Source organism: Duganella sp. Dugasp56, from assembly GCF_047304105.1.
Classification (GTDB): Bacteria; Pseudomonadota; Gammaproteobacteria; order Burkholderiales; family Burkholderiaceae_D; genus Rugamonas; species Rugamonas hordei.
Window position 1 is genome coordinate 1 of record NZ_JBGLYQ010000048.1, and the last position, 53,055, is coordinate 53,055.

The following is a 53,055-nucleotide window of genomic DNA, read 5'->3' on the forward strand; positions in this document are numbered from 1 at the left end:
TTTTTTGCGTTGTGGGCCAGGGCGCTGCCGGGGCGCGCCGCGGCCGGGTCCCGGGCGGCGCGCCGGCGCCCGCCGTCGAACAGCGGCAGGGTGATGGCGGGGGCGAAGGTCCAGGCGCCGCTGCCGCCGGCGAACAGATGTTCCAGCTCGGCGCTGGCGCTGCCGAACGAGCCGGTCAGGCTCACCTGCGGAAAGAAGGCGGCGCGCGCCGCGCCGATATTGGCGTTGGCGGCCTTGAGCTGATGCTCGGCGGCGATGATGTCGGCGCGGCGTTCGAGCAGCGCCGACGGCAGGCCGGGCGCCAGCACCGGCAGGCTGTCGCCAGCGTCGTCCGGCGCCGGCGGCGCAGGGATCACCGGCGTGCCGACCAGCAGCTGCAGCGCGTGGCGCTTGAGGTCGCGCTCCTGCTGCAGCTGGGCGGACAGCGCCTGCGCCTGCAGCAGCAGGGTTTCCACCTGGGTCAGGTTCAGGCGCGAGGTGGCGCCGACGGCGGCGCGGCGGCCGAAAATGCGGTAGCTCTCCTGGCGCGTGGCCAGCGTGCGCTGGGCCAGCGCGATGCGCTGGTCCATCTCGCGGACTTCAAAATAGGCTTCGGCGACCTGGGCGATCAGCGCCACGGCGACGGCCCGGCGCGCGGCGTCGCTGGCCAGGTAGTCTTCCAGCGCGGCCTCGCGCAGGTTGGCCAGGCGCCCCCAGAAGTCGATCTCCCAGTCGCTGACGCCGACGCCGGCCTGGTACTGGCCGGCGACCATGGGCCGGCCGGTCAGGCTCAGGTCGGCGGGCAGGCGCTGGCGTTGTCCGGCCGCCTGCGCGGCCAGCAAGGGCAGCGCGGCGCCCCGCTCGATGCCGTAGGCGGCGCGCGCCTGCTCGACCCGCAGCGCGGCGATGCGCAGGTCGCGGTTATGTTCCAGCGCCTGCGCGATCAACGCCTGCAGCGCGGGGTCGGCGAAATAGGCGCGCCACTCGGGCGGCGCGGCGGCGCCGGCGGACGACGCCGGCATCGGGTAGTGCGCGGCCACCGGCAGCGGCGGCCGGAAGTAGGGCGGCGCCAGCGATCCGCAGCCCGCCAGCAGCGCGCAGCCCAGTATCAGGCTGCGCCCTCCATTCAGGGAAAACGGCGTGGACGGCGACATGATGCGGCTCCTGGTAATGGGCGAATAGGCGCCGTGTCGAGCATCGGCGAACGCAGTGTAAGGGGGGCGCCGCCGCCATGTATTTGATGTAGGTCAAATATCCGCCGATGGGGCGGCGGCGTCGGCGCCGGCCGGAGAATGACTGAGCCATTTGATCTGCATCAATTTTCGGGGCTGACTTCAGCGGACGCAGCGGTTAGTGTGAAGCAAGCACTGCTTTGGTGCCGCAAGGAGAATCGAATGAATGCAAGCCCACAGATCGACCCGCCGGGCGCCGCGCTGCGCAGCATCGCCACGCTGGGCGAACTGTTTGCCTGGCGCGCCGGCCGCACGCCCCACGCCGTGGCCTACCGCCAGTACGACGCCGCCGCCGGCCAGTGGCGCAGCCATACCTGGAGCGAGGTGCAGCTGCGGGTCCAGCGCTGGCAACGGGCCATCGGCGCGCTGATGCTGGGCGCCGGCGCGCGCGTGGGGATCCTGCTGCCCAACGGCGTGGACGCGGTGTGCGCCGACCAGGCGGTGCTGTCGCTCGGCCTGGTGCCGGTGCCGATGCACGCGCTGGACAACCCCGCCAGCATCCGCTACATCCTCGACGATTGCCAGGTGGCGCTGCTGCTGACGGCGAACCAGCAGCAATGGCGCGCCATCGCCGCAGGCGGCGACGCGCCGGCGCACCTGCGGCTGGTGGTCACGCTGCAGGAGTGCGACGTGGCGCCGTTGGAAGAGCAGCCGCCGATGGTGTCGCTCAACGCCTGGCTCGACAGCCGGGGCGACCTGTGGAGCACGCCGCGCCGGGTGGCGGGCAGCGACCTGGCCGCCATCGTCTACACCTCCGGCACCACGGGCAAGCCCAAGGGCGTGATGCTCACCCATGCCAACGTGCTGGCCAACCTGCGGGCGGTGCTGGCGCGCGTGCCGGTGCGCCCCGACGACGTGTTCCTGTCGCTGCTGCCGCTGTCGCATACCTTCGAGCGCACCATCGGCTACTACCTGCCGCTGGCGGCAGGCGCCAGCGTGGCGTATGCGCGCTCGGCGGCGCAGCTGGCCGAGGACCTGCTCGCGGTGCGCCCGACCGTGCTGGTCGCGGTGCCGCGCGTCTACGAAAAATTCCATGCGGCCGTCGAAGACCACCTGGCCGCCGCCGGGCGCGGCGCGCGCCTGCTCCATGGGCTGGCGCTGCGCGTGGGCTGGCGCCGCTTTTGCCGGCGCCAGGGGCTGCCCGGCGGCGCAGGGTCGGCGCTGGCCGATGCGCTGCTGTGGCCCGTGCTGGAGCGGCTGGTGGCGCGGACCGTCCGCGCCCGCTTCGGCGGCCGCCTGCGCGCGGCCATCAGCGGTGGCGCGCCGTTGCCGCCGGCCGTGGCGCAGGGGCTGCTGGCCATGCAACTGCCGCTGCTGCAAGGCTACGGCATGACCGAATGCGCGCCGGTGGTGGCCGCCAACGGCATCGACGACAACTGGCCGGCCAGCGTCGGCCGCCCGCTTGAGGGCACCGAAGTGCGCCTTGGCGAGCGTGACGAGCTGCAGGTGCGTTCGGCCAGCGTCATGCGCGGCTACTGGGGCCGACCGGAAGACACCCGGCGCGCCATCAGCGCCGACGGCTGGCTCAACACCGGCGACCAGGCCGCCATCGAGCAGGGGCGCATCCGCATCGTCGGCCGCCTCAAGGACATCCTCGTCACCTCGAACGGCGAGAAGATCGCGGCGGCCGACGTCGAGCAGGCCATGCTGGCCGATACCCTGTTTGCCCAGGTCATGGCGGTGGGCGACAACCGCCCGTACCTGAGCGCGGTCGTGGTGCTCAACCCGCGCCAGTGGCAAGCGCTGGCGCCGCAACTGGCGCTCGATCCCGGCCAGCCGGCCAGCCTGACCGCGCCTGCCGCGCAGGCCCTGCTGCTCAAGCGGGTGCGCGAAGCCTGCGCCGCGCTGCCGCGCCATGCGGTCCCCCGCGCGATCCACGCCGTGACCGAACCGTGGACGGTGGAGAACAGCCTGCTGACGCCGACGCTCAAGCTCAAACGCAACAACCTGATGGCGCGCTACGCGCCGCAGATCGACGCCCTGTACGCGGCCCGCGACAGCCGCCAGCCACAGGAGCTGGTGCCGTGACGGCACGGCGCCATCCATCCTATCCACACCAGGCAGCGACCATGAAAATACAATTCCTTGGAGCGACCGGCACCGTGACCGGCTCCCGTTATCTGCTCACCTCGGGCACCGCGCGCATGCTGCTCGACTGCGGCCTGTTCCAGGGCTACAAGCAGCTCAGGCTGCGCAACTGGGAAGACTTGCCGGTGGCCGCCGCCGAGATCGACGCGGTGGTGCTCACCCACGCCCACCTGGACCACAGCGGCTACCTGCCGTTGCTGGTCCGGAACGGCTTTCGCGGCAAGATCTACTGCAGCGAGGCGACCTACGACCTGTGCCGCATACTGCTGCCCGACAGCGGCCGCCTGCTCGAGGAGGAGGCCGGCCACGCCAACCGCCACAACTATTCCAAGCACGCGCCGGCCCTGCCGCTCTACACGGAAAAGGATGCGCTGCGGGCGCTGGAGTACTTCTCGCCGGTCGGCTTCGGCGAGCCGTTCCCCATCTGCGGCAAGCTGCAGGGCCGGCTGGCCCTGGGCGGCCACATCCTGGGCGCGGCCATCGTCACCATCAGCGACGGCCGGCGCAGCGTGACCTTTTCCGGCGACCTGGGCCGGCTGCGCGATGCCATCATGGTCGAGCCCAGCCATATCACCCGCAGCGACTACCTGGTGCTGGAGTCGACCTACGGCGACCGCCGCCACGACCCGGCCGATCCCGCCATCCTGCTGGGCCAGACCATCCGCGAGACGGCGGCGCGCGGCGGCGTCACCATCATTCCCGCGTTCGCCGTCGGCCGCGCGCAGTCCATCCTGTACGCCATCCACCAGCTCAAACGGCAGGGCCAGCTGCCGTCGGCGCTGCCGGTCTACCTGAACAGCCCGATGGCCACCGACGCCACCGCGCTGTACCAGAAATACCTGCCGCTGCACCGGCTGGACCGCCGGGAGTGCGAAGCCATGTGCCATGCGGCGCACATCGTCAACAGCGTCGAGGAATCGATCGCGCTCAACGAGCGCCGGCTGCCGATGGTCATCGTCGCCGCCAGCGGCATGGCCACCGGCGGCCGCGTGCTGCACCACCTGAAGGCCTTCGCCGGCGACGCCCGCAACACCGTGCTGTTCGCCGGCTTCCAGGCCGGCGGCACGCGCGGCGCGGCGATGCTGGGCGGCGCCACCGAGATCAAGATCCATGGCGAGTATGTGCAGCTACGCGCCGCCGTGCGCCAGATCGACAACCTGTCGGCACACGCCGACGCCGGCGAGATCATGAGCTGGCTGGGCCACTTCCTGGAGCCGCCCAAGCGCACCTTCATCACCCACGGCGAGCCGGCCGCGGCCGACGCGCTGCGCCACCGCATCGAGGAGCAGCTGCACTGGGATTGTCGCGTGCCCGAGTACCTGGAACAGCAGGAGTTGCCGTGAACGGGCCGATGGCGGACGGCGTGCTGCTGCCTGGCCAGGACACGCCGCTGGCCAGCCTGTCGCTGCGCCGGCTCGGTATCGACACCTACCAGGAGCCGGTGGCCTACCTGCGCAGCGATTGCCCGGTGTGCAAGTCGGAAGGGTTCGAGGCCCGCTCGCGCATCGAGATCTGGCGCGGCAACCAGCACATCGTCGCCACCCTCAATGTGGTGCACGACGACCTGGTCGACATGTGCCAGCTGGGTTTGTCGGAAGCGGCCTGGCGCGCGCTGGGCGGCATCGACGGCGAACCGCTGCGGGTGGCGCATGCGCGGCCGGTGCAATCGCTGTCGGCCGTGCGCGCCAAGATCTACGGCCGCCCGCTGGGCGCCGAGGCGGCGTCCGCCATCGTGCGCGACGTGGTCGACGGCCGCTATTCCGAAATCGAGCTGGCGGCCCTGATCACCGCCTGTTCCGGCGACCGCATGGACACGGCCGAGACCATCGCGCTGACGCGCGCCATGGTGGCGGTGGGCCAGCGCCTGCACTGGCCGGTCGAGACCGTGGTCGACAAGCACTGCGTGGGCGGCTTGCCGGGCAACCGCACCACCTTGCTGGTGGTGCCCATCGTCGCGGCCTGCGGCCTGACCATCCCCAAGACCTCGTCGCGCGCGATCACCTCGCCGGCCGGCACGGCCGACACCATGGAAACGCTGGCGCCGGTGGCGCTGGACCTGCCCGCGATGCGCCGCGTGGTCGAGCGGGAGGGTGGCTGCATCGCCTGGGGCGGCGCGGTCTCGCTCAGCCCGGCGGACGACTTGCTGATACGGGTCGAGCGGCCGCTGGGCCTGGACAGCGACGGCCTGATGGTGGCCTCGGTGCTGTCGAAGAAGATCGCCGCCGGCTCCACCCACGTGGTGATCGACATGCCGGTCGGCCGCACCGCCAAGGTCCGCTCGGCGCAGGCGGCGCGCACCCTGGCGCAGCGCTTCGACAGCGTCGGCCGCGCGCTCGGCATCAACGTCAGCGTGATGATCAGCGACGGCAGCCAGCCGGTCGGGCGCGGCATCGGTCCGGCGCTGGAGGCCTGGGACGTGCTGGCGGTGCTGCAGAACCAGGCCGGCGCGCCGGACGACCTGCGCCAGCGCGCGCTGCAGCTGGCGGCGCGGGTGCTGGAACTGGGCGGCAAGGCGGCGTCCGGCCACGGCCTGGCGCTGGCCAGCGGCGCGCTCGAGAGCGGCGCCGCCTGGGCCAAGCTGCAGGCGATCTGCGCCGCGCAGGGCGGCATGCGCACGCCGCCGCGCGCGGCCTACACCCACGTGCTGCCCGCGCTGCACGACGGCCGCGTGGTCGCCATCGACAACCGCCGGCTGGCGCGGCTGGCCAAGCTGGCCGGCGCGCCCAAGGCGCCCGCCGCCGGCCTGGCGCTGCACGCGCGGCTGGGCAGCGTGCTCAGCGCCGGCCAGCCGCTGTTGACGCTGCACGCGGAATCACCCGGCGAGCTGGCCTACGCGCTGGCCTACGCCGAGGCGCAGGACACGATCTTTTCCATCCAGGAGATGTGATGAACGCGATCATGATGGCGCTGCCCGGCGCCGAAACGCTGGCCGCCGGCCTGCGCGGGCACCTTGGGTGCGAGGCGGGCGAGCTGCTGCTGCACCGCTTTCCCGACGGCGAAACCTGCCCGCGGCTGGCGCGCGCGGTGGCCGGCCGCGACGTGGTGCTGGTGGCAGCGCTGGATCAGCCGGACAGCAAGATCATGGCGCTGTACCTGAGCGCCTGCGTGGCGCGCGAGCTGGGCGCGCGCAGCGTCGGGCTGGTCGTGCCGTATCTGCCCTATATGCGCCAGGACGCCGTGTTCGCGCCGGGGCAGGGCGTGACGTCGCGCCATGTCGCGCGCCTGCTGTCGGGCTGCTGCGACTGGCTGGTGACGGTGGACCCGCATTTGCACCGCTATCACAACCTGTCCGAGCTGTACGAGATCGCCACCGAGGTGGTGCCGGCGGCGCCGCTGATCGCGCGCTGGATAGGCGCCAACGTGGCGCGGCCGGTGTTGGTCCGCCCCGACCAGGAGAGCGAACAGTGGGTGGCCCAGGTGGCGGCCGGCGCCGGCTGCCCGTACACCGTGCTGAGCAAGGTGCGCAGCGGCGACCGCGAGGTGGCCGTGTCGCTGCCCGACGCGGCCCAACTGGCCGGCCGCACGCCGGTGCTGGTGGACGACATCGTGTCGACCGCGCGCACCATGATCGCCGCCGTGGAGCGGCTCAAGGCGGGCGGCTTCGCCGCGCCCGTCTGCATCGGCGTGCATGCGCTGTTTGCCGGCGCCGCCTACGCCGAACTGCAGGCGGCCTGCGCCGGCCGCATCGTCAGCTGCGACACGGTGGCCCATGCCAGCAACCAGATCGGCGTCGGCGCGCCGTTGGCGACGGCGGTGCGTCACATGCTCGGGCTATCCCGGGCGCTGCGCTCGGCGTGAACGGACAATTTGCCGGATTTTTGATTTGCATCAGGAATCGCTAGTGCGCCGATCGGCCGGCCGGATTACTGTGACTCTGCGATCATTTGAAAGGACATGACATGAAGACGATATCCACCTTGGCGTTGACGATGGCCCTGGCGCTGGGCGCGCACTGGAGCGCGGCGGCGGACCTGCGGCCGACATCGCAGAACGGCGTGACCTACCTGTCCGGCGGCGTCGGCGAGGAAGAGCGGCAAGCGATGCTCGACGCGCGCGGCGACTACAAGCTGCTGCTGACCTTTTCCACCAAGGGCAGCGGTGAAATGCTGGCCGACGTGGCGGTGACCATACGCGACCACGCCGGCAAGGAGGTGGCGAGCCTGGTCTCGCCCGGTCCGATGTGCTACCTCGATCTGGCGCCCGGCAGCTATCGCATCCTGGCCTCCGCGCACGGCAAGGAGATCTCGCGCACGGCCGTGGTCAAGCCGCGAGGCAGGCGCGAGCTGTATTTCTACTGGGACCCCGTATGAACTGACAGGCAGCGCGAATGCCGGCGCGCTGCCGATCGACGATCCGGCAACACTTCAACAAAAAGGAGTAGCACATGGCTAACAATTTAATGCAGTTCGATCCCTTTGGCAGCCTGGCGCGGTTCGAGCCGTTGCGCGGCGTCGAGGATTTCTTCCGCGACTTCGGCCTGCGGCATGCGTTGCGCGACATGGAGGCCAAGCCCTTGATCAAGCTCGACGTCCACGAAACGGAACAGGCCTACAGCGTCAAGGCCGAGCTGCCCGGCATGAAGAAGGAAGACATCAAGGTCGACATCGACGGCAACCGCGTGTCGATCTCGGCCGAGACGCGGCGCGAGAGCGAGCAGAAGGACGGCGAGACGGTGGTGCGCAGCGAGCGCTATGTCGGCCAGCAGTACCGCAGCTTCACGCTGGAGCAGGAGGTCGACGACAGCCAGGCCGTGGCCAAGTACCAGGACGGCGTGCTGGAGCTGACGCTGCCAAAGAAACCCAGTAGCAACGGCGCCAAGAAATTGGTGATCAATTAAGTCAGACGGTCCGGGGTGCGGCCGAGGGCCGCGCTCCGCCGCATCCGCACAGGAACCCATCATGTTCAAGCATATCTTAGTGCCGACCGACGGCTCGGCAATTTCCAGCGCCGCCATCCGCAACAGCGTCACGTTCGCCAAGGAGTGCGGCGCGACGGTCACCGGCCTGCATGTGACGCCGGAATTTCATGTCCTGACCCATCACAGCGAAATGCTGGAAGCGACACGCGCGGAGTACAAGCAGGACAGCGAAGCGCAGGCCCGCAAATATCTGGAGGAAATCGAGCAGGCCGCCCGCGAGCTGGGCGTTCAGTGCAAGACCATCACGGTCACGGACGACCAGCCGTACGAGGTCATCATCCGCACCGCCGAACAGCAGGGGTGCGATCTGATCTGCATGGCCTCGCACGGCCGGCGCGGCATCAAGGGCATGCTGCTGGGCAGCGAAACACAAAAGGTGCTGACCCACAGCCAGGTGCCGGTGCTGGTGTTCCGCTGACGACGGCGCCTCAGCGCCAGCTGTAGGCCAGCAGCGAGGGCAGGCTGGCCGCCAGCAGTATCAACACCAGCCCGCCGCCCACGCGCCGCAGGAAGGGCCGCCCGCCGGCCGCCGCGGCCACCAGCTTGCTGGAAGTGTTGGCCGCCAGCGCAAACAGCAGGATATGCCGGGTCGCGCCCGGCGTCAGCACGCCGCTGTCGGCCAGCGACAGGATGGAACTGGCCGCCGCGTGCACATCGACCAGGCCGACCAGCAGGGCGCCCAGCATGGCGGCCGGCGCGCCCAGATAGGTATTGGCATAGGCCAGCAGGGCCGTGGCGCCGCTCAAGATCAGCGCGAACAGCAGCGCCTGGCGGATGCTGAACACGCGGCCGCCGCGCGCCGGGCGTTGCACGGTGTCCGGCACCGCCCGCAAGGTCGCGGCCGACACCAGCAGGGTGGCCGTCATGGCGCAGCCCAGCGTGGGCGCCAGCGTCAGCAGCTGGGCCGGCGCGATGGTCAGCGCGACCACCAGCAGCAGGATGTAGGTGGCCACGTTCGACAGCAGCGCCGCCGCCGCGCAGGCCGCCAGCAGGGCCGGATCGCGGCGGCAGCGCTGGCCCATGTCGGCGGTGGCGGCCACGCTGGAGACGAAGCCCGACGCCAGCCCCGTCAACGCCAGGCCCATGCGCGGACCGGCCATGCGCAGCGCGATATGCGCGCCGGCCTGCAAGCTCATCATCAATACCACCAGGCCCCACATGCGGCGCGGATTGGCGCCCAGCAGCCAGCTGTTGGCGGCGTCCGGCAGCAGCGGCCACACCACCAGCGCGGCGCCGGCCAGCATCAGGCCGTCGCGCAGCTCGCCGCTCTTGAGCGTGACCCGGACGAAATGGTGCAGCGGTGCGCGCAAATCCAGCATCGACGCCACCAGCACCGCGAGGCCGGCCGACACGGCCGGATGGGCGATCGCGTTCACGCCCAGCAGAAAACTGAGGAACAGCGCCAGCTCGGTGACCATGCCCGCTTCCTGCACGTTGCCGCGGGGATAGCTGATCAGGGCCAGCGCCACCACCAGCAGCGCTGTCGCCAGCACCAGCGCGCTGGAGATGGTCTGCGCCAGCGCGCCCGCCAGCGCCACCAGCGCAAAGCTGCGCACCCCGGCCAGCGCGTGGGTGGGCGTGGCGCCCTTGCGCCGCTCGCGTTCGATGCCGATCAGCATGCCGCTGCCGAGCGCCGCGCCCAGCCCGATCAAATCCGCGCCGATGTCCATGTGCGCGTCCGCGTCAGTGCGCCATCAGCACCGGCAAGCTCATCGCGCCGAGGATGGTCCGGGTGACGCCGCCCAGCGCCACTTCGCGGAAACGGGTATGGCCGTAGCCGCCCATGACCATCAGGTCGGCGTCGACGTCCGAAGCCAAGGTCAGCAGCTCGTTGCCGACGTCGAAAGGGGTGTCCCGCCGCTCGACCTCGACGGTGATGCCGTGCCGGGCCAGGTACAGCGCCAGGTCGGCGCCCGGCTGCTCGCCGTGCGCCTGGTGATGGGCATAGGGATTGAAGATGGCCAGCGTGACCTTGGCCGCCCGCTGCAGCAGCGGTATGGCGGCGGTGACGGCGCGCGTGGCCTCGAGGCTGCCGTCCCAGGCCACCATGACCTTGTGGCCGATGCGTGCCATGCGGCCGGAGTGGGGCGTGACCAGCACCGGCCTGGGCGCGTGCAGCATCACTTGCTGGGCCAGTCCCGGCGCCGGGGTGGCGCCCGCGTGGTCCGGATCGGCCTGGCCAACCACCACCAGGTCGGCATAGCGGGCGTGCAGCGCCAGGCCCACATCGAGCTCGTCGTCGACGCAGCGCTTCTCGTGCGATTGCACGCCGAGCCGGCCGGCGGCGGCCGCGAAGTCGCCCAGCGCCAGGTCGGCCCGCTCGCGCAGGAAACCGAGGTCGCCGACCTCGATCGGCATGCCCGGCGCGCCCGGGGGGAACAGGCTGGACTGCTGGATGAACCGGTTGATGCCGCTGCTGGCGACGCCGACCAGATGGGCTTCGAACGCGACCGCCAGCTGGGCCGCCATCTCGATGGCGCGCGCGGCGGGCTGGGATTTGTCGGCCTGCACGAGGATGGTTTTATAGGACATGGTCTGCTTCCTTCTTGTCATGGGTGGCTGTGGCAGGGGCAGGCGCCGGTGCGGATGCCGTTCGAAATCCTCCTGGCAGGCCAGGCAGGTCAGCGCGGCCGGCTGCACCCGCAGGCGTTCCGGCGCGACGGCGGCGCCGCAGCTGACACAGCGGCCGTAGGTGCCGGCGGCCAGGCGCGCGCAGGCGCCGTCGATGCGGCGCAAGGCGGTCAGTTCCTCGGCCAGCAGCACCATGTCGCAACCGCGCAATTGGCGGGCCACGCCGGGATCGTCCAGCATGGCCCGGTGCTCCAGCAGCGCCGCCGCCAGCCACGCCGGCGCCTGCGCCAGATGCCGGCGCAGCTGTCCGTCCAATGCGGCGCGCAGCCGGTGCAGACGGTCGGCGAGCTGGTCCAGCTCGGCTGAGGGTGGGGGATTCATGGCTACAATGTACGGGCGCGCGCAGGCCACGTCTGTAGCATCAATTGATCCAGATCAAAATCGCCGGGAATACAAGGCCGGTCGCTATGCGCATGCAAGCCGCCGCGCAACAGTTGCTTTCGAAATATTTTTTGGCATTCGGCGCGGTTCGATCGTATCATCTTGGGCATGAACGCCGGACCGGCGCAACTGTTCAGGATAGTCCGTTGAAAAATCTCCTTATCGAAGGCCAGAGCCTGGAGTGGCTGCTGGCGTCGGCCACCGACGCCATGCTGATTGTCGACCATGCCGGCGGCATCGTGCTGGGCAATCCCGCGCTGGAGCGGATGTTCGGCTACGGCCCCAACGAGTTGAGCGGCATGACGGTCGAGGCGCTGATACCGGCCCGCTTCCACCACGCCCACGTGGGCCAGCGCGGCGACTTTTTCCAGCAGCCGCGCTCGCGCGCGATGGGCGCCGGCGCCGAGCTGTTCGGGCAGCACCGCGACGGTCACGAGTTCGCCGTCGAGGTCAGCCTGTCGCCGCTGCACACCTCGCATGCGCTGCCGCTGGTGCTGGCCACCATCCACGACGTCACCGAACGCAAGAAGGCCGAGCAGGCGCTGCAGGAAAGCGAGGCGCGCATGCGCGCCATCTTCGAGACCGCCGTCGACGCCATCATCACCATCGACGAGCAGGGCGTGATGGAGCGCCTGAACCCGGCCGCGCAGCGCCTGTTCGGCTACAGCGAGGCCGAGGCGGCCGGCCGCAACGTGTCGATGCTGATGCCGCAGCCGCACCGCGCGCTGCACGACGGCTACCTGGCGCACTACCGCGAGACGGGCGAGCAACGCATCATCGGCAAGGGCCGCGAGGTCGAGGGCTTGCGCAAGGATGGCAGCGTGTTCCCGATGGAGCTGTCGGTGGTCGAGATGCAGCTGGGCGCGCGGCGCATGTTCACCGGCATGGTGCGCGACATTTCCGAGCGCAAGCTGGCGGAGGAGCACAACCGCCGCCTGATGCAGGAGATCAGCAGCGCCAACGAGGAACTGACCAACTTCGCCTACGTGGTGTCGCACGACCTGAAGGCGCCACTGCGCGGCATCGGCTCGCTGGCCGACTGGCTGGCCACCGACTACGCCGAGCAGTTCAACGACGAAGGCAAGGAACACATGCGGCTGCTGATCAACCGGGTGCACCGCATGGGCAGCCTGATCGACGGCATCCTGCAGTATTCGCGCGTGGGCCGGGTCAAGGAAGCGCATACGCCGGTCGACCTGAACCGGCTGCTGGCCGACGTGGTGGACCTGCTGGCGCCGCCGCCGCGGTTCCGCATCACGGTCGCGCCGGGCCTGCCGACCGTGCTGATCGAGCCGACCCGCATCCAGCAGGTGTTCCACAACCTGATTTCCAACGCCATCAAATACATGGACAAGCCGGACGGGCGGATCGACATCGATTGCGCCGACGACGGCAGCCACTGGCGCTTCAGCGTGCGCGACAACGGCCCCGGCATCGAGCAGCGCCATTTCGAGCGCATCTTCCAGCTGTTCCAGACGCTGGCCTCGCGCGACCGGGTCGAGAGCACCGGCGTGGGGCTGGCGCTGGCCAAGAAAATCGTAGAAATGTATCAGGGACGGATCTGGCTTGAATCGCAGACCGGGCAGGGCAGCACGTTCTGGTTCACGCTGCCCAAGTCCTCTCCGTCGCAACCCAGAACAGGACAAGCCCATGAAAGTGAGTAACAAACCCATCCTGCTGGTCGAAGATGACCACGTCGACATCATGACGATCAAGCGGGCATTGAAGGAAATCCATGTCGGCAACGCCGTGATCAGCATGGAAAACGGCGAGGCGGGCCTGGAGTATCTGCGCGACCCGGCGCAGGAACGGCCCTGCATCATCCTGCTGGACTTGAACATGCCGATCATGAACGGCATCGAGTTCCTGCAGCAGATCAAGCTCGACCCGTCGCTGCGGCGCATCCCGGTGGTGGTGCTGACCACGTCCGAGGAGCAGCAGGACAAGGTGCGCAGCTTCGACCTGGGCGTGGCCGGCTACATGGCCAAGCCGGTCGACTACCGCCGCTTCGTCGAGATGATGCGCTCGATCGACCTGTACTGGACCATCAGCGAGATGCCGTGAACGCCGACCTTGCCGACAACGGCGCCGGCGCCCCAGCCGTATTGCGGGTGTTGATCGTCGAGGATGACGTGGTCGACCGCATGGCGTGCCGGCGCGCCTTCGCGACCGATGCCACCGGCGGCTTTGCGCTGCTGGAGGCCGACAGCGGCGAGCGCGGGCTCGAGCTGGCGCGCGAGCAGCGGCCCGACTGCATCCTGCTCGACTACCATCTGCCGGACCTGACCGGCCTCGAATTCCTGGCCCACCTGAACGCCGACGGCGCCGGCCAGTCCATCCCGGTGATGATGCTGACCGGCGCCGACAGCGCCGCCGTGGCGGCCGAGGCGATGCGGCGCGGCGCGCGCGACTACCTGGTCAAGGACGTCGACGGCCGCTACCTGGAATTCCTGCCGGGGGCGATCCACCGCATGCTGCGCGAGCAGCGCCTGCTCAACGACAAGCGCCAGGCCGAGGCGCAGTTCCGCACACTGGTCGAGCAGATGCAGGCCATCACCTACATCGCCGAACTAGGCGAGGGCGGCGCGCTGCGCTACATCAGTCCGCAGATCGGCATGCTTGGCTTCACCCCGGCCGAGTGGCTGGCCGACCCCGGGCTGCACGGGCGGCAGATGGATCCGGCGCAGCGCGCGTCCACGCTGCGCGCGCTGGACGATTGCCGCCGCGACGGCAGCCCGCTGCGGCTGGAATACCGGCTGTCGGCACGCGACGGCCAGGCGCTGTGGTTCCGCGACCAGGCCGAGCTGGTGCGCGACGACGAGGGACGGCCGCTGTTCATGCAGGGCATCATGATCGACATCACCCAGAACAAGCTGACCGAACAGGCCTTGCTGGCGTCGCAGCAGGCGCAGCGCGACCTGGCGGCGCACCAGGAAAGAATCAAGGAACACGAGCGCAAGCGCATCGCCCAGGAAATCCATGACGAGCTGGGCGGCCTGCTGACCGGCATCAAGGCCTATATTTCAGTCAGCATGGACCGCGGCGCGGCGGCCGGCGCGGCGCCCGAGCCCTTGCTGGCCGAGGCGGCAGGACTGGCCCAGGACGCGATCGAGACGGTGCGCCGGGTCATCACCGACCTGCGGCCCAGCGTGCTCGACCAGCTGGGCGTGTGGGCCGCGCTGGAATGGTATGCCGAGCAGATCGAACGCCGCTCCGGCCTGCACTGCGCCTGCGCCATCAGCCCGGCCGCGTCGGCGCTGGAGCTGGGCGCCGAGCGCAGCACGATGCTGTTCCGCATCGCCCAGGAAGCTCTGACCAATGTGGTGCGGCACGCCGAGGCCAGCGCGGTGCAGCTGCGGGTCGACTACGCCGACGGCGTGCTGCAGCTGCGCATCGACGACGACGGCAAGGGTATCGCGGCCGAGCGCTTGCTCAACCGCGAGTCCTGGGGCATCCTCGGCATGCACGAACGCAGCCGTCATTTCGACGGCGAATTGAAAATCACCGGCAGGCCGGGGCAGGGCACGACCCTGCTGCTGCGCCTGCCATTGGACGCACACCATGAGCAATAATCCCATCCGCGTGCTGCTGGTCGACGACCACGCGATCGCCCGTAACGGCGTGCGCCTGATGCTGAGCACGGTCGACGACATCCGCGTCGACGGCGAAGCCTGCAACGCCAACGAGGCGCTGCAGCTGGCGCAGGCGCAGGAATTCGACGTGGCGCTGCTCGACATCACCATGCCCGGCAAGAACGGGCTGGAGCTGCTCAAGCAGTTGCGCGCCGAGCGGCCCAAGCTGGCGGTGCTGATGCTGAGCACCTACGCCGAAGATATCTACGCCGTGCGCGCGCTCAAGCTGGGCGCGGCCGGCTACCTGACCAAGGATGCGCCAACCACGGCGCTGGTGGCGGCGGTGCGCAAGGCCGCGTCCGGGGGCAAGCATGTCAGCCCGGCCCTGCTGGAAAAGCTGGCCAGCCTGATCGGCGGCGGCGAGGTGGGCAAGCTCGAGGCGCTGTCGAACCGCGAGCTGGAGGTGTTCAAGCTGATCGCGGCCGGCGAATCGCTGGTGCGCATCGGCGAGACGCTGCACCTGAGCCCCAACACGGTGACCACCTACCGCGCCCGCATCCTGGAAAAAATGGGCCTCGACAGCAATGCCGAGCTGACCCGGTATGCGCTGGAGCACGGCATCATCTAGTTTCATATTGCAAAGGTTGTAGGGGAAGCCCTACAGATTTCTGTCCGGACTCCCCTACGCGACACGGCAGCGAAGCCCGATAACCGCACGGCCGCCGATCGCCGATACTGTCTCCATACCGCAGCCAACGCTCAGATGCTGCGAAAATCACAACAGGGAGCAGCGAACATGACGACCAACCTCCAACTGGCAACACACAATGGCGGTGCCGTAAGCAGCAGCCAGAACAAATGCGCGATGTGCGGCTTGAAGAACCTGTGCCTGCCGGTGGGGCTGAACGACGCCGAGGTCAGCCGCCTCGACAAGATCATCGGCCGCCGCCGCCGCGTCGAACGCGACGAAAACCTGTGCCGCATGGAACAGCCGTTCAACAACCTGTACGCCGTGCGTTTCGGCCATTTCAAGACCTCGCGCGTCAACCACCGCGGCGAGCAGCAGATCACCGGCTTCCAGATGGCCGGCGAGCTGCTGGGCATGGACGCCATCGGCACCGGCCAGCACGGTTGCGGCGTGGTGGCGCTGGAAGACAGCGAAGTGTGCGAGATCCCGTTCGCCCGCCTGCAGGAATTGTTCGCCGACGTGCCGCAGCTGCTGCAGCACTTCCACCGCATCATGAGCCAGGAAATCATGCGCGAGCAAAACGCGATGATGTTTCTCGCCAATATGCGGGCCGAGCAGCGCTTCGCGCTGTTCCTGCTGAATCTGTCGACGCGCTATGCGGCGCGCGGCTACTCCCCCAACAGCTACCAGCTGCGCATGTCGCGCGAGGACATCGGCGACTACCTGGGCCTGACCATCGAAAGCATCAGCCGGCTGCTGTCGCGCTTTCGCAGCAACGGCTGGATACGCGTCGACAAGCGCGACCTGACCATCGTCGACCGCGCCAGCCTCGAGGCGCTGGCGACCGGCGCCGATCAGGACGGCACCAAGGTTGCCGCCAAGGCGCTCGGCCGCACGCCGGCGGTGGCCTGAGGCAGTGAGCCTGCCGCCGGCTCAGCCCGGCGCGCGTCCCGACCGTTCGACCGCCGTCTGGCAATCCACGCACATCTGGGCGCTGGGTTCCGCCCGCAAACGGGCCGCCGCGATGGCCGCGCCGCACTGCACGCAGGTGCCGTAGCTGCCCGCGCGCACGCGCTCCAGCGCCTCGTCGACGGCGCGCAATTCCATCAATTCGTGATTGAGCAGCGCGATGTCGGTGTCGCTGAGCTGGCACGCCTCGGCCTGGTCGGCATCGATCGCGTAGCTGTTAAACAGGGCCATCTGCTGTTGCTCGTCGGCCTGGTGCAGGCGCTGGCGCAGTTGCTGCGCCAGTTCGCGGCGCCGCAGCAGCAGACTGCTGTTGAGCTCGTCTATGACGTGGGCGCTGTCGGGACTCATGTCGATCTCCATTCACTTGTTCAATACAGCCATCGTAGAGACTTGCCCGTGCAATTTGATTGATGCAAATCAAAAAGGGCCGGCTTCGGATAGAATGGTTTTTCGCGCGCAAGCAGCAGCTTGCACGCTCACTGTGAGGAGAGATGCATGACGGATCCATCGAAGTATGTACCGCCGGCGATCTGGGTCGCGCCGGCATCGTCGGGCGGCACGTTCGGCAACATCAACCGCCCGGTCGCCGGCGCCACCCACGAACAGGAACTGCCGGTCGGCAAGCATCCGCTGCAACTGTATTCGCTGGGCACGCCCAACGGCGTGAAGGTCACCATCATGCTGGAAGAGCTGCTGGCGCTCGGCCATGGCGGCGCCGAATACGACGCCTGGCTGATCCGCATCAACGAGGGCGCCCAGTTCTCCAGCGGCTTCGTGGCGGTCAATCCCAACTCCAAGATCCCGGCGCTGGTCGACCGCAGCGGCGCGCAGCCGCTGCGCGTGTTCGAGTCAGGCTCCATCCTGATGTATCTGGCGGAAAAGTTCGGCGCCTTCCTGCCCACGCAAACGGCGGCGCGCACCGAAACCCTGAACTGGCTGTTCTGGCAGATGGGTTCGGCGCCGTTTGTCGGCGGCGGCTTCGGCCACTTTTTCGCCTACGCGCCGGAAAAGCTGCAATATCCGATCGACCGCTACGCGATGGAAACCAAGCGCCAGCTCGACGTGCTGGACCGCCAACTGGCCGAACACCGCTACGTCGCCGGCGACGAGTACACGATCGCCGACATGGCGGTCTGGCCGTGGTACGGCGGCATGGTGCTGGGGCAGTTGTACAGCGCCGCCGAATTCCTGTCGGTGCACGAGTACCGGCATGTGCGGCGTTGGGCCGACGAGATCGCCGCGCGTCCGGCCGTCATCCGCGGCCGCAAGGTCAATCGCACATTCGGCAACCCCGCAGACCAGGTGCTGGAGCGGCACAATGCGTCGGATCTGGATTGATGCAATACGGATCGATTGTTACATAGTGTGATCTTTCGCATTGGCGGAACGTGCTAGCCTTGTTCCGGTAAGCAAACAATGGAGGGGAATTTGGCGACCGTTACGGAGAATATCGATCTACCCGTGCAATGGGATGTCGCATCGGCAGTCGCGGCGATCACCAGCCGCATCAACCATGCCAAGCAGATGGCCACGCGCCGCTATATTTTTATCGGCGAGACCCATGCGAGCCGGTTCGACAAAAGCCGCAATCATCAGCTCGGTTTCGCCTTCGTCGGCGACAATGACGTTATCCTGATCACCGAGCGCAGCATCTGGAACGATCCTCGGCCAGCCAATCAATTTTTGGCACGCACCTTGAACGAGCCGGCCGACAATATGTGGCAAGAGCCGACCCACGCCGGCGTGGGATCGTTCGATGACAGTCGCAATGTCGAGACCGCCGACGAGATAGTCCGCCGTGTTCAACTCGACGACGTCGCCAATCCGTATCATCCCAAACCTGTGGTCATCATCTTCGGCGAGGATCACAACGCGCGCATCCGCGAAAAACTGGTGACCAGGCTGGCCGACGATGTCAGGATTTGCTGGTGGTCGGCGAAGTCCATCATGGAATACTACGATACGCTGCCGGCCCGTTTGCCCGCTGCATTGGGCAATGTCGTCTGCGTCGGCTTCTACCGCGCACGTGATGACGACGACCAGCAAGTCCAGTTTCTGACCAAGGGAAAGATCACCGCCCCGTTCACTGTAACGCTGCATGATGAGCGCGGGCCTGGGGCCGGGGCTACTTACGCCATGTTTTTGCAGGCCAACAATCCGCAGGTCGCCACTACCCTGCTGCGCTATTACAACGTGAATAATGCCGACGTAACCTTCAGCCCGAATGGCGGCGGCCTGCCTAACTGCGCGGCTGAATTGGTCAGCCATGGACGCTACGACATCCTGGTACGGCAGTTAAGGGATGCCGTCAACGCCGACGCATGAGCGCGCATGCTCTATTCTCCGGCATGCATGGTCCACACCCATTCTGTCCAGTCTCCCACAACAGTCCTTTGTTGAGCGTCACCACCTTTGACCATGTGACGTACGCCTGACCTGGGCGTCGCGCCGGCCGTGGTGGGCCGACGCATGAAAATCACCAGCGCGTCAAAAATTTTGCACAACCACCCGCTTGCGCGACCCAGGCCGAAAACCCGGTGATAGCATGGCGGCCGAAATGACGACAGCGCCATTCCGGCGGTGCGCAAAATAAGAGTGCAGAATGAGACGACTTTTACCTATTGTCGCGACGGCGTGCGTGTTGACTCCGTTGATCGCGACAGCCGCCCCGGGACCGGCCGTGGTGGCCTCGCCGGACGGCAGCGCGGTGATCCGCATCGCGCGCGACGCCAGCCAGTTTTCCATCGTCCGCCGCGGCGAAACCGTGATCGCGGAGTCGCCGCTGGGGCTCGAACTGGACGGCGCCCCCGGCTTCGGTCCGCTGGAGCTGGAACGGCGCGAGGACGTCAAGGTCAACCACGTCATACCGCTGATCGCCACCAAGGCCGCCAGCGCGCTCGATCGTTACAGCGGCACCACCCTGGTGTTCCGCGAACGGGCGCCGGCGGCACGGCGCCTGCTGCTCGACGTGCGCGCCTATGACGACGGCATCGCCTTCCGCTACCGCATCGAAGATACCGCGCCGGTGCGCCTGCGCGGCGAGCGTACCGCCTTCGTGCCGGCGGCCGATCCCGAGTGCATGGTGTCCGAGGCGGAGGGCGCGCACGAAAAACCGTTCGCGAGCAGCAAGCTGTCGGCGCTGCGCGAAGGCGTCGCCTATGACGTGCCGGTGGTCTGCGCCACGCCGTCGGGACGCACCTCGTACGCCATCACCCAGGCCAACCTGGCGGGCTACACCGGCGCCTCGCTGTGGCGCGAGGGCGCCGCGTTGCGGCTGCGCTTGTCGGCGGTACCGGATCGGGCCGGGCCGGCGTATCTGTCGCAGGCCGGACTGACGACGGCCTGGCGCGTGGTGATGCTGGGCGACCGCGCCGGCGACATGATCCCTTCACACCTGATCGGCAACCTGAATCCGGAGCCGGCGGGCGACTTCCGCTGGGTGCAGCCGGGCAAGGCGGCCTGGGACTGGTGGTCGGGCCCGGTGGCGGGGATGAAGCCGGACATGGACAGCTACCGCCGCTTCATCGATTTCGCCGCCGCCTCCGGCCTGCGCTACTACCTGATCGACGCCGGCTGGGCCTGGGGTTCCGGCCCCGGCTGCTGCAACGCGCTGCCCGGCACCGACATCACCCGCGCCGCCGACGGCATCGACATGCCGGAGCTGGTGCGCTACGCCGCCGCCAAGGGCGTCGGACTGCTGCTGTGGGCCCACTGGGAGCATGTGGCGCCGCGCATGGAGCAGGTGCTCGATACCTACGCGCGCTGGGGCGTCAAGGGCATCAAGGTCGACTTCATGAACCGCGACGACCAGGACATGGTCGCGTTCTACCACCGCATCGCGGCCGCCACCGCCGAGCGCAAATTGCTGGTGGACCTGCACAGCGCCTACGTGCCGGCCGGCCTGCAGCGGACCTACCCGAACTTCATCACGCAGGAGGGCGTGCTGGGCGCCGAATGGAACAAGTTGAACAGCAGCGTCACGCCGCGCCACAACCTGATGCTGCCGTACACGCGCATGCTGGCCGGCCCGATGGACTACACGCCGGGCGGCTTCCGCAACGGCACCCCGGCCAGCTTCAAGGTGCAGGACGTGCTGCCGCTGACGCAGACCACGCGGGGCCAGGCGCTGGCCATGTACGTGGTCTACGACAGCCCGCTGCAGATGGTGTCCGACGCGCCCGAGGCCTACAAGGACGCGGCCGGTTTCGATTTCGTCAAGCGCGTGCCGGCGGCCTGGGACGAGACGCGCTTCCTGTCCGGCGAGCCGGGGCGCGACATCGTGATGGCGCGACGCCAGGGCAGCAGCTGGTACGTCGGTGCGATGCGGGCCGAGGAGCCGGCCGGCGCCACCGAGCGCGTGCCGCTGCGCTTCCTGGCGCCCGGCAAATATCGCGCCACGATCTGGGAAGACGGCGCCACGCCCAATGAGCTGCGGCGGGTGGAGCGCGAGGTCGGTCCGGCCGACGTGCTGGAGTTGACGCTGGCCCCCGCCGGCGGCGCTGCGGTGATCCTGGAACGCCTGTAGCAGCGCTTGGGCCGGAACCTCCGCTGGCTCAGCGGGATGGATCGCTGGCCGGAGCGGAGGTTCTCGCGGCTGCGGCCAGATCGGCGGGAACGGTAATCCCGAAGCGCTTGATCAGCTTGAAGTCGAACGCCACGCCTATCTTTGCCGGAGTCTCGGACGGAATGGCGGCGATGGCCTCGCCGGCGAGCAGGCGCGCAACCATTTTTCCGGCTTGCTGCCCCATGCCCGGCAGCGATGGGTAGATGTTCATGGCCGCCCCCCAGCCATCGCGCGCGTCCGGTTCTATGATGCCGACCAGGGGTTTGTCCGCATATTTCGCCATCGTGCGCGCGAACTCCGGATTGATCCCCATTTGGTCGTTCGGCGCCAGAAACAGGTCGACCTGGGAATTCAGCTCCTCGATCAGCGGCACCGTTTGCATGGCCATGCGTTGGGTGCCGTTGTCGCCCCTGACGAATTTGACGCTGCGGTAAATGATCTTCAAGTCCTTGAACTCGGGGTCGCTGGCCAGCAGCTGTTCCAGCCAGGCGCGGTAGCTGAGCGATTGCGGCATATCGCCGTAGATCAGGCCTATGGTCCGGGCGCGCGGCATGACGCGCCGGATGAATCGCAGACGCTGCTTGACCGGCACCGGAAAGGAAACGCCGGTGACGTTGCCGGCAGGCGCGGTGCCGAAGCCGCTGATCAGTCCCAGTCCGACCGGATCGGTGACCGACGCGAAGACAAACCGGCTGTTTGGCTGATCCGCCGCGATTTTTGCAAATGCCTTGGCCGCGATCGTGCCGGCGATGTAGACCACGTCGAAGCTCGCGCCATGCTTTAGTTCCCAGATGTGCGTGGCGGCGCCCTCGAATTGAGACAGCGAGTAGCGCTCGACCTCGAGGTTACGTCCCGGCACGAAGCCGTGGGCCGCGAGCGCATCGAGCATGGCGCCGGTGATGGTTATATACGGCTCGGTCTTTTGCGTGTCGATCACCAGCAATCGCTTGGCAGGCACGGCTCCAGCAGCAACAGCGGGGGAGCCGCAAGGTGCCGATGAGCTCAGGAATGTCGATAGTAAAAGCAACGCAATGCTGCTGCGGCGATCGCTCATAATCTATCCTCATTGCAACCTTGGCTAACGAACGTATGTGCGGCTCTTTACGTTTTACACCTGGTAGTGATGCGGATCAAGTATTTAACGACATCCTTCGCTTTTTGACTCCGATGGCAGGGATTTAGTCTTGGCGGCCGATCAGCCGGCGCCCGCGCAGCCATTCCTCGGCGCGACGGGGCCAGTCCGACGCCGTGCCCTGGCCAAGGCGCATGCCCATGCCGTGGCCGCCGTGCTCGAACAAATACATTTCGGCCGGCACGTGGGCCCTGGTCAGAGCCTGGTAAAACAGGATGCTGTTCTCGACCGGCACCAGGCCGTCGTCCTGCGAATGGATCAGCAGCGTGGGCGGGGTGTTGGCGGTGACCTGCCGCTCGACCGACATCAGCCGCACCAGCTCGGGCGACGGCGCCTTGCCCAGCAGGGACTCGCGCGAGCCGGCGTGCGCGGCCGGCGCTTCCATCGTGATGACCGGATACATCAGCAGCGCGAAATCGGGGCGTGCGCTGACCGCGTCCAGCGCCGTGCCGGTGCGCCCGGCCGGATCGTTGTACAGGGTGGCGGCGCTGGCGGCCAGGTGGCCTCCGGCCGAGCTGCCCATGACGCCGATGCGGTCCGGCGCGACGCCGTACTCGGCCGCGTGGGAACGCACCAGGCGGATCGCCCGCAGCACGTCCTGCAACGGCGCCGGATGGCCGTAGTCGGACAGGCGGTACTTCAGCACGAAGGCCGTCACGCCCAGGCTCGACAGCCATTGCGCGTACTGCTGCCCCTCGCGGGTGTTGGACAGGAAGGTGTAGCCGCCGCCCGGGCAGATGACCACCGCGGTCTTGCTGGCGCGGTCGTAGGCGGCCGGGTACACCGTCAGCGTGGGCTGGCTGACGTTGCTGACGCGCTCGTCATCCAGGCGCTCCGGCCCGGGCGCGGTCCTGGCGTTGGGCACGCCTTCGGGCCAGAGCGTCAGCACCTTGGTCTGGGCCTGGGCCAGGGCGGCGGTCAGCAGCAGCAGGGCGAGTAGGGTTCTTCGCACAGCTCAGCTCGCGCGCGCAAAGCTGATCTTCAGCGCGTTGGCGTAGGCCAGCGCCGGCGCGTCGGCCGGCAGGGTCACCTGCAAGCCGTCCGCGGTCTGCCGGAACGCCAGCTGGCGGCCGGACCCGAGCAGTTCGACCCGCGTCACGCGCCGCTTCAAGTGCGGGCTATCGCTGCGCATGGACGCGATCGACACCGTGCCGGCCGCCGGCCAGCCCATGACGAAGGCATACACCTGCTCGCCCTTGGCGGTGAAGCGGATGTCCGCCGCCGAGAACGGTTTGCTCTTGCCCTCGTTGAAGCCCGGGCCCGACATTGCCGGGCTGTCCTGCATCACCGGCCCCTCGCCGAACACCGCCCACGGCCGGGTGTCGTAGATGCCTTCACCGTTGCGGGCGATCCAGCGACCGATTTCCTCGACGATGGCGTGCTCCTGCTCGTCGATGGTGCCGTTGCCGCGCACCGGCACGCTCAGCAGCAGGTTGCCGTTCTTGCTGACCACGTCGATCAGCGTGTGCACCACCGTCTGCGCGCTCTTGTAACCTTTGCGGTCATACAGGCCGCGGTCGTAGTGCCAGTTGCCGATGCAGGTGCAGGTCTGCCATGGCTGGGCCTCGATCTGGTTGCTTTGGCCGCGCTCGACGTCCCACACCATGGTGCGGCGCTGTTCGGCGCTGAGGATCTTGCCGTTGACGACAGCCTCGTTCTTGCCCTTGGTGGCGATGCTGCGGTTGTACATGTGCGCCGCCAGCCGCAGGCCGACGTCGCTGACCGGGTGCAAGGGCAGCACGGTATCGTCGTAATACACCAGGTCCGGGTCGTAGGAATCGATCAGGTCGCGGGTGCGGTTGTAGAACTTGTCGCAATAGGCCTGGTCGGGAATCGACGCGCCGCCACCCCAGTGCCATTGCTGGTCCTGCACGCCGTCGCCGCCGCCGCGCTTGCTCAGGGCGTGGCCTTGCGCATACAAGGCCTGCGGGTCCATACCCTCCCACCACTTGCCCTTGCCGTCGGCCCGGGTCAGATTGCCGTCATAGGGGATGCCGGCGTAGGGGCCGCTCTTGTCGGCGCCCTGGGAGGTCTCGTACCAGGTCCAGGAGTGCGCGGCGTGCACGCTGACGCCGAAGCGCAGGCCGTTGGCGCGCGCGGCCTTGGCCCAGCCGCCGATCAAGTCCTTGCCGGGACCGTTTGTGGTCGAATTCCACTCCGGCTGGTAGCGGCTGCGGTACAGGTCGAAGTTGTCATGGTGGTTGGCCAGCGCGACGAAGTACTTGGCGCCGGCCTTCTTGTAAAAGGCCACCAGGGCGTCCGGATCCCAGCGCTCCGCCTTCCACTGGTGAATGATGTCCTTGAAGCCGACCTGGGACGGGTGGCCGTACTTCTGCAAATGATGCTTGTAGGCGTCGCTGCCTTCCTCGTACATCAGGCGGCCATACCAGTCGCCGAACTCCGGCTCGCATTGCGGGCCCCAGTGCGCCCAGATGCCGAACTTGGCGTTGCGGAACCAGTCCGGGGTTTTGTAGTTCGCCAGCGAATCCCAGTTCGGCGCGAACGGGCCGGGGGCGATGCTCGCCGTCCCCGCCGGCGCGACCGCCTCGGCGGCGTAGGCCAGGCGGGACAGCGCGATGGCGGGAATGGCGGCGCCCATGTGTTTCAGTAATTGTCGTCTTTTCATTGTGTCGTCTCCAGAATGCGATAGTTGGATTATGTTGCCGAAGCGGTCCGCCGCAGTTACGAAATTGAATAACGTGTGGGGCAAAATTTCGTAAAACGGGAAATCCCGGGAAGCCCGGCTTGCATTTGTATTTCCTGCTATTTATATTGAGCCGGCAAACGACCCCAAGGTCTTGTATTGAACCAGGAGAGGAAAAGAATTTGAAGACGACGATGCAACGGACTGTGCGACGCGTCAGCGCCATGGTGGCGGGCTTGCTGTGCGCTGCGGCCATGGTGCCCGGCCAGGCCACGGCAGGCGACGAATCGGCCGCCCGCGTCCAGTGGTGGCGCGAAGCCCGTTTCGGCATGTTCATCCACTGGGGACTGTACTCGATACCAGGCCGCGGCGAGTGGGTGCAATGGGGCGAGCAGATCCCGGTCAATCAATACGCCAAGCTGGCCGACCAGTTCAAGCCGGCCCGTTTCGATCCGCAGGCCTGGGCCGCGCTGGCCAAGGACGCCGGCATGAAGTACACCGTGCTCACGGCACGGCATCACGATGGTTTCGCATTGTTCGACGACGGCGCCAACCCTTTCACCAGCGTGAACAGCGCCGCGCACCGCGATTTCGTGGCCGAGTATGTGAAGGCGGTGCGCCAGGCGGGATTGGGCGTGGGACTGTATTACTCGCCGCTGGACTGGCGTTTCCCCGGCTTCTTCTTCCCCGACCTGCAGCGCGAAAGCGCGGAAGCGATGCGCGCGCAATACCATCGCCAGGTGGAGAAGCTGCTGTCCAATTACGGCAAGATCGACGTGCTGTGGTTCGACGGCGGCGAAACGGATTGGCTGAGCTTTAGCGGCGACTGGACCATCGCCGAATGGAAGAAGCGGCCCGACGGCAAGCACTACCAGGGTGGCTTCAGCTGGCAGCACGACCAGGTCTACTCCACGCTGCGCCGCCTGCAGCCGCAAGTGCTGATCAACGGCCGCGCCGACATGCCGCCTGACTTCCGTTCGCGCGAAGGCGACGCCGCGCTGGGCGATTTCGACAACGAGCACCCGTGGGAGCTGTGCACCACCATCGCCGGCGCGTGGGGCTACCAGCCCAATATGCAGCCCAAGCCGCTCAAGCACTACCTGCAGTTGCTGGCCAATGTAGCCGGGCGCGACGGCAACCTGCTGCTGAACGTGGGCCCCGATCCCGACGGCCAGATCGATGCCACGCAGGCGGCGCGCCTGCGCGAGATCGGCGCCTGGCTGGGACAGTACGGCCAGAGCATCTACGCCACCCGCGGCGGCCCCTTCCTGCCGGGCGAGTATGGCGCCTCGACCCATCGCGACCGGACCATCTATGTCCACGTGCTGAAATGGCAGCAGGACAAGCTGGCCTTGCCGGCGATTCCGGCCAGGATCGTGCGCGCGTCGGTACTGACCGGCGGCGACGTGCGGTTCACGCAGACGGGGCAGGGCATCGAGCTGTCCGTGCCGCCGTCCGCGCGCAACGACATCGACACCATCATCGCCTTGCAACTGGATTCGCCCGCCGCCGCGATCCGGCCGCTGCCTGTGCCGAAGTAAGCGTCGGGCGGCCCTAGGCCCGGCGTCGCGTACCCGATTTGATCAATTTCATCTGTTGCGTTGAGCAATTTAGTATTGAAATCAGGTCAGGAAGTATGGACCATGGCTTCAGCCTTGAAATCGACCTCGTCGCGGCGTAGACCGCGACGCACATGGCTGATTGCCGGGACGGCAATCCTGATAAATCACTGGGGGAACGCAAGATGCAGTTGAAGAAAAACATGACCTGCCTGACGGCCGGCTTGCTGATGGCGTTCGGCGCCGCGGCCGAGACCTATCACTGGGACAACGTTGCCATGGGCAGCGGCGGCTTCGTCAGCGGCGTCGTACCCAGCAAGAGCGAGCGCGGCATTGTGTATGCTCGTACCGACGTGGGCGGCTCCTACCGCTGGGATGGCCAGACCGGCCGCTGGATAGCGCTGACGGACTGGCTCAGCGAGAGCGATACCGGCCTGATGGGCGTGGAGTCGCTGGCGGTCGACCCGCGCAACGCGGCCATCGTGTACATGCTGGCCGGCACCAGCTACTTCAGCGGCGGCAAGACCGTGATCATGCGCTCGACCGACTATGGCAAGCACTTCCAGGTGACCGACGTGACGGCCCAGTTCAAGGCGCACGGCAACGGCATGGGCCGTCAGAATGGCGAACGGCTGCAGGTCGACCCGGGTTCCAGCAACGTGCTGTTCGTGGGCACCCGCAGCAACGGCCTGTTCAAGAGCGTCGATTCGGGCGCGACCTGGAGCCGGGTAAACGGGCTGAACGTGAATGACACGCCCAACGGCAACGGCATCGGCTTCGTGCTGCTCGATCCGGCCAGCGTCAGCCAGGGCACGGCCAAGCGCATCTTCGTCGGCGTGTCGCGTTACGGCTCGGTGGGACCGAACCTGTATTTCAGCAAGGACGGCGGCGCCACGTTCGCCCCGGTCGCGGGCGCGCCAAGCGGCCTGATGCCGCAGCGCGCGGCGATCACGTCCAAGGGCCGCCTGTACCTGACCTATGCCAACGGCGCGGGACCGCACGGCTCGTCCAGCGTGGCCAACGAACCGATGAGCACGGGCCAGGTCTGGGAGTACAACACCGTCGGCGGCGCCTGGACCAACGTCACGCCGGCCGGCATCAGCCAGCCGTTCGGCGGCATCAGCGTCGACCCGGGCAATCCCAAGCGCCTGGTCGCCTCGACCATCAACACCTATTGGCTGCAGCAGCGCGAGCCGGCCACCTACGGCGACCGCATCTTCACCTCGCTGGACGCCGGCCGCAGCTGGACCGACCTGATGGCACGCGGCATGACGATCGACCCGAACGGCATCGACTGGGTCCGCACCTCGTCGATCCACTGGGCCGGCGCGATCGAGTTCGACCCGTTCGATACGAAGTCCGCTTGGGTGATATCCGGCAACGGCCTGTTCAAGACCAGCGACATCGACGCGCCCACCAGCAGCTGGAAGTTCGACGTGCATGGCATGGAAGAGACCGGCGTGTACGAAGCCGAGAGCATTCCGGGCGGCCCGCTGGTGACTGTGGTCGGCGACTACGACGGCTTCATCAGCACCGATCCGGCCCAGTACGGCCCGCGCCACACGCCGTCGATGGGTTCCACCACCGGCCTGGCCGTGGCCGCGCAGGCTACGCACGTGATGGCGCGGGTGGGCAATTTGCTGTACACCTCGACCAACATGGGGGTGAGCTGGGAGCAGGCGCCGTCCATGAATGGCTCGCGCGGCAACCTGGCGCTGTCGGCTGACGGTTTCGTGCTGCTGCACAGCCCGGAAAATTCGACCACCACCTACCGCTCCACCGATTTCGGCGCCAACTGGACGCCGGTGGCCGGCCTGGCCGTGAACAACGCGCGGCCGGTGGCCGACAAGGCCAACCCGGCCAAGTTCTATGTCTACGACCGCGTCAGCGGCAAACTGCTGGTGAGTACCGACGGCGGCAGCTCGTTCAATCCCCAAGCCCAGCTGCCCACCGGCGGATCGAGCCTGGTGCGCACCACGCCCGGCCTCGAGGGCGACCTGTGGGTGTGCCTGGACTCGAAGGGTCTGAGCCACTCGACCGATTCGGGCGCCACCTTCACCAGCGTGGGCGGCATCAATTCCTGCGGGTCCATGGGCTTGGGCAAGGCGGCGCCGGACGCCAGCTATCCAACCCTCTACATGTGGGGTGCGGTAGGCGGCACGCGCGGCTTGTTGCGATCGACCGACCGGGGCGCCCATTGGGACCGCATCAACGACGATGCCCATCAATACGGCGGCTCGCTGAGTGGCTGGGTAACCGGCGACATGAACACCTACGGCACCGTCTACATGAGCACCAACGGCCGCGGCAGCGCCTACGGCAGGATCGACCCGGACGGCGACGTCCAGGTGGTGCCGCAGGTGTACGCGAAGCCGGCGCCCACTGCCGAGTGCAAGTACGTCGTGACCAGCGGCTGGTGGGGCGGCCACATCGCCGACGTGCGCATCACCAACACCGGGTCGGCCACCATACCCGGCTGGACGGTGAACTGGACTTACAGCGACAACTCGTCGGTGCAACAGTTCTGGAACGGGGCGGTGACGGGCAGCGCGCCGAACTACTCGGCCTCCGACGTGGGCTGGAACCACGACATCGCTCCGGGACAGACCGTCACGTTCGGCATAGTCGTCGGCGGCCAGGATGGGCCGGACTTCACCGCGATACCGGCCGTGACCGGCGACGTCTGCAAATAAACGCCTCTTATTCAACAAGGTAATCCCATGAAAAAAACTCTGTTCGCATTGATCGCCGGCGCCAGCCTGATGCTGGCCTCCCAGGCCCGTGCCGGCGTCGCCAATTTCGATGACCTGGCCACCGCCGGCGACTTCGCCAGCCTGGGCGATATCAGCCCGTACGCCGGCCTGAACTGGAGCGCAGACTGGTACGCCGGCGACACCGGCATCGACGGCTACGCCAACGGCGCGCACTCCGGCACCAACTACGCCGTCAACGGCTTCGGCGCCGACGCGGTCGACATCAGCAGCGCCACCGCGTTCAAATTCACCGGCGCCTGGTTCGCCGCGCCGCAGGGCGTGGACGACAAGGCCAGCTGGGTCAACGTCACCGCCTACGACGCCTCCAACCACGTCATCGGCAGCACCGGCAACGTCGCCATCGGCGCCAGCTATGTGTGGGTGGCCGGCGGCTTCGACAACGTGTCGCGCCTGAGCGTCTCGCGCGACAGCGGCTGGTATGTGATGGACGACTTCAGCACCGCGGCCGCCGCGCCGGTGCCGGAGCCCGGCACGGCGCTGATGCTGGGGGCCGGCCTGTTGATGCTGGGCGCCGGCCGACGCCGGTCGCGCCGCCGCTAAGCGGCCGGCGACCAAGGCTGTAGCGGGGGCCGCGCCACAGCGCGGCTCTTTTTTTAGAACCATTTGAGCTAGACGACGATGCAATTTAAGAAAAAAATAAGCCTGATGGCCAGCGCCATCGCACTGTGCTGCGGCGGCATGGTGGCCGCCGCCGATACCGCCACGGTGGCGCAACCGGACCAACCGTGGATGAACCGCCAGCTTGGCGCGGACCAGCGCACCGAGCTGGTGTTGCAGGCCATGACGCTGGACGAGAAACTCAAGCTGGTGATGGGCTATCTGGGCGCGGACGACGAAGGCAAGCATTTCAAGCGTCCGCCAGCGTCGCACAAGCAATCGGCCGGCTTCATTTACGGCGTCGAGCGCCTGCAGATTCCGCCGCTGTGGCAGACCGACGCCGGCGTCGGCGTGGCCAGCCAGGCGGGGCCGGAAGCGCGGCCGGCGACGGCGCTGCCGTCGGGCTTGAACACGGCCGCCACCTGGGACTTGCAAACCGCCTTCGACGGCGGCGCCATGATCGGCGCCGAAGCGCGCTCCTACGGCTTCAACGTGCTGCTGGCGGGCGGCGTCAACCTGATGCGCGAACCGCGCAACGGCCGCAACTTCGAATACGCGGGTGAGGATCCTCTGCTGGCCGGCAAGATCGTCGGCGCGCAGATCAAGGGCATCCAGTCCAACCATATCATCTCGACCCTCAAGCATTACGCGCTGAACGACCAGGAGACCGGCCGCACCACGCTCAACGTCAAGATCGAGGAGCAGGCGGCGCGGATGTCGGACCTGCTGGCCATGCAGATCGCCAAGGAAGAGGGCAATCCCGGTTCGGTGATGTGTTCCTACAACCGCATCAACGGCGTCTACGCCTGCGAACACAATTACCTGCTGAACCAGGTGTTGAAGCAGGACTGGGGCTTCAAGGGCTGGGTGATGTCCGACTGGGGCGCGACCCACAGCACGGTGCCGGCCGCCAACGCGGGGCTGGACCAGCAGTCCGGCCTGCCGTTCGACGTGGCCGAGTATTTCGGCGCGGCGCTGAAGGAGGCGGTGCAGAACGGCTGGGTGCCGCAGGCGCGCCTGGACGACATGGCGCGGCGCGTGCTGCACAGCATGTTCGAGCACGGCGTGGTGGACCGGCCGGTGCCGGCCACGCCCGAGGCGATCGACTTCAAGGCCCATGCCGCGGTCACGCTGCGCGATGCGCAGGAGGGCATGGTGCTGCTGAAAAATGCCGGCCGCGTGCTGCCGCTCAGTTCATCGATCAAAAAGATCGCGGTCATCGGCGGTTACGCGGACAAGGGCGTGATGGCGGGCGGCGGCTCGTCGCTGGTGTATCCGGCCGGCGGCAACGCGGTGCCGGGGCTGGAGCCCAAGTTCTGGCCGGGCCCGGTCATGGTCTATCCGTCGTCGCCGCTGAGCGCCATCGAACGCCAGGCGCCGCAGGCCAAGGTCAGCTTCAACGACGGCAACGATCCGGCCGCCGCCGCCAAATTGGCCAAGGACGCCGACGTGGTGGTGGTGTTTGCCACCCAGTGGACCGGCGAAGCCTTCGACGTGCCCAATCTGTCCCTGCCCAACAAGCAGGACGCGCTGATCGCCGCCGTGGCGGCGGCCAATCCGAAGACCGTGGTGGTGCTGGAAACGGGCGGCCCGGTGACCATGCCGTGGCTGCCGAAGGCGGCCGCGGTGCTGGAGGCCTGGTACCCGGGCACCAGCGGCGGCGATGCGATCGCCGGCGTGCTGTTCGGCGCGGCCAATCCGTCCGGCCACCTGCCGGTGACGTTCCCCGCTTCCGAAGCGCAGCTGCCGCGCGTGGAGCTGGACGGCTATCCGGAACCCAAGGAGCCGCGCCGCTTCGACGTCGATTATCACGAAGGCGCGGCGGTCGGCTACAAATGGTTCGACCTGAAAGGCCATCAGCCCTTGTTCCCGTTCGGCCATGGCTTGTCCTACACCGAGTTCGCGCTGTCGGACCTGGACGCGCGGGTGGAGCAGGGCGTGCTGCAGGCCTCCTTCACGGTCAAGAACGTCGGCAAGGTCAGCGGCAAGCAGGTGGCGCAGGTGTATGCCGCGCCGCTCGACGTCCGCTGGGAAGCGCCCAAGCGCCTGGTTGGTTTCCGCAAGGTCGAGGTCAAGCCGGGCGCCGGCGTCAAGGCCTCGGTCAGCGTGGATCCGCGCCTGCTGGCAATGTATGACACGGCCAGCAAGACCTGGAAGGTGGCGGCCGGCAATTACAAACTGATGCTGGCCAGCGACGCGATGGACCAGAAAGCCAGCAGCGTGGTGGTGCATCTGGACGCGGCCGTCTATGATGTCAACGGGCGGCCGGTAGCCGCGAAGTAACATCGGGCGCGGCCTGGCCGCGCCCATTTCCGGAGTCTTGCATGATGAATCCACAGAACGCAGCGTCTCATTTCAAACGCATCGTGGTGGTCGGCGGCGGCACGGCGGGGTGGATGACCGCGCTGGCGCTGGCCACCGGGCTGCGCGGCGGCACGGTGGAGCTGGTCGAATCCGAGGAGATCGGCATCGTCGGCGTGGGGGAGGCGACCTTTCCCTCGATCCGTGAGTACAATCGCCTGGTCGGCATCGACGAAGCGGAATTCCTGCGCGCCACCAACGGCACCTACAAGCTGGGGATCGAATTCCGCGACTGGCGCGTGCGCGGCGAAAGCTACTTCCACACCTTCGGCGACTTCGGCCAGTTGAGCGGCCCGGAAGCGCTGTGGGGCCACTACCGCCGGCTGCGCGAGGGCGCGCCCGGCTCTTTCGACGAGCAGTGCCTGCCCTCCGTGATGGCGCAGCAAGGGCGGTTCTGCGCTCCCTCAACCGCGCCCGGCGCGCCGGTCTACAAATACGCCTTCCACTTCGATGCCACGCTGTACGCCGATTTCCTGCGCAAGCTGGCGCTGACGCGCGGCGTGCGGCGCACCGAAGGGCGCATCGTCGACGTGGCGCGCCGCGCCGACGGCGGGGTGGCGAGCCTGCGGCTGGCCGACGGGCGCGAGGTGGCCGGCGACCTGTTCATCGACTGTTCCGGCTTCGCCTCGCTGCTGCTGGGGCGCACGCTGGCCGAACCCTTCGTCGACTTCGGTCACTGGCTGCCGGTGGACCGGGCATGGGCCTGTCCCTGCGAGCGCAGCGGCGCCGAGCTGACGCCGTACACCCGCGCCACCGCGCTGGAAGCCGGCTGGGCCTGGCGCATTCCGCTGCAGAACCGGACCGGCCATGGCCACGTGTTCGCCAGCCGTTTCATCGACGAGGAGCGGGCCCGCGAGCAGCTGCTGCAACAGCTGGACGGCGCGCCGCTGGCCGAGCCGCGGCTGCTGCGCTTTGCCACCGGCCACCGCGCGCGCTTCTGGGTCCACAACGTGGTCGCGCTGGGATTGTCCTCCGGCTTCCTGGAGCCGCTGGAATCGACCAGCATCTTCCTGATTCAGAGCGGCCTGGGGCGGCTGATGCCGCTGCTGATGTCCGGCGCCCCGGTCGGCGCCGCGGCGGTGGCCGACTACAACACCGGCTCGGTGCGCCAGTTCGCGCGCATCCGCGATTTCATCATCCTGCACTACCGCCTGACGGCACGCCGCGACAGCGAGCTGTGGCGCCACATGGCGGAGATGGAACTGCCGCCGACGCTGGCGTTCAAGCTGCTGGCCTGGCGCGAGACCGGTTCCTTGCATATGTACGACGAGGAGGGCTTCGACGCCACCAGCTGGCTGGCGATCCACGCCGGCATGGGCCACTGGCCGATGCGCGAGGATCCGGTGCTGCTGGAGCTGGGGCGCGACGACGCGCTGCAGGCGCTGCGCGATCGGCGCGACGCGATCGCCGCCACCGTGGCGCGCCTGCCCGGCCACGACGTATTCCTGAACCACGTGCTGGGACGCTGACGACATGATCCATACGATGTCCTTAATCGGCGTCGCCTCTCTGGCGTCGCCCTGAAGGATGCCAACGACAATGGTTTTGCCCTGTCAAGGCCCGCCGGTGCCTTGAGTGCACGGTTGCGTTGCGTTCGTAATGTATCTAGAATGATTGTATGCAACACCTCACTGTCCATGATCTGATTTCGGAAAATAATCGCTTACGTGCCTTATTGCAGCAACAAGCCGAGGCGCAACGCAAGGTCGAACAAGCGGTGGGTATCGAACGCCTGTTGATCCGCACCCTGACAGACAATATGCCCGAATTGATCTATGCGAAAGACGCTCAAAGTCGTTTTTTGTTTGGCAATATGGCGGTGGCCGACATCATGGGTGCCAGCAGCCCCGCCGCGTTGATCGGCAAGTCCGACTACGATTTCTACGCGAAAGAATTGGCGGATCAATATTTCACCGACGAACAAGCGCTGTTGCGTTCGGGTGATTCTCTGATTGGGCACGAAGAGCCGGTCGCCGACGCCCATACCGGTGAGCAACGAACCCTGCTCACGACCAAGGTGCCGTTGCGCGACCACGACGGCGTAGTGATAGGCATTGTCGGTATTGGTCGCGATATCACCGATCGCAAGCTGGTCGAAGCAGAACTGTTGAACAGCAATAGCTTGTTGATCGAGCTAAACAAGAAACTGTCGCACGCGCAGGAGCAACTCGTTCAATCGGAGAAAATGGCGTCGATCGGTCAACTCGCCGCCGGCGTAGCCCACGAGATTAACAATCCGATCGGCTACGTATGTTCCAATATCAGCGCGCTCGATGGCTATATGGTGAAAATCCTTAACATCTTGGCGGTACACCTCGATGCGCAACAATTCATTACGGCGCCCGACGTGGTAGAGCGGCTGAACCGCTTGCGCATTGAAAACGATATTAACTACGTGATCACCGATTGCGGCGACCTGATGCGCGAAACCCGGGAAGGGATTTCTCGCGTCAGGCAAATCGTACAGGATCTAAAAGATTTCTCCCATGCCGACACCAATCTCGATTTCCATTGGGCCGATCTGCATCGGGGGATCGACTCGACGCTCAATATCATTTCCAACGAACTAAAGTACAAGGCCGATGTGGTCAAGGAATATGGCGACATTCCTCCGGTCGAATGTATCGGGTCGCAGATCAATCAAGTTATTATGAACCTGGCGGTCAACGCGGCCCACGCCATCGGCGCCGAGCGTGGCGTGATCACTCTGCGTACTGGGCTGGACAAGGTCCACGGTGACAAGGTGTGGATCGAGGTGGCCGACACTGGTTGTGGCATCGCACCCGAAAACGTGAAGCGGATTTTCGAGCCATTTTATACGACCAAGCCGATCGGGCAGGGAACCGGTCTGGGGCTGGCGCTGTCCTATGGCATCGTACAGCGCCACCGGGGGCAGATCGAGGTTACCAGCGTCGTCGGCCAAGGCACGGTGTTTCGCGTGACGCTGCCGCTCAAGCACACGCCTGTTGATATGCAAGAGATTTTGCCCCGCTCTTAGGCCTAAACGCTGAGCCAGCGCCGCGACGCGATCGCCGCCACGGTGGCGCGCCTGCCCGGCCACGACGCCTTCCTGAACCACGTGCCGGGACACTGACCGCATGATCCAAACAATATCGCTATCGCTCCGCTCCCGGATCTTCCTTTCCGCCGGGACGGCCATGGTGCTGTTGTTGCTGCGCAAGAGCAACCGTCACTGCATGGCCGTCATACGTCACCATACGTTGCTTCGCGCGAGCGAACGCGGCACCGTGACCGCAGCCAGGCCCGACGACCACTACGCTGAACTGGCACTTTTCTTTCATACCAGGGAAATTACCCTGGCGCTCAAAAATGGTCAATTTCCTGCCAGCGTCATCCCATCGCATGCGCGTCAACGCGTACTCGCCGCGCTCGTATCCCCAGCCGTCGCCGGCGTCTTCGTAAAACGTGAATTGCCCACTCGCGCCAGGATAGACCCGAAGCTCGATCTGGACACTGGTAACTTGCGACACATATTCCTGGACCGGGCCGATGGGAATGATGCTGCCGGCGCGGACGTGGACCGGGATGCGCGATAGCGGCGCATCGACCACGACCGTTCTCCCGCCGGCCTGCGATGTCCCGGTCCAGAAATCGAACCAAATTCCTTTCGGCAGATAGACTTCGCGGGTACGCTGTCCCTGCAGCGGAACGGACTTGGCGGCGTAATACATGGGTTCGAGCACGGGGCTGACCATGACGCCGTCGCCAATCAGCATCTGCGTTTTCAGATCGTATGTCCGAGGGTCGTCCGGGAAGCCGAACGCAACCGGCCGAATGAACGAGGCGCCCTGCAGGTAGACCAGTCCGGCCAACGAATACATGAATGGCAGGAGGCGATACCGTAACTGGATGGACTCGATGATCGCATCGTAGAACGGGGTCCCGGGCTCGCCGAAGTGCCACGGTTCACGCGGCGTGTCCGTACCGTGACTGCGGAACATCGGCAGGAATACACCGAACTGCAACCAGCGCGTATATAGCTCCCGATAGCCAAGATCCCCGACACCGGCATCGTAATCGCCATTCCAGAACCATTGCTGGCCACGCCGGACGAAGAATGCGCCAATATCGCACGTGACGTACGGATTCCCCGATGCGCTGTAGCTCTGGAGCGCCACGACCTGCTGGGCAAGGACCGGCCATCTGGCCGCAATGTCGCCAGTCCACACCACGGCGCCTGCAGCCTGGCTGCCGGCGTACGCCGATCGCGTAAGGTTCACCAGACGCTTGGCAGGTGCAGCCTTCCGCCAGTTCCGGTAGAAACTCTGCGAGTCCACCAGAGCGTAGGCGTTGAGATATTGGGGATCGATGATCTTGGCCAAGCCGCGGATGTTGAGTTCATCGGCATTGTCAGGACGTTTGGCGTCCTGAACCCAATCAGCCACTTCCGGTTCGGTCGAGTCGCACCACCAGGCATCGATGCCGTGCCGGCCGAGATACTGCCATGCGTGGTCAAAATAGAGGTCGCCTGCCTTGCGCTGGAAGAAATCGACGTAATCGGTGCCGGCCAGCGTGTAGCCATTGTCTTTCAGGGCCCGGCCCGGCGGATCGAGCGGACTCGGGTTCGGCCAGACAGAAATCATCACATGGGCGTTCAGGTCAAGCGCGGCCTTCGTCATTGCCGCGATGTCGGGATATCTTGCCGCTTCCGGAACGAAGCTGCCCCAATGGTTGGGCATCCAGTAGTTCCAATCCTGGACGATGGTATCGAGCGGGATCTTCCGTCGACGGAACCGCGCGGCAGTCTCGACCAGATCCTGCTGGGAAACGTAACGTTCCTTCGATTGCATGTAGCCGAAGGCCCACTTGGGCGGCAGCCTGGCTGGCCCCGTAAGCTCGCGGTAGCCCGCGATGGCGTCGTCGGCTTTTTCTCCGACGATCACGTAGTAATCGAGATCGTCCACGACATCGCTAGTGAGCGACATGCCGTCCGCGCCGTCGGCAAACGTGAGCGCACTGTACGAATCGAACAGCAGGCCATAGCCGCGCGTCGAGGTCATGAACGGCACGACGATACGCAGATTATGCTGATACAACCTCTTTCGTCTCCCGCGCAAATTCAGGTCGTCGGTTTCATCGAAGCCCAGGCCATATAATGCCTCATCGCCGTGTAAACTGAAACGCGCCGCCGCCTTCCAAGCATCCCTGTCTTTCGTCTGCACATAGGCGCCCGCGACCTGCCGCTCACCGTCGACGGTTTTTATCCTGGTGACCGTGGAGGGGGCCGGCATGGACTTGACAACTTCGACCCGTTCGAATGCGCGCGGTGACGCAGTATTCTCTTGCAGGAGCAAGGTGCCATCGGCTCGCCAGAATGAAAGCGCACCACTGCCGAGGTCAAGTTTGACCAGCATCCTGGGGGAGCGCAATGAGCACACCTTGTCATCACCGCCGATCTTGATGACGGACGGCCGACCGCCAAAGTCGGCGCGCATCAGGCTTGCGCGCTCGGACCATTCCTGGTTCGGCGTCGCCGTGACACGGACGATGTGATCGTTGACGAAGCTGATTCTCAAACGGGTACTGGCGGTTGCGCACTCCACGCCCACCCCGGTCTTGCGTACGTTCTTCACCGGCGCAGTGCCCGACCCGCCGTGCAGCAGCTTCTCGGCGGCGCTCGCGTACCTGGTCACCGTCAGCGCTGGCACCGCCCCGACGAACTGCATAAGAAGTTTTCTACGGCTATACATATGTCCCCAATTGTTGTTATCGATCACCATCCTAGGGTTTGCAGTTCACATTGCGCATATCGCACTATGTAAATTATATATAAAGTACAAATCTCGGCAAAATTGGATGAATAGGCTAGACGCCCCCGCGCAGCAATTACAAAAATGCTCAAAGGCCGCGACAAAAACGCGCAACGCCGCCTGCTGCCTATGTGGAAGTCCACATGGCTACGATACAATCGGCTGTATTAAACTTATAAGAGACAAGGCTCTGATCATGCGCGCAACCTCACTCAATCTTGGCCTGCTGATGTGCGCCATCCCGTTCGTCTGCGCGGCCCAGCGCAATCCGGAGCTGCCGTCACAGCAGGCTCCGGAACAGGTGCGCGCCAACCTGGCCGGTTCTGCGGTGCTGGCCCCCGACGACGTGCGCGCGTTGGCCGCCGCGCCGGCCGGCTTCGCGGAGGTGCAGCCCGGTGTCGCGCAGGGAAGGGTGGAAGAATTCAGCTACGACTCGGCCGTCACCGGCACGCGGCGCAAGGCCAACGTTTACCTGCCGGCCGGCTATTCGGGGCAGCGCCGCTATCCGGTGCTTTACCTGCTGCACGGTATCGCCGGCAACCACGAGGAGTGGCGCGGCTATGTGCACGCGCACACCATCCTCGACAACCTGATCGCCGCCGGCAAGGCGGTGCCGATGATCGTCGTGATGCCCAACGGCCGCGCGCTGGCAGACGACAATCCGCCGCCCGCCGGCCGCATGTTCACGCCCGCGCACGTGGAAGGTTTCACCCGATTCGAACCGGAACTGCTGGCGTCCCTGATCCCGGCCATCGACCGCAGCTATCCGACCCGCGCCGAGCGCGGCCAGCGCGCGATCGCCGGACTGTCGATGGGCGGAGGGCAGGCGCTGAACATCGGCCTCGGCCATCTTGATACCTTCGCCTGGATAGCAGGCTTCTCGTCCGCGCCCAACACCCGAGCGAGCGAGGTGCTGCTGCCCGAACCTGCGCAGGTACGCCGCCAGCTGCAGCTGCTGTATCTTTCGTGCGGAAACAAGGACGGGCTGATCGGCGTGTCCCAGACACTGCATCGCTACCTGAAGCAGCACGACGTCCCGCATGTGTGGAATGTGGATGAATACGGCCACGACCGCGAAAGCTGGGCCGATAATCTGTACAACTTCGCCCAGCGCGTCTTTCAGCCTGCGGCAGATTGATGCGTGGGCGCCGGTGTGCAACGGTGTCGCAGTGACAGACGGCATGACATGCTGTACATTGCGAGACCTGACGACTGCCGCCGCACCTGCGCCCGGCGGGGTCGCCGCCGTCCGACCATTCAACTGTAATCTATATGCACGCTTTATATTCAAAGGCACTGTTTCGGCTGGTCCTGCTTCTCGGTATGAGCATCCTGGTCGGGTATCTGTGCGTCATCCGCAGCTATCACCGCGTCGCCTTGTTTGAGCAAGAAGATTTTTCCTGGCAGTTGCGCACGCACAGCACCCACGACGCGACGACCCACCTGAACGCGAGAGTCGATGCCGCGCGCCTGATCATGGAATATGTCCTGTCAGGCAGCGATCCCCATGCCTATGTATCAAGCGGCCTGCTTTTCACAGATCGCAACGGCAAACCGGCACTGTTCGACTGGTCCAGGTTCGACAAGATCAGTTTCGAGGCACGCTGCTTCCCCGCCGGCACCATCCGGGTCGGCCTGGCCACCTTCGACGACAAGCTGTCCAAACCGGATGTGCTGATGACCTACCGCTCGCCAACGGCATACATCAACTGCAATCAGGACGGGGCCCGCGCCGAACTCGACCTGGCGCATTTGACGATTCCGGAATGGTGGGTCGACATGAACAAGCTCAACCCATCCGATCTGGGCTACTCGCTGGCCAAGGTCGCGCAGATCGAAGTCGGCACCAGCAACGCCAGCCGCTTCGGCACCCCGTCGCGTATCGAAATCGCGGGAATCGAAATGCACGAGCGGAAATACGGCTACCTGTATTTTCTGGCCGCGTTCCTGATACTGGCCTGGGCCGGTTTCGGGTTCTGGTTCGTCAAGCAGTGCGCGGCGGCCCTGGCCAACGACCTGCACGCGCGGATGCAGAAAGACCTGCCGCTGGTGGCGTACCAGCAGCTGACGCTGGAACCGCACCGGGAAAGGGAGAAATCCGCCATTTTGAGATTGCTGGCGACGCGTTATGCGGATCCGGAACTGGATCTGGAAACCGTGGTGTCGGAAACCGGCGTCAACCGCAATAAAGTCAACGACATATTGAAGGCTGAAATGGGGTACACCTTCATCGGTTACCTGAACAAGCTCAGATTGACCGAAGCATCGCGCCTGTTGGTGGAAAACACCAGCGCCAGTATTGCGGAAATCGCCTATTCGGTCGGGTACAAGAATTCCTCGTATTTCAATAAGCTCTTCAAGGAAGAATACGAGTGCACGCCCAAGGCATTCCGGGAAGTGTGCAAAAAAGAGGCGCGGGAGCCGGCGCCATAAAGCCCATATTTCGCCGGCCGCGCTGAGCGCGGCAGCGTGCATTCACCGTCTGGTTGCATAGGCCAGCTCCCCATCTGGCATCCCTCGCTCCGTCTCCCCCCGACGATTACGAGCGCCGCGACAACTCCTGAATATCCAATGAAAGGTGCCGTATTGCGCGATGCCGGCACAGCCCTGCCAGCAGCACAAGCACGCCGGCAACACCCAGCGAAATAGCGCGAATGATGAAGATATTACAAGGGTGCAGATAATCGCATTGATACTGCACTTCCTTGCATCCGACGCGCGGCGACGGCGACGCGGCCACTGGCGCACTGGGAGCGGGCGGCTCGAACAGCCGAACTTTAAAGCGCTCAATAGCAAAATCTGCACGAGCACCGATAACGGCCGTGCAGAATTTTCGCCCGAGGCCGACATGGCAGGCGGAGGCGCATTTTGACCCGTATTTTCGCCGCAATTTTTGGGATAGACTCGGCCCGTTTGCAGGACAGGCGGGCCTGTTCTCCGTCCTGCAAGCGAAAGCCAAACGGTCCTGGACAGCATGGCCGAAAATAAAATGAAGGAGACATCAGCGTAGTGAAGCGCAGCGCACTGGCGCAGGCGCTTCCACATCTTCCATGCCCATACCGGCGGCACGCGCCAGCGACCGCGCCCCTGCGTAACAGGCACGCCTTGCAAGGCAGGGCTGCCAACCCTTTATCGCAGGGCTAAGTCACACCTCACGTCCTGCGCACGCCGGTGCCAAGGCGGAAGTGAATTTCACCTTGTCAGCGGCTAGCCGGTGACAGGCAACTTGCAGTAGACGCAACAGAGAGGAAGCATAAATCATGAGGGGACAACAAAAAATGAGATTCCAGCTTACGGCTGTCGGACTGGCCTGCGCCACGCTACTGGCGGGCTGCGGAGGCGGTGGCGGTGGCAAAGGAAACGACGCCGGGATGGCGCAATCAGTTTCCTTCCCGTTCCCGGGCGGGTCGAAGGTAGCTGTTCCGCCGGCCGTCGCGACCATCACGCTGAAGGCCACGGCCAGTTCCGGCGGGCCGATTACCTACGTGTCGAACACGCCGGCCACCTGCAGCGTCAGCGGCGACACGCTGTCGCTGCTGAAATCGGGCGAATGCTCGGTGAACGCCAACCAGGCTGGTGGGGATGGCTACGCCGCGGCCACGGCGCGCCAGCTTTTCGTCGTACCCAAGAATGATCAGGGTATTTGGCGCTTCGCCAACCCGGGAACGCAGCCCGTGGGGGCATCGGTGCAGGTGACACCAGCTTCCACCGCGGGTTCCTTAACCGACTTCCCCATCAGCATTACCACCAGCTCGCCCACAGTGTGCTCGGTTACCGGAACCACGTTGAAAATGCTCGCCGATGGGCTGTGCGTCGTCACCGCCACCCAGGCCGGCAGCGACTTCTTTAACGAGGCTACGCTGACCAAGACCATTCCGGTCGGCGCCGCGGAAGGACCCGCGCTGACTTTCACAGGCGGCTACAGGCCAACCGATTCCTGGCGCACCGCGGAGGCCGGAAAAATCGAAGGGTACTCCTCGTCAGGCGCCCAAAACACCGTGGCCGATGACGGCAGCACCTTCACGTTCCGCATGGACAAGCGTTCGAGCGCCGCTGGTTTCGGCGGCTATTACGGTCTCAGGTTTTACGCCGCCACCCTGGAAAATCTTGTCGCAGGCGCCAACACGCTTGCCGGTGTGCGGATCGATTCCCAGAAGGCGATCAAGTTCAATATGCTGATGAACCCCGAAATGATCACCGCGCAAAAGACCGAGCTCAGAGTCTGGCTGTATCTCGGCCACTACGCCAACAACTGCAACGTGGTTCTGGAGAAATTCATGACACCGGTGTTTTCGCCGTCCGTGCAGGGCTTGCAGGAGCAAAGTGTCGATCTCAAGTCGTTCACAGTCCAGAGTAGTTGCGGCCTGTCCAACCTCGACGTCTGGGACGAGCTGCAGAACTATCCGATCGCCAAGCTCGAGTTCAACGTGCCGGGTATCAACGATCAGGTGCCAACAGCGGGGACCGACATCTACACGACCAGCGTGACGATGGGGAAAATCACCTTCAAGTGACCGCGCACGACCATTTACCGTCCCCGCGTGGCGCGGCGGACAGCCAAAGCAACTACAAGAGTTCAAGAGGACAGAGACAATGAGGACAATCGGAACAATCACCAAGCGGAAACCGTTGCGGATGACCGCGCTGGCGCTCGCGGCGGCGCAGCTCGCGGCGCTGTACAGCGGCGCCGCGCAGGCGCAAACGGCACCTTCGGCGCCGGCCGCCAAGGACGAGGAAGTCGTGAGCGTGGTCGTCAACGGCCAGCGCGAAGCGATGAAGTCGGCCGCCAAGCTCAAGCAGAATGCCGAGGAGGTCGTCGACGGCGTCGTCGCCGAAGAGGCCGGCAAGCTGCCCGACAAGTCGATCACCGAGGTGCTGCAGCGCATCGTCGGCGTGACGATGGACCGCAACCGCTCGCGCGGCGACCCGGAGCATTTCTCGGTCGAGGGTTCCGGCATTTCGGTGCGCGGCCTGACCTGGGGTTCGTCCACGTTGAACGGCCGCGAATCGTTCTCGGCCGGCTGGCCGGGACGCGAATTGAGCTGGGGCGACATTCCGGCCGAGCTGATGTCCGCCGTGGTCGTGCACAAGAACCCGCCTGCCGAGTTGATCGAGGGCGGCGTCAGCGGCCAGGTCGACTTGCGCACCGCGCTGCCGTTCGACTACAAGGGCGATAAATTCGCGGCCTCGACCTACGTGAACTATAACGAGCTCGGCAAGCAAACCTCGCCCGCACTCTCGGGTCTGGTCTCGAAACGCTGGGAAAACGACTTCGGCCAGTGGGGTGCGCTGTTCAACTTGTCCGCCAACCAGACCAATTCCCACAACGACACGGTGCAAGTTGACGCCTACTTTCCGCGCACCGACATCGTCGCCGGACAAACCGTGTGGGTGCCCAAATCGGCCTCGTGGCGCACCAACCTCGGCACGAACGACCGCGTCGGCGTCTATGCCGCGCTGCAGTGGAAGAAGGGGGGAGCCACGTCCGCGCTGACCTATTTCCACTCCGGCTACAAGGAAACCGGCACCGAGAACGCCCTGTACACGGGCGTGGAGAACCCCTACAAGTCCAAGCTCATCGACCCTGTGTTCGACAGCAAGGGCATCCTGCAGTCGGCCAGGTACACCTATCCGATCGGCGGCGCGGGCGCGAATAATTTCGTGGACGGCGGACTGGGTTTCAATACCAACCAAACCTATTTCGACAGGCGCTCGCAGACCCGCGAGATCGCCTGGAACACCAAGTGGACCATCGACGAGCGCTGGTCGGTCCAGAACGACCTGCAATGGGTCCATGCCACCAACAAGACCGAGAGCGAAAACATGACTCTGGCCACCTTCGTGCCGAGCATGAATATCGACCTGAGCAAACATGTCGGCGAGATCACCTTCGACGACAAGGCGCAAGCGTTCCTGCGCAATCCGGCCAACTACTACCTGCAGATGTTGGGGCCGGAAAGGACCAAGGCGGACGCCGACCTGTATGCGTGGAAGGGCGACGTGCGTTTCAAGTTCGACCATCCGATCATGCGCGATGTGCGCTTCGGCGTGCGCGCGACCAGGCGCACGGCGAACCACATCGACGCGACCGGCTCCATGTGGTACAACGTCGCCCGGCCATGGGAAGTCAGGAATTCGTCCACGCCGGGGCAGCCGGCCGCCACGACGGACGAACCGACCTGGGCGGGCCGCGCCAATTTCACTTACCTGAGCGATCCGAGGGTCGCAGCCCTGGTACCGACCAGCCTCTACACCTTCAACAACTTCTTCAACGGCAAGATCCCCACCCCGGGCGCCCTGGTGGTGCCGAGCCTCGCCGCGGTCAAGGACTACCCCAACGCCTACGTGGCGGCGGCGAATCCGATCATGAAGATTCAATGCGAACAGGGCAACGCGCAGTCAAATACCAACAACGACTGCTCGAAGATAGTCGACCCCTTCATGCCGCTTGTCTACGACGGCGATCCGTCCAAAACCTCCCGCCAGTCGGAGACAACGCAGGCCGCCTACGTGATGACGCGCTTCGGCTTCGACGACCTGCGTTTCCCGGTCGAGGGCAGCGCCGGCGTGCGCGTGGTCCACACCGATACGAAGGCCCAGGGCTACACCGTGTTCCTGCCGACATACGGCAACGGCTATTTGCCGGAGGTGCCGCGGTTTGGACAGATCAACGCGCCGATCGTCGAAGGCCGCAGCGCCGTCGACGTGCTGCCGAGTCTTAACCTGAAGATGGAATTCACCCCCGAGCTGCAAGCGCGCTTCGCGTTCGCCAAGTCGATGTATCGGCCGAGCTTTCAAGACCTGAGGGAGTACATCAAGCTGTACCAGCAGGTCAATGTCGACCAACCCACCGGCACCGTGACGGCCGTCAACTACCGCGGGGATGACCAAGGCAACGTCCACATGAAGCCCACCAAGGCCAACAGTTTTGACACGACGCTCGAATGGTATCCGGGCAACGGCACCTCGCTGACGGGCGCTCTTTTCTACAAGCAAGTGCGTGACATCATCTTGCGCTCGGCCTATACCCGCGACTACAACGACCTGGCCGGCAACCCGCAAACCTTCCTGATCACCGCGCCGGACAATGCGGCGGACGGCAAGGTGGCCGGACTGGAGCTCGCCGGCCAAGCCTACTTCAATAATGTGCCGGCGTTGGCGCAGCTGTTGCCGGAATGGACCAAGGGCTTCGGCGTATCGGCGAACTACACCTACATCAAGAGCAGCCAGACACTGCACCATCCGTTCAATATGAAGTACTGCCCGTCCTCCGGATCGTTCAACAACGATTCCTTGAGCTTGTATGGCTGCGACACCAATGGCATGCCGTTCACCGATATGCCCTTGCAGTATTTGTCGAAGAACGCCTACAACCTCATGGTCTTTTACGACAAGGGACCGATGTCGATGCGCCTGGCCTACAGCTGGCGCAGTCGCTTCCTGCAGGGGGTGAACGTCAATGGCACGTCGGACCCCAACGGCAGCGCCACCAGTGCCGATCCGACCCGGGCCACGGTTGTCGATGGCAAGACCGTCTATCCACAGGACGTGGCCTGGGGTTTGCCGACGTGGCAGGAAGCGGCCGGACAGCTGGACTTCGGGTTCGACTATCGGTTCAACGACCATATCCAGGCCAGTTTCAACGCAAGCAACATCCTGGATACCGTCGTTAAACAGACCCAGCAGCAGGGTATCGGCAACATGACCCGTTCCTGGTTCGAGCCGGGCCGCAGTTATCGCCTGGCGCTGCGTTACACGTACTAAGCCCCGAGATCAGGTCCGTCGCCACTCAGGCGCGGCGGACCTTCCTTCGTCTCCTGTCGCTGTGCCGGCAGTTTCAGGGGCGGCTTCGGCCGCCCCTTTTTTTATATGGGTGGTCCATGTCTGACAAAGCTATTCGAACCATCGTCATCGTCGGCGGCGGCGCGGCCGGGTGGATGACGGCCACCGCGCTGGCCACCGCGCTCAAAGGCGGCGCCAGCGTCGAGCTGGTCGAGTCGGAGGAGATCGGCATTGTCGGCGTGGGGGAGGCGACCTTTCCTTCGATCCGCGAGTTCCACCGCCTGCTCGGCATTGACGAGGCCGAGTTCCTGCGCGCCACCAACGGCAGCTACAAGCTGGGCATCCAGTTTTGCGACTGGCGCGCGCGCGGCGACAGCTATTTCCACACCTTCGGCGATTTCGGCGAACTGAGCGGGTCCCACGCGGTGTGGGGCCAGTACCGGCGGCTGGGCGAGGCCGGCCTTGGGGCGCTGGGCGAGCAATGCCTGTCAAGCGTGATGGCCAGCCAGGGCCGCTTCGCGCGGCCGGGAGAAGCCGACCGCTACGATTACGCCTACCACTTCGACGCCGCGCTCTACGCCGCCTTCCTGCGCAAGCTGGGGGAGCGGCGCGGCGTGCGCCGCACCGAGGGGCGCATCGTCGACGTGGCGCGGCGCGCCGACGGCGGCGTCGACCGGCTCACCCTGGCCGATGGGCGCGTGGTGGCCGGCGACCTGTACATCGATTGCTCCGGCTTCGCGTCGCTGCTGCTGGGGCGCACGCTGGGCGAGCCGTTTGTCGACTTCAGCCACTGGCTGCCGGTGGACCGGGCCTGGGCCTGTCCGACCAAACTGATAGGGACCGAACTGACGCCGTACACGCGCGCCACCGCGCTGGAGGCGGGCTGGGCTTGGCGGATTCCGCTGCAAAACCGCACCGGCAACGGCCACGTGTTCGCCAGCCGCTACATCGACGAGGAGCGCGCGCGCGAGCAGTTGCTGCAACAGCTGGACGGCCCGCCGCTGGCCGAACCGCGCCTGTTGCGCTTCCAGACCGGCCACCGCGCACGCGCCTGGGTGCACAACGTGGTCGCCCTGGGCCTGGCGGGGGGCTTCCTGGAACCGCTCGAGTCGACCAGCATCTTCCTGGTCCAGAGGGCCATGGGGCGGCTGATCGATTTGCTGCTGGCGGGCGCGCCGTTCACCGAGGAGGTGAAGGCCGGCTACAACGGCGAAGTAGGGCTGCAGTTCGCGCGCGTGCGCGATTTCATCATCATGCACTACTGCCTGAGCGCGCGCCGCGACAGCGCGCTGTGGCGCGCGATGGCAAGCATGGAGCTGCCCGGCACCCTGGCCTTCAAGCTGCACGCCTGGCGCCAGGCGGGCGCGCTGCACCAGTACGACCTGGAGGGCTTCGACGCGACCAGCTGGCTGGCGATCCATGCCGGCATGGGCCATTGGCCCGAGCGCGCCGACCCTACGCTGGGCGACGTCGAGCGCGCGGTGGCGCTGCGGGCATTGCAGTGGCGCCGCGAATGCATCGCCACCGCCGTGGCGGCCATGCCCAGACACGACGCCTACCTGCGCGGGATGCTGGGGCGCTGAGTCCTTTGGCTCGGGCGGTCAGCGCGCGCCGCCGCTTTGCCCGATCCGATAGTAGTCAAAGTCGACACGGCCGCCGGCGGTCTTGGTCGAATAATAGAACAGGGCGTAGCGGTAACCCATGAAGTGCGGGAAGGTGTAGACCAGGCGCGAGGGACGACCGATGGGGGTCCAGGATTTGCCGTCGAGGCTGTAGGAGAAGCGGGCGACTTCTGGCGCAGACTGGAATTCGCATTCGACCTTGAGGTGAACGGTTTTGCCAGAGAGGGGAATGGAGGCGATCTCCTCGGGCTGGTCGGAGTCGGCGCTCACCATGACGAGGGATCTGGCGCCGTCGCTCATCTTTACGCCGACAAAACCATACTTTTTCTGGAATGCGGCCAGGCCGGCCCAGTCGCCGTCTTTCATGCCGCTCACGTCGATGCTGGTGGTGGCGGAACTGTCGGGGCCAAAGGTGCGCTGGGTGAGGGTATTCCTGGCCTCGGGCAGCGTGGCATCGACCCGGCTGGTGACCAAGCTCAGGTAGCCCGGGCGCTTGCTGAGCGACCAGTTGCGCGGCTCGGGATTGTGATTCCATTGCCAGGCGAGGGGCAGGGCGCGGGCGCCGGGCCGGCGCTCGAATTCGTCGGAGGCGACGATGCCGGAGGCGCCGGAAGCGCCCTGGCGGCCTGCGGGGAGATCGAGCGTCATGGGCACCTCGCCGTCCTTGCCGAGCACGGGCCAGCCGTCCTTCCAGGTCACGGGAACGAGGTAGGGGATGCGGCCAACGGCGCCGTTGTCCTTGAACAGATAGGCATACCATTTGCCGTCCGGGGTGTCGATGAGGCCGCCCTGGGCGATGCCGCGGTCATCGAGTGCGATGCGCCCCTCGTAGGGACCGTCGATTTTGTCGGCGCGGTGGACGATGACGGTGCGGGACCAGCGGGTCTTGGGCGAGGCGATGTTGAAGAGGTAGTAGCGGCCGTTGATCTTGGAAAGCTGCGAGCCCTCGGCTTTGAGCCCGCCCTGGTCGGCGCCAAAGAGGGCGTTGACGTCTTCGATGATGACCTTGTTCACGCCGCCAGGCTTGAATCCGGAGAGGTCGGGTTGCAGCTCGATGAGCGAGATGCGACCGCCCCCGAAAACCATGTAAACACGACCGTCGTCGTCGAAAAACAGGCTGTGGTCGCCCAGCGCAGGCTCGAAACTCGTCTCTTTCCACGGGCCGCGCTCGGGATGCCGCGTGGCGTAGATGTGGGTGCGTCCTCCGGCGGTGGCGGAGAAAGTCGAGGCATAGAACATGCCGTCGTGGTAACGCAGGCTGCTGGCCCAGGAGCCCTCGCCGTAAGCGCTCTTGCCGTTTTCGAGGCGGAAGGCTTCGTTGTCGGCCAGTGTGTCATAGGCGTAGGAGGCCATGCTCCAGTTGACCAGGTCGGTCGACTTCATGATCGGCAGGCCCGGGCTCATGTGCATCGTCGTGCTGCTCATGTAGTAGGTTTTGCCTACGCGGATGACTGCGATGTCCGGGACGTCGGCCCAGATCAGGGGATTATGGGCACGGTTCGCCCGTGCCGCCGGAACGGGCTGGGACAGATCGCGCTCGGCAAATTGCCAGTAGTCGAACTTGAACAGTTCTTCGCCGGCCGCACCGCGGAACACGAAGAAGACATCCTGGACGCCGGAGGCGGCGGAGACCGGTGCAGACTGCGGCTTCCATTGGCCGCCGGTTCCCGCGACCGGCAGCGTGCCGATCAGCTGGCCGTCGAGTTTGCCCAGACGAATCTCGATCTTCGCTCCGGTGGCCGCCTTCGCCTTGGCCGTGCTGGAGAGGCTGGCCATGAAGGCGCGCGCGCCGGTCGCGCCGAAATCGACATTTCGCACTTCGATGTAGGCGCCGTCGTGGATGTCGCGCACGTTCTGGCCGCCGGCGCTGCTGGGCTCGATTTTGACACCGGAAGACCAGGCGATGGTCTCGGCCTCCACCCGCTTGTAGGGATCGAGCGTGGCGACCGGCGCCGGTCCTTCCCTGGTCGGCCGCACCGTGGGGACCGAGCCGTCCGGGTTGAACTTCAACTCGTCGACGGACACGGAACGCTTGAAGCCGTCGCCTCCCGTAAGCGCGGCGTTGTGGTAGAAGAGGTAGGTCTTGCCCTTGTAATCCACCACGCCCGGATGGTTGGTGAAGGCGCTTTGCGGTGGCATGACGACGCCGCCGTAAGTCCACGGGCCTTCGGGTGTCGGGCCGGTGGAGTAGGCGAGATGCTCGGGGATGGGACCGGCGGCAAAAAACAGGTAATTGAGATTGGCGCGTTGATACAGCCAGGGGCCCTCCTCGTAGGATGTGCCGCGCAGAGCCGGCTTCGGCAGCGTCACGCCCTGGGTGTCCGGAGGGTTGCGTTCGCCCAGGGCCTTGACCGTCATCGGATGGCGAATGATGCCATTGTCCCCGACGCTGGTGTCGTAGGAAATCATGTCCTTGTTCAGCTTCACCGACCACAGATTGGGATTGCCCCAGGCGAGATAGGCCTGGCCCTTGTCGTCGATGTAGACGGTCGGATCGATGCTGTCGTAGAGGCCGCCGGCGTGGCCGGCGATCAGCGGTTTTTTGAGCGGATCGGTGTAGGGGCCGAGGGGATTGTCGGCCACCAGCACGCCTATGCCCCGTCCTTGCACCGGGGCGTAGAGATACCATTTGCCATCCCTCTCGATCACCTGGGGAGCCCAGGCGCCGTTGTCAAAACCGTCCCAGCCGGAGATCTCCCTGGCGGCCCAGGGAAAATCCCGGAGGGAGGCGATCGCGCCGTGCTGGGTCCAGTTGACCATGTCCGTCGTCGTGGAGAGCACCCAGTTCTTCATGTTGAAATTGTTCTTTTCCCCGACATCTTCGTCGTGGCTGGAAAACAGGTAGAGCGTACCCTGATGGACCATAGGGGCCGGATCGGCGGTATACATCGTTTGAATAACCGGGTTGAGCGCGAATGACACGGCGGGCAGCGCAGCCAACATGGACGAGAGAACGAGGGCGGAGCGGGTTGTTTTTTTCATGAGGGGCTTTATGGAGCTTATTGAATAATTGCTCGCTTGATGGTGACGGAGCCTGCTGATCCAACGAATTGGATACCTACCGCCTCCGCATTCTGGACGCTAAAATCCGAACAGGTGAATTCTGTATCCTGACCTGCAACCAGCTCCTTATTGGCAGTCCAGCACTTCCACTCAGAAGCAGCCCAACCGGCGGAGTAGGTATAGAACTGGAACAAGGCATCCATCCCGCCATTTCGATCTGCAACAAACGCCTGATCAAAATTAAGCACCACTTTCAAGGTTTTGCCACTCCAATTGACTGGATTGGCGAAAGTATAGGCAGCGGCCGCCCCCGCCTGGTTGAGGGTAAGTCCCATGTACGCAGTTGAACTACTATTTGTGGCACCGGCACTCAAGGTCCAACTATTGGGGCGGTTACTCAATCCAAGGGCTTTGCCAGCGCCTACCAACATTGCATCCAGTACTTGTGGATCCCCCACGGCCGGAGTCGTACGGTCAAACAGCAGGCCTTCAGCCATCCCGATCTCCCAGGCGACTGGCAAGAGGCCGTTTGCAAGCGCCGACTTGGTGACATATTGATAGAAATGCTCCCGCGAAGCGAGATGCAGGTCAAGGTCAGCGCAAATTGACTGGTTACGCTTCATCGCGGCAAACTCCCCCAACATCACCGGAATCCCCTGGTCGACAAATTTTGTTTTCATTTTGGCGAACTGCGCATCGGTATAAGCCTCTTCCATCAGCGGAAGCCGTCCCGGCGAGTTGCGATAAGTATCGGTAGTCGAATGGTAGCCGTCACCCCAGTAACAATGCATCTGCGACCAGTCAGTATCTTCTCCCAGGTTCGAAAAAGCCCCTGGGTAATAATGAATTTCCATCATCTGGCGACCGGCTACAGGGTCGGAAGGCATGCCATTCCAATCATTGAAAGTCATGTCGATGTCGGTTCTCAGGCCTTGGAGCACCACCACGCGATAAGCGTTTCTACCGCCCGTCGAACGAACCGCATCGACAAATGTTTGATGATAGCTGTCGAGAACCCTTACCTGGTCTGGAAAGATAGCATCGGGCTCGTTGGCGCTGGCAAACAAGACATGCTCGTCAAAGTCGCGCAGCTTCGTGGCAATTTGCTGCCAGTAAGCCTTCTGTTTGGCGTTTACAGCGACTTTGCTTGCTTCGTTAACATGCCTCTCCAGCCAACCGCCGTCCCAATGGATGTTAACGATCGCGTAGAGCCCATTATCCACCGCATACTGCACCACTTGCTTCACGCGGTCGAGCCAGGCGTCGCTAATTTTTCCAGTCGTCTGGTCGGCATACTGATCCCAGGATACCGGGATCCGAATCGCGTCAAAACCGCTGTCCTTTACCAATTTTATGTAAGCGGCGGAGACCATCGGATTGCCCCAGCAAGTCTCTGACGCCGGGCTGCAACCATAAGCGTCCATGGTGTTTCCAATGTTAGTTCCCAGCTTTATTTTGGCAGCCAACTGTACGGCGTTACTGCTCATACCGGTCGCATTCGGGGCAATTGGATTGGTGTTGTAGTCCGGGTAAGCCGTGATCGCAAAGGACTGCGTGGTTTGTGCGCCGCAGCTGTTGGTATAGACCGCTGTTGCTGTACAGCTAGCATTTGGCGTTACGAATTGTTCGCGTGAAGAACCCGATGTTCCACAGCCACTCCATGACCAGGACCCGCCGTTGATCGGTTGCGGCCCAAATGCGATCTGGTTTCCGGTATTAATCGCTGCAGCTGCCGTTATATTCCAGGCGCCGGACGAATAAATATAGGGCGTTACCGTGGTTGGATCGCAGGTCTGCGCCTGCACGCTCGCAACGCTTCCTGACAGAGTCATAAAAAGGGACGTAATGACTAAACTTTTTTTATTCATTTCAATGATCTCCTCATTATTAGTATTAGGGGCTGTCCCGCAATCCGGCGGAGTCTATCCCAAATATCGCGGCGAAAATACGGGCCAAAATGCGCCGCCGCCTGCCATGACGGCGTCGGGCAAAAAATCTGCACGACCGGTGTTGATCCTCGTGCAGATTTTGCTATTGCTGGCTTTAAAAGGACGCTGTTCGATCCGGCCGCCACCTGTGCGCCACCTGTGCGCCGGCGACGCGGCACGCCGGATGCAATGAAGTGCAGTATCAATGCGATTATCTGCACCTTGTAATATCTTCACCATTCGCGCTATTTCGGAACGTATCTCCGTTGCCCTTTTGCCGATCACTCCTTCGGCTGGATCTGCGGCAGCGTGCCGGCCGGCGGCCGTCCTATCAGGTTGCGCGGCACGTAGCTGTAATCGGCCGCGCCGGGTTTTTTCCACGCAAGCATCAATGCGAGATCTGGGCCCGGGCCCTGGAAGTAGCGCACACGGAAATTGCGCAAGCCTTTCTCCAGCTTGATCCTGGTCGCCACCGGTGTGGGGGCATGGATGCCATCGTTGTCGATCACGTTTTCATCGTCGATGCTGAGCACCGCGCCATCATCGGCCAACAGCATCAGTTCCCACGTGGCGGCTTCCACGATATTGACGGTGAAGCGAATATCCATCCCGAACCATTCGACCGTCGAGCCCAGGCCGGGAAAGCCTTCGCGGAAGGAGCGCGGCGTGATATCGAGTTGGGCCAGGCAAACGCGCTTGACCGGCTTACGCCGGCGCATTTCGGACACCGATTGGCTGCCGACATTGAGACGATATACGTCGGCGACCATATGCCGATCCGACCCTTCGGCGCATTCTTCGAACAGCTTGGGGGCCGCGCTGGCCACGGCCGTCTTCGCGGACGGATTGGGGTCCGGGGC

Annotated in this window: 38 protein-coding genes; 27 read left to right on the forward strand and 11 right to left on the reverse strand. The window is 65.3% G+C overall.

Features of this window, described 5'->3' with window-relative positions; translation table 11 throughout:
• A partial coding sequence (locus ACCD07_RS26465) for an efflux transporter outer membrane subunit (RefSeq protein WP_413449061.1) occupies window positions 1–1,133 on the reverse strand: 1,133 nt, incomplete at its 3' end.
• Window positions 1,134–1,373: 240 nt separating this feature from the next.
• Here ACCD07_RS26465 and ACCD07_RS26470 point away from each other — a divergent pair.
• From ACCD07_RS26470 to ACCD07_RS26500, 7 genes are all read left to right on the forward strand, one after another.
• Window positions 1,374–3,239: an AMP-dependent synthetase/ligase gene (locus tag ACCD07_RS26470; RefSeq protein ID WP_413449062.1), complete on the forward strand. Its 1,866-nt coding sequence runs from the start codon at window positions 1,374–1,376 to the stop codon at window positions 3,237–3,239.
• 41 nt (window positions 3,240–3,280) lie between these two features.
• On the forward strand, window positions 3,281–4,642 hold the full coding sequence (locus ACCD07_RS26475; RefSeq protein ID WP_413449063.1) for an MBL fold metallo-hydrolase RNA specificity domain-containing protein: 1,362 nt from the start codon (window positions 3,281–3,283) through the stop codon (window positions 4,640–4,642).
• Window positions 4,643–4,650: 8 nt separating this feature from the next.
• Window positions 4,651–6,186 (forward strand): thymidine phosphorylase family protein, encoded by a 1,536-nt coding sequence (locus tag ACCD07_RS26480; RefSeq protein ID WP_413449088.1) that lies wholly within the window; start codon window positions 4,651–4,653, stop codon window positions 6,184–6,186.
• On the forward strand, window positions 6,186–7,097 hold the full coding sequence (locus ACCD07_RS26485) for a ribose-phosphate pyrophosphokinase (protein ID WP_413449064.1): 912 nt from the start codon (window positions 6,186–6,188) through the stop codon (window positions 7,095–7,097). The genes ACCD07_RS26480 and ACCD07_RS26485 overlap by 1 nt, the downstream gene beginning before the upstream one ends.
• Before the next feature lie 101 nt (window positions 7,098–7,198).
• Window positions 7,199–7,609: a hypothetical protein gene (locus ACCD07_RS26490; protein ID WP_413449065.1), complete on the forward strand. Its 411-nt coding sequence runs from the start codon at window positions 7,199–7,201 to the stop codon at window positions 7,607–7,609.
• A gap of 74 nt (window positions 7,610–7,683) precedes the next feature.
• Complete coding sequence (locus ACCD07_RS26495; protein WP_353398911.1) at window positions 7,684–8,136, forward strand: Hsp20/alpha crystallin family protein; 453 nt, start codon at window positions 7,684–7,686, stop codon at window positions 8,134–8,136.
• Between the two features lie 61 nt (window positions 8,137–8,197).
• Window positions 8,198–8,635, forward strand: coding sequence for a universal stress protein (locus ACCD07_RS26500; RefSeq protein ID WP_413449066.1), 438 nt, complete (start codon window positions 8,198–8,200; stop codon window positions 8,633–8,635).
• A 10-nt stretch (window positions 8,636–8,645) separates the two neighbouring features.
• Here ACCD07_RS26500 and ACCD07_RS26505 read toward each other — a convergent pair whose 3' ends face one another.
• Together ACCD07_RS26505 and ACCD07_RS26510 are read right to left on the reverse strand one after the other, a co-directional pair.
• The gene (locus tag ACCD07_RS26505) at window positions 8,646–9,887 is read right to left on the reverse strand and encodes an MgtC/SapB family protein (protein ID WP_413449067.1); all 1,242 of its coding nucleotides are present in this window, start codon (window positions 9,885–9,887) and stop codon (window positions 8,646–8,648) included.
• A gap of 13 nt (window positions 9,888–9,900) precedes the next feature.
• Window positions 9,901–11,169 carry a universal stress protein gene (locus ACCD07_RS26510; protein ID WP_413449068.1) on the reverse strand — a complete coding sequence of 423 codons (1,269 nt, stop codon included), beginning with the start codon at window positions 11,167–11,169 and terminating at the stop codon, window positions 9,901–9,903.
• A 206-nt stretch (window positions 11,170–11,375) separates the two neighbouring features.
• Here ACCD07_RS26510 and ACCD07_RS26515 point away from each other — a divergent pair, with 206 nt between their 5' ends.
• From ACCD07_RS26515 to fnr, 5 genes are all read left to right on the forward strand, one after another.
• Window positions 11,376–12,893 (forward strand): sensor histidine kinase, encoded by a 1,518-nt coding sequence (locus ACCD07_RS26515; RefSeq protein ID WP_353398923.1) that lies wholly within the window; start codon window positions 11,376–11,378, stop codon window positions 12,891–12,893.
• Complete coding sequence (locus ACCD07_RS26520; RefSeq protein ID WP_176650890.1) at window positions 12,880–13,293, forward strand: response regulator; 414 nt, start codon at window positions 12,880–12,882, stop codon at window positions 13,291–13,293. The genes ACCD07_RS26515 and ACCD07_RS26520 overlap by 14 nt, the downstream gene beginning before the upstream one ends.
• Window positions 13,290–14,801: a response regulator gene (locus ACCD07_RS26525; RefSeq protein WP_413449069.1), complete on the forward strand. Its 1,512-nt coding sequence runs from the start codon at window positions 13,290–13,292 to the stop codon at window positions 14,799–14,801. Before ACCD07_RS26520 ends, ACCD07_RS26525 begins: the two co-directional genes overlap by 4 nt.
• Window positions 14,791–15,429, forward strand: coding sequence for a response regulator (locus ACCD07_RS26530; protein WP_176650891.1), 639 nt, complete (start codon window positions 14,791–14,793; stop codon window positions 15,427–15,429). The genes ACCD07_RS26525 and ACCD07_RS26530 overlap by 11 nt, the downstream gene beginning before the upstream one ends.
• A 168-nt stretch (window positions 15,430–15,597) precedes the next feature.
• Window positions 15,598–16,401 carry a fumarate/nitrate reduction transcriptional regulator Fnr gene (fnr, locus tag ACCD07_RS26535; RefSeq protein ID WP_176650892.1) on the forward strand — a complete coding sequence of 268 codons (804 nt, stop codon included), beginning with the start codon at window positions 15,598–15,600 and terminating at the stop codon, window positions 16,399–16,401.
• 21 nt (window positions 16,402–16,422) lie between these two features.
• On the opposite strand, the gene ACCD07_RS26540 is transcribed toward fnr, so the two are convergent.
• Window positions 16,423–16,806 (reverse strand): TraR/DksA family transcriptional regulator, encoded by a 384-nt coding sequence (locus tag ACCD07_RS26540; RefSeq protein ID WP_176650893.1) that lies wholly within the window; start codon window positions 16,804–16,806, stop codon window positions 16,423–16,425.
• 147 nt (window positions 16,807–16,953) lie between these two features.
• Between ACCD07_RS26540 and yghU the strand changes: the two genes are divergently transcribed.
• The 3 genes from yghU (at window position 16,954) to ACCD07_RS26555 (ending at window position 20,983) form a co-directional block, all read left to right on the forward strand.
• Window positions 16,954–17,796 (forward strand): glutathione-dependent disulfide-bond oxidoreductase, encoded by an 843-nt coding sequence (gene yghU / locus ACCD07_RS26545; RefSeq protein ID WP_413449070.1) that lies wholly within the window; start codon window positions 16,954–16,956, stop codon window positions 17,794–17,796.
• A 90-nt stretch (window positions 17,797–17,886) separates the two neighbouring features.
• The gene (locus tag ACCD07_RS26550; RefSeq protein WP_176650895.1) at window positions 17,887–18,783 is read left to right on the forward strand and encodes a hypothetical protein; all 897 of its coding nucleotides are present in this window, start codon (window positions 17,887–17,889) and stop codon (window positions 18,781–18,783) included.
• A gap of 316 nt (window positions 18,784–19,099) precedes the next feature.
• Window positions 19,100–20,983 (forward strand): glycoside hydrolase family 97 catalytic domain-containing protein, encoded by a 1,884-nt coding sequence (locus ACCD07_RS26555; protein ID WP_413449071.1) that lies wholly within the window; start codon window positions 19,100–19,102, stop codon window positions 20,981–20,983.
• 28 nt (window positions 20,984–21,011) lie between these two features.
• Here the strand turns inward: ACCD07_RS26555 and ACCD07_RS26560 are convergent, their stop codons facing one another.
• The 3 genes from ACCD07_RS26560 to ACCD07_RS26570 form a co-directional block, all read right to left on the reverse strand.
• Entirely contained in the window at window positions 21,012–22,076 is a 1,065-nt protein-coding gene (locus ACCD07_RS26560) for an ABC transporter substrate-binding protein (protein ID WP_413449072.1), read from the reverse strand.
• A gap of 124 nt (window positions 22,077–22,200) precedes the next feature.
• Window positions 22,201–23,106, reverse strand: coding sequence for an alpha/beta hydrolase (locus ACCD07_RS26565; RefSeq protein ID WP_176650898.1), 906 nt, complete (start codon window positions 23,104–23,106; stop codon window positions 22,201–22,203).
• A 3-nt stretch (window positions 23,107–23,109) separates the two neighbouring features.
• The gene (locus ACCD07_RS26570; RefSeq protein WP_413449073.1) at window positions 23,110–24,780 is read right to left on the reverse strand and encodes an alpha-L-fucosidase; all 1,671 of its coding nucleotides are present in this window, start codon (window positions 24,778–24,780) and stop codon (window positions 23,110–23,112) included.
• Between the two features lie 212 nt (window positions 24,781–24,992).
• Between ACCD07_RS26570 and ACCD07_RS26575 the strand changes: the two genes are divergently transcribed.
• From ACCD07_RS26575 to ACCD07_RS26600, 6 genes are all read left to right on the forward strand, one after another.
• Window positions 24,993–26,339, forward strand: coding sequence for an alpha-L-fucosidase (locus ACCD07_RS26575; protein ID WP_413449074.1), 1,347 nt, complete (start codon window positions 24,993–24,995; stop codon window positions 26,337–26,339).
• Window positions 26,340–26,542: 203 nt separating this feature from the next.
• The gene (locus tag ACCD07_RS26580; RefSeq protein ID WP_413449075.1) at window positions 26,543–29,050 is read left to right on the forward strand and encodes a cellulose binding domain-containing protein; all 2,508 of its coding nucleotides are present in this window, start codon (window positions 26,543–26,545) and stop codon (window positions 29,048–29,050) included.
• A gap of 27 nt (window positions 29,051–29,077) precedes the next feature.
• Window positions 29,078–29,671 (forward strand): PEP-CTERM sorting domain-containing protein, encoded by a 594-nt coding sequence (locus ACCD07_RS26585; protein WP_413449076.1) that lies wholly within the window; start codon window positions 29,078–29,080, stop codon window positions 29,669–29,671.
• Window positions 29,672–29,749: 78 nt separating this feature from the next.
• Window positions 29,750–32,011 (forward strand): glycoside hydrolase family 3 C-terminal domain-containing protein, encoded by a 2,262-nt coding sequence (locus ACCD07_RS26590; protein ID WP_413449077.1) that lies wholly within the window; start codon window positions 29,750–29,752, stop codon window positions 32,009–32,011.
• Between the two features lie 41 nt (window positions 32,012–32,052).
• Window positions 32,053–33,558 (forward strand): tryptophan halogenase family protein, encoded by a 1,506-nt coding sequence (locus tag ACCD07_RS26595; protein ID WP_413449078.1) that lies wholly within the window; start codon window positions 32,053–32,055, stop codon window positions 33,556–33,558.
• Window positions 33,559–33,707: 149 nt separating this feature from the next.
• Entirely contained in the window at window positions 33,708–35,087 is a 1,380-nt protein-coding gene (locus ACCD07_RS26600; protein ID WP_413449079.1) for an ATP-binding protein, read from the forward strand.
• Window positions 35,088–35,205: 118 nt separating this feature from the next.
• On the opposite strand, the gene ACCD07_RS26605 is transcribed toward ACCD07_RS26600, so the two are convergent.
• Window positions 35,206–37,776, reverse strand: coding sequence for a TIM-barrel domain-containing protein (locus ACCD07_RS26605; RefSeq protein WP_413449080.1), 2,571 nt, complete (start codon window positions 37,774–37,776; stop codon window positions 35,206–35,208).
• A 280-nt stretch (window positions 37,777–38,056) separates the two neighbouring features.
• Between ACCD07_RS26605 and ACCD07_RS26610 the strand changes: the two genes are divergently transcribed.
• The 5 genes from ACCD07_RS26610 (at window position 38,057) to ACCD07_RS26630 (ending at window position 47,225) form a co-directional block, all read left to right on the forward strand.
• Window positions 38,057–38,998: an alpha/beta hydrolase gene (locus ACCD07_RS26610; RefSeq protein WP_413449081.1), complete on the forward strand. Its 942-nt coding sequence runs from the start codon at window positions 38,057–38,059 to the stop codon at window positions 38,996–38,998.
• Window positions 38,999–39,183: 185 nt separating this feature from the next.
• Complete coding sequence (locus tag ACCD07_RS26615; RefSeq protein ID WP_176650907.1) at window positions 39,184–40,293, forward strand: helix-turn-helix transcriptional regulator; 1,110 nt, start codon at window positions 39,184–39,186, stop codon at window positions 40,291–40,293.
• A gap of 827 nt (window positions 40,294–41,120) precedes the next feature.
• The gene (locus ACCD07_RS26620; RefSeq protein WP_413449082.1) at window positions 41,121–42,374 is read left to right on the forward strand and encodes a hypothetical protein; all 1,254 of its coding nucleotides are present in this window, start codon (window positions 41,121–41,123) and stop codon (window positions 42,372–42,374) included.
• A gap of 79 nt (window positions 42,375–42,453) precedes the next feature.
• Window positions 42,454–45,624, forward strand: a complete 3,171-nt coding sequence (locus ACCD07_RS26625) for a TonB-dependent receptor (protein WP_413449083.1) — start codon at window positions 42,454–42,456, stop codon at window positions 45,622–45,624.
• A 116-nt stretch (window positions 45,625–45,740) separates the two neighbouring features.
• Entirely contained in the window at window positions 45,741–47,225 is a 1,485-nt protein-coding gene (locus tag ACCD07_RS26630; RefSeq protein WP_413449084.1) for a tryptophan halogenase family protein, read from the forward strand.
• A gap of 18 nt (window positions 47,226–47,243) precedes the next feature.
• Here ACCD07_RS26630 and ACCD07_RS26635 read toward each other — a convergent pair whose 3' ends face one another.
• Window positions 47,244–50,246, reverse strand: a complete 3,003-nt coding sequence (locus ACCD07_RS26635; protein WP_413449085.1) for a family 43 glycosylhydrolase — start codon at window positions 50,244–50,246, stop codon at window positions 47,244–47,246.
• 17 nt (window positions 50,247–50,263) lie between these two features.
• Window positions 50,264–52,135 carry a cellulase family glycosylhydrolase gene (locus ACCD07_RS26640; RefSeq protein ID WP_413449086.1) on the reverse strand — a complete coding sequence of 624 codons (1,872 nt, stop codon included), beginning with the start codon at window positions 52,133–52,135 and terminating at the stop codon, window positions 50,264–50,266.
• Between ACCD07_RS26640 and ACCD07_RS26645 the strand changes: the two genes are divergently transcribed.
• Window positions 52,113–52,388, forward strand: coding sequence for a hypothetical protein (locus ACCD07_RS26645; protein ID WP_176650912.1), 276 nt, complete (start codon window positions 52,113–52,115; stop codon window positions 52,386–52,388). The two genes, ACCD07_RS26640 and ACCD07_RS26645, sit on opposite strands and share 23 nt — an antisense overlap.
• An 88-nt stretch (window positions 52,389–52,476) precedes the next feature.
• On the opposite strand, the gene ACCD07_RS26650 is transcribed toward ACCD07_RS26645, so the two are convergent.
• Window positions 52,477–53,055 (reverse strand): PA14 domain-containing protein (locus tag ACCD07_RS26650; RefSeq protein WP_413449087.1); only part of this gene is annotated, 579 nt, incomplete at its 5' end.

What these genes read in the sequence shown, in the direction of transcription:
- ACCD07_RS26470 (WP_413449062.1), top strand. Translation starts at nt 1,374, where the DNA reads ATGAATGCAAGCCCACAGATCGACCCGCCGGGCGCCGCGCTGCGCAGC.
- ACCD07_RS26475 (WP_413449063.1), top strand. Translation starts at nt 3,281, where the DNA reads ATGAAAATACAATTCCTTGGAGCGACCGGCACCGTGACCGGCTCCCGT.
- ACCD07_RS26480 (WP_413449088.1), top strand. Translation starts at nt 4,651, where the DNA reads ATGGCGGACGGCGTGCTGCTGCCTGGCCAGGACACGCCGCTGGCCAGC.
- ACCD07_RS26485 (WP_413449064.1), top strand. Translation starts at nt 6,186, where the DNA reads ATGAACGCGATCATGATGGCGCTGCCCGGCGCCGAAACGCTGGCCGCC.
- ACCD07_RS26490 (WP_413449065.1), top strand. Translation starts at nt 7,199, where the DNA reads ATGAAGACGATATCCACCTTGGCGTTGACGATGGCCCTGGCGCTGGGC.
- ACCD07_RS26495 (WP_353398911.1), top strand. Translation starts at nt 7,684, where the DNA reads ATGGCTAACAATTTAATGCAGTTCGATCCCTTTGGCAGCCTGGCGCGG.
- ACCD07_RS26500 (WP_413449066.1), top strand. Translation starts at nt 8,198, where the DNA reads ATGTTCAAGCATATCTTAGTGCCGACCGACGGCTCGGCAATTTCCAGC.
- ACCD07_RS26505 (WP_413449067.1), bottom strand. Translation starts at nt 9,887, where the DNA reads ATGGACATCGGCGCGGATTTGATCGGGCTGGGCGCGGCGCTCGGCAGC.
- ACCD07_RS26510 (WP_413449068.1), bottom strand. Translation starts at nt 11,169, where the DNA reads ATGAATCCCCCACCCTCAGCCGAGCTGGACCAGCTCGCCGACCGTCTG.
- ACCD07_RS26520 (WP_176650890.1), top strand. Translation starts at nt 12,880, where the DNA reads ATGAAAGTGAGTAACAAACCCATCCTGCTGGTCGAAGATGACCACGTC.
- ACCD07_RS26530 (WP_176650891.1), top strand. Translation starts at nt 14,791, where the DNA reads ATGAGCAATAATCCCATCCGCGTGCTGCTGGTCGACGACCACGCGATC.
- fnr (WP_176650892.1), top strand. Translation starts at nt 15,598, where the DNA reads ATGACGACCAACCTCCAACTGGCAACACACAATGGCGGTGCCGTAAGC.
- ACCD07_RS26540 (WP_176650893.1), bottom strand. Translation starts at nt 16,806, where the DNA reads ATGAGTCCCGACAGCGCCCACGTCATAGACGAGCTCAACAGCAGTCTG.
- yghU (WP_413449070.1), top strand. Translation starts at nt 16,954, where the DNA reads ATGACGGATCCATCGAAGTATGTACCGCCGGCGATCTGGGTCGCGCCG.
- ACCD07_RS26560 (WP_413449072.1), bottom strand. Translation starts at nt 22,076, where the DNA reads ATGAGCGATCGCCGCAGCAGCATTGCGTTGCTTTTACTATCGACATTC.
- ACCD07_RS26570 (WP_413449073.1), bottom strand. Translation starts at nt 24,780, where the DNA reads ATGAAAAGACGACAATTACTGAAACACATGGGCGCCGCCATTCCCGCC.
- ACCD07_RS26575 (WP_413449074.1), top strand. Translation starts at nt 24,993, where the DNA reads ATGCAACGGACTGTGCGACGCGTCAGCGCCATGGTGGCGGGCTTGCTG.
- ACCD07_RS26580 (WP_413449075.1), top strand. Translation starts at nt 26,543, where the DNA reads ATGCAGTTGAAGAAAAACATGACCTGCCTGACGGCCGGCTTGCTGATG.
- ACCD07_RS26585 (WP_413449076.1), top strand. Translation starts at nt 29,078, where the DNA reads ATGAAAAAAACTCTGTTCGCATTGATCGCCGGCGCCAGCCTGATGCTG.
- ACCD07_RS26590 (WP_413449077.1), top strand. Translation starts at nt 29,750, where the DNA reads ATGCAATTTAAGAAAAAAATAAGCCTGATGGCCAGCGCCATCGCACTG.
- ACCD07_RS26595 (WP_413449078.1), top strand. Translation starts at nt 32,053, where the DNA reads ATGATGAATCCACAGAACGCAGCGTCTCATTTCAAACGCATCGTGGTG.
- ACCD07_RS26600 (WP_413449079.1), top strand. Translation starts at nt 33,708, where the DNA reads ATGCAACACCTCACTGTCCATGATCTGATTTCGGAAAATAATCGCTTA.
- ACCD07_RS26605 (WP_413449080.1), bottom strand. Translation starts at nt 37,776, where the DNA reads ATGCAGTTCGTCGGGGCGGTGCCAGCGCTGACGGTGACCAGGTACGCG.
- ACCD07_RS26610 (WP_413449081.1), top strand. Translation starts at nt 38,057, where the DNA reads ATGCGCGCAACCTCACTCAATCTTGGCCTGCTGATGTGCGCCATCCCG.
- ACCD07_RS26615 (WP_176650907.1), top strand. Translation starts at nt 39,184, where the DNA reads ATGAGCATCCTGGTCGGGTATCTGTGCGTCATCCGCAGCTATCACCGC.
- ACCD07_RS26620 (WP_413449082.1), top strand. Translation starts at nt 41,121, where the DNA reads ATGAGGGGACAACAAAAAATGAGATTCCAGCTTACGGCTGTCGGACTG.
- ACCD07_RS26625 (WP_413449083.1), top strand. Translation starts at nt 42,454, where the DNA reads ATGAGGACAATCGGAACAATCACCAAGCGGAAACCGTTGCGGATGACC.
- ACCD07_RS26630 (WP_413449084.1), top strand. Translation starts at nt 45,741, where the DNA reads ATGTCTGACAAAGCTATTCGAACCATCGTCATCGTCGGCGGCGGCGCG.
- ACCD07_RS26635 (WP_413449085.1), bottom strand. Translation starts at nt 50,246, where the DNA reads ATGAAAAAAACAACCCGCTCCGCCCTCGTTCTCTCGTCCATGTTGGCT.
- ACCD07_RS26645 (WP_176650912.1), top strand. Translation starts at nt 52,113, where the DNA reads ATGACTAAACTTTTTTTATTCATTTCAATGATCTCCTCATTATTAGTA.
- ACCD07_RS26640 (WP_413449086.1), bottom strand. Translation starts at nt 52,135, where the DNA reads ATGAATAAAAAAAGTTTAGTCATTACGTCCCTTTTTATGACTCTGTCA.